At 50.3% G+C, this 57,671-nt stretch carries 51 protein-coding genes, 7 tRNA genes and 1 riboswitch (1 of these 59 running past the window's edge); of the genes, 53 read left to right on the top strand and 5 right to left on the bottom strand.

The window, feature by feature from the left end; genetic code table 11:
- The 24 genes from uvrC to PUE40_RS01005 form a co-directional block, all read left to right on the top strand.
- Window positions 1-1,879 carry the 3' portion of an excinuclease ABC subunit UvrC gene (gene uvrC / locus PUE40_RS01120; protein ID WP_277671635.1) on the top strand. Its footprint begins 17 nt before the window's first position, so 1,879 of the gene's 1,896 nt are visible here — the last part of the coding sequence; its start codon lies beyond the left edge, outside the window; the stop codon is at window positions 1,877-1,879.
- Window positions 1,880-1,987: 108 nt separating this feature from the next.
- Window positions 1,988-2,269, top strand: coding sequence for a DUF1292 domain-containing protein (locus tag PUE40_RS01115; RefSeq protein ID WP_154554298.1), 282 nt, complete (start codon window positions 1,988-1,990; stop codon window positions 2,267-2,269).
- Between the two features lie 131 nt (window positions 2,270-2,400).
- Window positions 2,401-2,486 (top strand) — tRNA-Leu (locus PUE40_RS01110).
- Window positions 2,487-2,547: 61 nt separating this feature from the next.
- A complete protein-coding gene (murI, locus tag PUE40_RS01105) occupies window positions 2,548-3,348 on the top strand; it encodes a glutamate racemase (protein WP_154554299.1) in 801 nt (266 codons plus the stop codon).
- A 141-nt stretch (window positions 3,349-3,489) separates the two neighbouring features.
- Window positions 3,490-4,122: a CYTH domain-containing protein gene (locus PUE40_RS01100; protein ID WP_206157315.1), complete on the top strand. Its 633-nt coding sequence runs from the start codon at window positions 3,490-3,492 to the stop codon at window positions 4,120-4,122.
- A gap of 34 nt (window positions 4,123-4,156) precedes the next feature.
- Window positions 4,157-5,464 (top strand): trigger factor, encoded by a 1,308-nt coding sequence (gene tig, locus PUE40_RS01095; RefSeq protein WP_277671634.1) that lies wholly within the window; start codon window positions 4,157-4,159, stop codon window positions 5,462-5,464.
- A gap of 3 nt (window positions 5,465-5,467) precedes the next feature.
- Complete coding sequence (gene clpP, locus PUE40_RS01090) at window positions 5,468-6,046, top strand: ATP-dependent Clp endopeptidase proteolytic subunit ClpP (RefSeq protein WP_154554302.1); 579 nt, start codon at window positions 5,468-5,470, stop codon at window positions 6,044-6,046.
- A 13-nt stretch (window positions 6,047-6,059) separates the two neighbouring features.
- Entirely contained in the window at window positions 6,060-7,298 is a 1,239-nt protein-coding gene (gene clpX / locus PUE40_RS01085) for an ATP-dependent Clp protease ATP-binding subunit ClpX (RefSeq protein ID WP_277671633.1), read from the top strand.
- A gap of 85 nt (window positions 7,299-7,383) precedes the next feature.
- Window positions 7,384-9,723, top strand: a complete 2,340-nt coding sequence (gene lon, locus PUE40_RS01080) for an endopeptidase La (RefSeq protein ID WP_277671632.1) — start codon at window positions 7,384-7,386, stop codon at window positions 9,721-9,723.
- Window position 9,724: 1 nt separating this feature from the next.
- Window positions 9,725-10,336 carry a ribosome biogenesis GTP-binding protein YihA/YsxC gene (yihA, locus tag PUE40_RS01075; RefSeq protein WP_154554304.1) on the top strand — a complete coding sequence of 204 codons (612 nt, stop codon included), beginning with the start codon at window positions 9,725-9,727 and terminating at the stop codon, window positions 10,334-10,336.
- Window positions 10,323-10,865, top strand: a complete 543-nt coding sequence (gene hpt / locus PUE40_RS01070; RefSeq protein WP_277671631.1) for a hypoxanthine phosphoribosyltransferase — start codon at window positions 10,323-10,325, stop codon at window positions 10,863-10,865. Before yihA ends, hpt begins: the two co-directional genes overlap by 14 nt.
- Window positions 10,866-10,902: 37 nt before the next feature.
- Window positions 10,903-12,576 (top strand): MBL fold metallo-hydrolase RNA specificity domain-containing protein, encoded by a 1,674-nt coding sequence (locus PUE40_RS01065; RefSeq protein ID WP_277671630.1) that lies wholly within the window; start codon window positions 10,903-10,905, stop codon window positions 12,574-12,576.
- Window positions 12,577-12,696: 120 nt separating this feature from the next.
- Window positions 12,697-13,080: a hypothetical protein gene (locus PUE40_RS01060; protein WP_154554307.1), complete on the top strand. Its 384-nt coding sequence runs from the start codon at window positions 12,697-12,699 to the stop codon at window positions 13,078-13,080.
- 259 nt (window positions 13,081-13,339) lie between these two features.
- Window positions 13,340-13,876 (top strand): NUDIX hydrolase, encoded by a 537-nt coding sequence (locus PUE40_RS01055; protein ID WP_154554308.1) that lies wholly within the window; start codon window positions 13,340-13,342, stop codon window positions 13,874-13,876.
- 18 nt (window positions 13,877-13,894) lie between these two features.
- Window positions 13,895-14,773: a tyrosine-type recombinase/integrase gene (locus tag PUE40_RS01050; RefSeq protein WP_154554309.1), complete on the top strand. Its 879-nt coding sequence runs from the start codon at window positions 13,895-13,897 to the stop codon at window positions 14,771-14,773.
- 171 nt (window positions 14,774-14,944) lie between these two features.
- Window positions 14,945-15,286 (top strand): 50S ribosomal protein L19, encoded by a 342-nt coding sequence (rplS, locus tag PUE40_RS01045; protein WP_277671629.1) that lies wholly within the window; start codon window positions 14,945-14,947, stop codon window positions 15,284-15,286.
- A 103-nt stretch (window positions 15,287-15,389) separates the two neighbouring features.
- Window positions 15,390-16,253, top strand: a complete 864-nt coding sequence (gene ylqF / locus PUE40_RS01040; protein WP_277671628.1) for a ribosome biogenesis GTPase YlqF — start codon at window positions 15,390-15,392, stop codon at window positions 16,251-16,253.
- Window positions 16,246-17,550 carry a ribonuclease HII gene (locus PUE40_RS01035; RefSeq protein WP_277671627.1) on the top strand — a complete coding sequence of 435 codons (1,305 nt, stop codon included), beginning with the start codon at window positions 16,246-16,248 and terminating at the stop codon, window positions 17,548-17,550. Before ylqF ends, PUE40_RS01035 begins: the two co-directional genes overlap by 8 nt.
- A 58-nt stretch (window positions 17,551-17,608) precedes the next feature.
- Window positions 17,609-18,517, top strand: a complete 909-nt coding sequence (locus PUE40_RS01030) for a bifunctional 5,10-methylenetetrahydrofolate dehydrogenase/5,10-methenyltetrahydrofolate cyclohydrolase (protein ID WP_277671626.1) — start codon at window positions 17,609-17,611, stop codon at window positions 18,515-18,517.
- Window positions 18,518-18,537: 20 nt separating this feature from the next.
- Window positions 18,538-19,215 (top strand): GTP pyrophosphokinase, encoded by a 678-nt coding sequence (locus tag PUE40_RS01025; RefSeq protein ID WP_154554314.1) that lies wholly within the window; start codon window positions 18,538-18,540, stop codon window positions 19,213-19,215.
- A 65-nt stretch (window positions 19,216-19,280) separates the two neighbouring features.
- Window positions 19,281-21,968: a valine--tRNA ligase gene (locus PUE40_RS01020; protein WP_277671625.1), complete on the top strand. Its 2,688-nt coding sequence runs from the start codon at window positions 19,281-19,283 to the stop codon at window positions 21,966-21,968.
- Entirely contained in the window at window positions 21,955-23,274 is a 1,320-nt protein-coding gene (locus tag PUE40_RS01015) for a bifunctional folylpolyglutamate synthase/dihydrofolate synthase (RefSeq protein ID WP_277671624.1), read from the top strand. The genes PUE40_RS01020 and PUE40_RS01015 overlap by 14 nt, the downstream gene beginning before the upstream one ends.
- Before the next feature lie 3 nt (window positions 23,275-23,277).
- Window positions 23,278-24,543, top strand: a complete 1,266-nt coding sequence (gene glyA / locus PUE40_RS01010; RefSeq protein ID WP_154554317.1) for a serine hydroxymethyltransferase — start codon at window positions 23,278-23,280, stop codon at window positions 24,541-24,543.
- 106 nt (window positions 24,544-24,649) lie between these two features.
- Window positions 24,650-25,072 carry a hypothetical protein gene (locus tag PUE40_RS01005; protein WP_154554318.1) on the top strand — a complete coding sequence of 141 codons (423 nt, stop codon included), beginning with the start codon at window positions 24,650-24,652 and terminating at the stop codon, window positions 25,070-25,072.
- A 433-nt stretch (window positions 25,073-25,505) separates the two neighbouring features.
- Here the strand turns inward: PUE40_RS01005 and PUE40_RS01000 are convergent, their stop codons facing one another.
- A complete protein-coding gene (locus PUE40_RS01000; RefSeq protein ID WP_277671623.1) occupies window positions 25,506-26,135 on the bottom strand; it encodes a hypothetical protein in 630 nt (209 codons plus the stop codon).
- Window positions 26,136-26,138: 3 nt separating this feature from the next.
- A complete protein-coding gene (locus PUE40_RS00995; RefSeq protein ID WP_277671622.1) occupies window positions 26,139-27,551 on the bottom strand; it encodes a UDP-N-acetylmuramoyl-L-alanyl-D-glutamate--2,6-diaminopimelate ligase in 1,413 nt (470 codons plus the stop codon).
- A 128-nt stretch (window positions 27,552-27,679) separates the two neighbouring features.
- Here PUE40_RS00995 and hslO point away from each other — a divergent pair, with 128 nt between their 5' ends.
- From hslO to PUE40_RS00960, 7 genes are all read left to right on the top strand, one after another.
- Entirely contained in the window at window positions 27,680-28,567 is an 888-nt protein-coding gene (gene hslO, locus PUE40_RS00990; protein ID WP_277671621.1) for an Hsp33 family molecular chaperone HslO, read from the top strand.
- Window positions 28,568-28,853: 286 nt separating this feature from the next.
- Complete coding sequence (gene aroF / locus PUE40_RS00985; RefSeq protein ID WP_277671620.1) at window positions 28,854-29,864, top strand: 3-deoxy-7-phosphoheptulonate synthase; 1,011 nt, start codon at window positions 28,854-28,856, stop codon at window positions 29,862-29,864.
- A 1-nt stretch (window position 29,865) separates the two neighbouring features.
- Entirely contained in the window at window positions 29,866-30,855 is a 990-nt protein-coding gene (gene aroB, locus PUE40_RS00980; protein ID WP_277671619.1) for a 3-dehydroquinate synthase, read from the top strand.
- A complete protein-coding gene (gene aroA / locus PUE40_RS00975) occupies window positions 30,852-32,099 on the top strand; it encodes a 3-phosphoshikimate 1-carboxyvinyltransferase (RefSeq protein ID WP_277671618.1) in 1,248 nt (415 codons plus the stop codon). The genes aroB and aroA overlap by 4 nt, the downstream gene beginning before the upstream one ends.
- A gap of 4 nt (window positions 32,100-32,103) precedes the next feature.
- Complete coding sequence (locus PUE40_RS00970) at window positions 32,104-33,249, top strand: bifunctional chorismate mutase/prephenate dehydratase (protein WP_235898206.1); 1,146 nt, start codon at window positions 32,104-32,106, stop codon at window positions 33,247-33,249.
- 87 nt (window positions 33,250-33,336) lie between these two features.
- Window positions 33,337-34,653 (top strand): DNA-methyltransferase, encoded by a 1,317-nt coding sequence (locus PUE40_RS00965; protein ID WP_277671617.1) that lies wholly within the window; start codon window positions 33,337-33,339, stop codon window positions 34,651-34,653.
- On the top strand, window positions 34,628-35,527 hold the full coding sequence (locus PUE40_RS00960) for a YitT family protein (protein WP_277671616.1): 900 nt from the start codon (window positions 34,628-34,630) through the stop codon (window positions 35,525-35,527). The genes PUE40_RS00965 and PUE40_RS00960 overlap by 26 nt, the downstream gene beginning before the upstream one ends.
- 33 nt (window positions 35,528-35,560) lie before the next feature.
- Here the strand turns inward: PUE40_RS00960 and PUE40_RS00955 are convergent, their stop codons facing one another.
- The gene (locus tag PUE40_RS00955; protein WP_277671615.1) at window positions 35,561-36,688 is read right to left on the bottom strand and encodes a ribonuclease H-like domain-containing protein; all 1,128 of its coding nucleotides are present in this window, start codon (window positions 36,686-36,688) and stop codon (window positions 35,561-35,563) included.
- Window positions 36,689-36,889: 201 nt separating this feature from the next.
- On the opposite strand from PUE40_RS00955, the gene PUE40_RS00950 reads away from it, so the two are divergent.
- The 14 genes from PUE40_RS00950 (at window position 36,890) to PUE40_RS00885 (ending at window position 46,632) form a co-directional block, all read left to right on the top strand.
- A tRNA-Met gene (locus PUE40_RS00950) sits at window positions 36,890-36,966 on the top strand.
- Between the two features lie 7 nt (window positions 36,967-36,973).
- Window positions 36,974-37,049 (top strand) — tRNA-Val (locus PUE40_RS00945).
- Window positions 37,050-37,056: 7 nt separating this feature from the next.
- Window positions 37,057-37,133: transfer RNA gene (locus PUE40_RS00940), tRNA-Asp, on the top strand.
- A 7-nt stretch (window positions 37,134-37,140) separates the two neighbouring features.
- Window positions 37,141-37,216: transfer RNA gene (locus tag PUE40_RS00935), tRNA-His, on the top strand.
- Window positions 37,217-37,249: 33 nt separating this feature from the next.
- Window positions 37,250-37,324 (top strand) — tRNA-Gln (locus tag PUE40_RS00930).
- Window positions 37,325-37,328: 4 nt separating this feature from the next.
- Window positions 37,329-37,402 (top strand) — tRNA-Cys (locus PUE40_RS00925).
- A gap of 128 nt (window positions 37,403-37,530) precedes the next feature.
- Window positions 37,531-38,277: a prolipoprotein diacylglyceryl transferase gene (gene lgt / locus PUE40_RS00920; RefSeq protein WP_277671614.1), complete on the top strand. Its 747-nt coding sequence runs from the start codon at window positions 37,531-37,533 to the stop codon at window positions 38,275-38,277.
- Between the two features lie 89 nt (window positions 38,278-38,366).
- Window positions 38,367-39,458 carry a redox-regulated ATPase YchF gene (ychF, locus tag PUE40_RS00915; RefSeq protein ID WP_277671613.1) on the top strand — a complete coding sequence of 364 codons (1,092 nt, stop codon included), beginning with the start codon at window positions 38,367-38,369 and terminating at the stop codon, window positions 39,456-39,458.
- Window positions 39,459-39,757: 299 nt separating this feature from the next.
- Window positions 39,758-40,870 (top strand): aminopeptidase, encoded by a 1,113-nt coding sequence (locus tag PUE40_RS00910; protein ID WP_154554330.1) that lies wholly within the window; start codon window positions 39,758-39,760, stop codon window positions 40,868-40,870.
- A 30-nt stretch (window positions 40,871-40,900) separates the two neighbouring features.
- Window positions 40,901-41,632 (top strand): DUF975 family protein, encoded by a 732-nt coding sequence (locus PUE40_RS00905; protein ID WP_277671612.1) that lies wholly within the window; start codon window positions 40,901-40,903, stop codon window positions 41,630-41,632.
- Window positions 41,633-41,668: 36 nt separating this feature from the next.
- Complete coding sequence (locus PUE40_RS00900) at window positions 41,669-43,039, top strand: L,D-transpeptidase (RefSeq protein ID WP_277671611.1); 1,371 nt, start codon at window positions 41,669-41,671, stop codon at window positions 43,037-43,039.
- Between the two features lie 38 nt (window positions 43,040-43,077).
- Window positions 43,078-44,745, top strand: coding sequence for a histidine kinase N-terminal 7TM domain-containing protein (locus PUE40_RS00895; protein ID WP_277671610.1), 1,668 nt, complete (start codon window positions 43,078-43,080; stop codon window positions 44,743-44,745).
- On the top strand, window positions 44,742-46,016 hold the full coding sequence (locus PUE40_RS00890) for a sensor histidine kinase (RefSeq protein ID WP_277671609.1): 1,275 nt from the start codon (window positions 44,742-44,744) through the stop codon (window positions 46,014-46,016). The genes PUE40_RS00895 and PUE40_RS00890 overlap by 4 nt, the downstream gene beginning before the upstream one ends.
- Window positions 46,009-46,632 carry a response regulator transcription factor gene (locus PUE40_RS00885; RefSeq protein ID WP_154554335.1) on the top strand — a complete coding sequence of 208 codons (624 nt, stop codon included), beginning with the start codon at window positions 46,009-46,011 and terminating at the stop codon, window positions 46,630-46,632. The genes PUE40_RS00890 and PUE40_RS00885 overlap by 8 nt, the downstream gene beginning before the upstream one ends.
- 104 nt (window positions 46,633-46,736) lie before the next feature.
- Here the strand turns inward: PUE40_RS00885 and spoVG are convergent, their stop codons facing one another.
- Window positions 46,737-47,048: a septation regulator SpoVG gene (gene spoVG / locus PUE40_RS00880; protein WP_277671608.1), complete on the bottom strand. Its 312-nt coding sequence runs from the start codon at window positions 47,046-47,048 to the stop codon at window positions 46,737-46,739.
- Window positions 47,049-47,284: 236 nt separating this feature from the next.
- Here spoVG and murC point away from each other — a divergent pair, with 236 nt between their 5' ends.
- Genes murC through PUE40_RS00845 form a run of 7 tightly spaced genes read left to right on the top strand, consistent with a single transcriptional unit; the run spans window position 47,285 to window position 55,909 of the window.
- Complete coding sequence (gene murC / locus PUE40_RS00875) at window positions 47,285-48,676, top strand: UDP-N-acetylmuramate--L-alanine ligase (protein WP_154554337.1); 1,392 nt, start codon at window positions 47,285-47,287, stop codon at window positions 48,674-48,676.
- Window positions 48,677-49,378 (top strand): DapH/DapD/GlmU-related protein, encoded by a 702-nt coding sequence (locus PUE40_RS00870; protein ID WP_154554338.1) that lies wholly within the window; start codon window positions 48,677-48,679, stop codon window positions 49,376-49,378.
- Between the two features lie 54 nt (window positions 49,379-49,432).
- Window positions 49,433-50,383: a ribose-phosphate diphosphokinase gene (locus tag PUE40_RS00865; RefSeq protein WP_154554339.1), complete on the top strand. Its 951-nt coding sequence runs from the start codon at window positions 49,433-49,435 to the stop codon at window positions 50,381-50,383.
- 3 nt (window positions 50,384-50,386) lie between these two features.
- Window positions 50,387-50,968, top strand: coding sequence for an aminoacyl-tRNA hydrolase (gene pth, locus PUE40_RS00860; protein ID WP_154554340.1), 582 nt, complete (start codon window positions 50,387-50,389; stop codon window positions 50,966-50,968).
- Window positions 50,958-54,314, top strand: a complete 3,357-nt coding sequence (mfd, locus tag PUE40_RS00855) for a transcription-repair coupling factor (protein WP_277671607.1) — start codon at window positions 50,958-50,960, stop codon at window positions 54,312-54,314. The genes pth and mfd overlap by 11 nt, the downstream gene beginning before the upstream one ends.
- Entirely contained in the window at window positions 54,311-55,618 is a 1,308-nt protein-coding gene (locus PUE40_RS00850) for an amidohydrolase (RefSeq protein ID WP_154554342.1), read from the top strand. Before mfd ends, PUE40_RS00850 begins: the two co-directional genes overlap by 4 nt.
- Window positions 55,619-55,666: 48 nt before the next feature.
- Window positions 55,667-55,909 (top strand): RNA-binding S4 domain-containing protein, encoded by a 243-nt coding sequence (locus PUE40_RS00845; protein ID WP_154554343.1) that lies wholly within the window; start codon window positions 55,667-55,669, stop codon window positions 55,907-55,909.
- 7 nt (window positions 55,910-55,916) lie between these two features.
- Here the strand turns inward: PUE40_RS00845 and PUE40_RS00840 are convergent, their stop codons facing one another.
- Window positions 55,917-56,429, bottom strand: a complete 513-nt coding sequence (locus PUE40_RS00840; protein ID WP_154554344.1) for a folate family ECF transporter S component — start codon at window positions 56,427-56,429, stop codon at window positions 55,917-55,919.
- A 91-nt stretch (window positions 56,430-56,520) separates the two neighbouring features.
- Window positions 56,521-56,613: riboswitch (THF riboswitch) on the bottom strand.
- A 177-nt stretch (window positions 56,614-56,790) separates the two neighbouring features.
- Between PUE40_RS00840 and PUE40_RS00835 the strand changes: the two genes are divergently transcribed.
- Window positions 56,791-57,234 carry a LytTR family transcriptional regulator DNA-binding domain-containing protein gene (locus PUE40_RS00835; protein ID WP_154554345.1) on the top strand — a complete coding sequence of 148 codons (444 nt, stop codon included), beginning with the start codon at window positions 56,791-56,793 and terminating at the stop codon, window positions 57,232-57,234.
- Window positions 57,235-57,671: the final 437 nt, after the last annotated feature.

Here is a 57,671-nt window from a genome sequence, read left to right as displayed (position 1 = left end):
AGAATTGAAAAAACTCCCCACCTGTCCGGGCGTCTATATGCACAAGGATCGCCTGGGGACGGTAATCTATGTGGGAAAAGCCGTAAATCTGCGAAACCGGGTTCGGCAATACTTCCGGAATTCTTCTCAGCACAGTCCGAAGGTTCGGTCCATGGTGTCCAACATTGCGGAATTCGACTATATCACCTGCGGCACGGAGATGGAAGCGCTGATTCTGGAATGCAACCTGATCAAGAAATACATGCCGAAGTACAACATCCTCCTGAAGGATGATAAGACCTATCCCTACATCGAAGTGACCATGAGCGAAGAGTTCCCCCGGGTAATCCGCACTCGGGAGGTCAAGCGGGATGAGAATCGGTATTTTGGGCCCTATTCCGATAGCACCGCTGTGTGGCGAATTCTGAAAATGATTGATGAAATGTACCCCCTGAAGAAATGCAGTACCCTGCATTTTCCGGAAAACACCCGCCCCTGCCTGAATTATTTTATCGGAAAGTGCAAGGGCATCTGCGTGGGAAAAGCGGACCGGGAGGAATACCTGGAGATGATCCGGGACATTCTGGGCATTCTGGGCGGAAGGGATGCGGGGGTCATCCGGAAGCTGGAAAGAAAGATGATGGAAGCGTCGGATGCTTTGAAGTATGAGGAGGCGGCGAAATACCGGGACTACATTCGGGCGCTGCGGTCCCTCAGCGAGAAGCAGCGGGCCACCATGGTGCGGGAACACGATATCGATATCCTGATTCCGATTCGGACCCACCGCAATCAGATTGTGGCGCAGTACCGGGTGCGGGAAGGCAAGATGATCGGCCGGGAAATCATCTATATGAACGACGAGACGGAATCCACCCGGGAGGAGCTGCTCAGCGCTTTTCTGAAGCAGTATTACCTGTCTACATCCCGGATTCCCAAAGAGGTGATTGTGCCGGTGCATCCGGAAGAAGAGGACCTGATTTCCGAACTTTTGAACCACATCGATGAGATGAACGCGAAAGCGGGAACGGATGTGCCCCACAAAACCCGGCTGTACATACCGGAGCGAGGGGAGAAAAAGGCCATCCTGGACATGACCCTGGCGGACTCGGTGGAGTTGGCCCGTTCCCTGGACGAGAGAGCCGATCGAGACGAGGAACGAAAGAAAAATCTGCGGCAGAAGATTTCGGAGCTGATTCGCCGGGCGGCGGAAATCGATGGGGCGATTCCCCGGCTGCTGGAGGAGGACGATGAAGAGGAGTATCGGGTGGAAGCCTACGATATCTCCAATATGAACGGCCTGGATACGGTGGGCGCCATGGTGGTGTACGAGGGCAGCCGACCGGTGCGGAACGATTACCGAAAGTTCCGGATTCGAACTGCCGAGGGCGACGACTACGGCAGTCTGCAGGAAGTGATGTACCGGAGGCTAAAGCGGGCCCGAGAAGGGGATCCGGGTTTCAGCCGGTATCCGGATATCATGTTCATCGATGGAGGACTGGGACAGGTGCATGCGGTAAAAGCAGTGATGGATGCGTTCCGGTTAACGATTCCGGTGGTGGGCTTGGCAAAAGACGATGCCCATCGAACCCGCGCGGTCGTGTTCACCGACGGAAGTGAAATCGATTTGAAGTCGGAACCTCTGCTGTTCAGCTATGCGGGAAACATTCAGGAAGAAGTGCACCGTTTCGCCATTACCTTCCATCGAGGTACACGAGGAAAGAAGATGACACACTCCGTGCTGGAAGAAATTCCGAAAATCGGGCCGAAGCGGCGGAAGGCGCTGATGGAGAAATTCCGCAGCATCGATGCGATTCGAAAGGCTTCCTACGAAGAATTGATGGAAACGGAAGGGATGAATTCCCAGGCGGCAGAAAGTGTTTTGGAATTCTTTCAGCAATAACTTGCTATTTAAAGATATTCATGGTATATTTTGAATTACGATTTATCTCTCCGGAAGGAAGGTGGATCGGGAAATTACATTTATGTTGAAGGTAAGGAGAGTAGCGAAATGGCGGAAGATCAGAACAAAGAGCTGCTGGAAGAAGAAACTGAAGATGATTTCATCACACTGGAATTTGATGACGGTACAGTAGTGGAGTGCTACATTACAGGTGTATTCGATCTGAACGGAAAGGAATACATTGCACTGGAGCCGGATGATGGCACCGATGATGTATATATTTACGGATATAAGGACAACGGTGACGACACGTTCGATTTGGTTGAAATCGAGAGTGAAGAGGAGTTCGGCGCAGCGGTTGAGGAATTCGATCGTCTGATGATGCAGTAATGAAATAAGGCTTTTGCGCCGTTTCAAAGCGGCGCAAAAAACTTTTTTAAAAAAGGGGTTTACAAGCCACCCTAAAGTGTGTATAATAACTATTGTGAGTTGCGAAAGAAACAACTCAGAAAAATAAATCTGCGGATGTGGCGGAATTGGCAGACGCGCACGGTTCAGGTCCGTGTGACCACAAATCATGTGGGTTCGAGTCCCACCATCCGCACCAAGAAAAGCGATATTCTGCGGAATATCGCTTTTTACTTTTATCGGAGGAAAATAAGAAATAAATGGATAACAGACCGATTGGTTTTTTTGACTCCGGACTGGGCGGCCTTACCAGCGTATCTGCACTGCAGAGCCGGCTGCCGAAAGAACGGGTGATATATTATGGGGACACGGCGAGAACCCCTTACGGATCCAAGTCCCCGGAGACAATTCGAAAGTTCGCTTCCCAGATTGTGGACTATCTGGTGAGCAAGGATGTGAAAATGGTGGTGATTGCCTGCAACACCGTGACTTCCCTGGCGTTGGATGATTTGCGGCAGCAGCACCCGGAACTGCCGATTATCGGCGTCATCGAACCGACGGTTCGGAAGGTGGTGCAGAGCCACTGTCCGAATGTGGGAATCATCGCTACCAAAGCGACCATTCAAAGTGATGTCTATGCGCGGCTGCTGCACAACCTGGATCCGTCCATTCGGACCAGCAGCCTGGCTTGCCCGGCGTTCGTGCCGCTGATTGAAGAAGGCATCATCGACAACGAAATTATGGATTTGACCATCCGCTACTACATGGACGATTTCGTTCGGGAAAACGGATTTAATCATCTGATTCTGGGATGCACCCATTATCCGATGATTGCGGATAATCTGAAGCGAATCTACCCCAACATGAATCTGATCAGCTCTTCCGAAGCGGTCATCGATGAGGTGGAGGAGGTGCTGGCGGCTCGGGATCAGTTTGCCGAGCAGCGGACCGAGGAGGACCGGTTCTATGCCAGTGACCTGTCGGATAACTTTATCCGGATGACGGATCGGCTGACAGAGGGAAAAAATTCCAGGATAAAACTGAAAAAAATGGAAGAATAAGGGGGATTATCCCCCAAAAAGTCATTTTATGGAATGGATGTGTGCAAGATTGAGCCCTATCCATTGACAATAATGGCTTTTTTATGTAAAATTACTTGATATTGTTGATATTTTGCCGCGATGCGGCCAGTGGGAGATAATATGGAAACAGAATACAAGTATCGTCTGGATGATGCATCTTTGATTCAGGAGATTATCGACGATCCCATGCTGGATGAATATGTAGACCGGGATTCCTTGGAGAAGATTCGGATGCATGCCGTGTATTTTGATACGGACGACATGGATTTGAGACAATCCGGAATTGCGTATCGAATTCGATATGAGAACGATCGGATTACAGCAACGATTAAGTGGGATAATCACGTGGAGAATGGACGTCATTCCAGAGAAGAATTTAATCTAGTCATAACGGATGAGCGTTTCGCAGAGCATCCGAACATTGAAGCATTTGAGTCCAGTGATGCGTATGATGTGTTGCTGAAGGCAGCCGGTCATAAGGAGCTTCACAAGAAGGTGGAAATGGATTTCACCCGGAAGCTGATTAAGGTGGACACCGGCAATTCCATCAGTGCGCTTTCCTTCGACGAGGGCGTGATTCACGGATTGAACGGAGACAAGGACGTATTGGAGATGGAGCTGGAATGGTACTACGGAAATTCGGAAGATTTCCGGGACATTGCAGAATCTCTGGCAGAGAAATATTCTCTGGAGCCGGAAAACATCTCGAAGCTGCAAAGAGGATTTTTACCGGACGACGAGCCGGAAAAATAAAACAAATTAAGTTCGTTTTTCAGGAGGAATATTAATGAAAACTACTTTTATCGCAAAAGAAGGCAATGATGCAAAGTTTACTATGGTTTTTACCGGTGAAGAGTTCGAAAATGCTGTAGTAAATGCTTATAAGAACAACAAGGATCGCTTCGAAATCAAGGGCTTCCGTAAGGGAAAGGCTCCGAGAAAGATGATCGAGAACACCTATGGCGAAGATATCTTCTATGATGAAGCGCTGAACGACCTGCTGCAGAGCGGTTATCCGGCAGCTCTGAACGAGTTGGAGCTGGAAGTTATCGATCAGCCGAAACTGAACCTGGGCGAGCTGAAGAAGGGCGAAGATGTTGAAATCACCGCAACCGTTGCTTGCTTCCCGGAAGTTGAAGCAAAGGATTACTTCGGTCTGGAAGTAGAGAAGATTGAGCACGAAGTAACCGATGAGGATATCCAGAGAGAACTGGAGAGAGTTCAGAAGGCTCATTCCAGCATGGAAACCGTAACCGACCGCAAAACGGAAGAGGGAGATACCGTTGTTCTGGACTTTGACGGTTCCGTAGACGGCGTTCACTTCGACGGCGGCAAGGCAGAGAATTTCGACCTGAAGCTGGGTTCCGGACAGTTCATCCCGGGTTTTGAGGATCAGCTGGTTGGAAAAGAAGCCGGCGAGGAAGTAGACGTTCACGTTACTTTCCCGGAAGGTTATCAGGCAGAGAATCTGGCAGGCAAGGAAGCGCTCTTCGAATGCAAGATTAACGAGATTAAGAGAGAGGTTCTGCCGGAAATTAACGATGAGCTGGCAAGCGATGTCAGCGAGTTCGAGACTCTGGAAGAGTACAAGAACTCCATCCGTGAGAGAATGCAGAAAGAGGATGACGAGAGAGCAGACAGCATCATGAAGGACAGCATGGTTCAGAAGCTGATCGACGTGAACAGCGTAGACACTCCGGCATCCATGGTAGAATCCGAAATCGACACCATGATTCAAGGAATGCAGCAGCAGCTGGCATACCAGGGTCTGTCTCTGGAGCAGTATCAGAAGTTTACCGGAATGGATATGGCTGCAATGAGAGACCAGGCTCGTATGGATGCAGAGAAGAGAGTTGCATCCAGAATCCTGCTGAAGGCCGTAATCCGTCAGGAGAACATCGAAGCAACCGAAGAGGACGTCGATAAGGAAATGGCAGATTTCGCTGCTCAGTACGGACAGTCTGTAGAAGATGTGAAGAAGATGATCGGAAACGACCTGCACTACTTCGAAGAGGATGTTAAGATGAAGAAGGCCATCGACATGATGTTCGAGAAGGCAAATTTTGTTGCTGCTAAGGCAAAGGAAGAAGAATAATCTATGAATACAATTCCAGTAGTTGTTGAACAGACCGGAAACGGCGAGCGCAGTTACGATATTTATTCCAGACTGCTGAAGGATCGAATCATTTTCATCGACCAGCAGGTGGACGAGCACCTGGCCAGCATTGTGGTGGCGCAGCTCTTGTTCCTGGAAGCGGAAGACCCGGAAAAGGATATTAATATCTACATCAACTCTCCGGGCGGAATGGTGACGGCCGGCTTGGCGATTCTGGATACCATGAATTACGTAAAACCGGATATTTCTACCATCTGTGTGGGCCTGGCTGCCAGCATGGGGGCCGTTCTGCTTTCGGCGGGAACCAAAGGGAAACGATATGCTCTGCCCAACGCGGAGATTATGATTCATCAGCCGCTGGGGGGCGCACAGGGCCAAGCTTCCGATATTAAGATTCAGGCCGATTGGATGATGAAAACCAAGGAACGTCTGAACCACATTCTTGCTGAAAATACGGGAAAAGATCTTTCCATTATCGAGCGGGATACCGACAGAGATAATTTCATGTACGCAGATGAAGCGGTGGAATACGGACTGATCGATCGGGTATTGAAGAAGTAATAGAGGAGAATCTGTGAGTAAAAAGAACGAAAACAATGAGCTGGTCTGCTCCTTTTGCGGGAAGACCAGCTCGCAAGTCAAGAAAATTATCGTGGGACCGGATGTAGCAATCTGCAACGAGTGCATCGAGCTGTGCGAATCCCTTCTGGATGAGAAAGAGTTCGTGGAACCGAAGCACATGGAGGAACTTCCGAAGCCAAAGGATATTGCGGATTTCCTGAGCGACTACGTCATCGAACAGGATGAGGCGAAGAAAAATCTGGCCGTTGCGGTGTACAATCACTACAAAAGAATCCGCCATTTGGAGGAGAATGCCGGCGATGAGAAGAACAACGTGGAAATCCAGAAGAGCAACATTCTGATGCTGGGACCGACGGGAAGCGGTAAAACGCTTCTGGCACAGACCCTGGCAAAAATTCTGGATGTTCCGTTTGCCATTGTGGATGCCACTGCATTGACGGAAGCCGGATATGTGGGCGAAGACGTAGAGAACATTCTGCTGAGACTGTACCAGGCGGCAGACGGCGACCTGGAACGGGCACAGAAAGGCATCATCTACGTGGATGAAATCGACAAGATTGCCCGGAAATCCGAGAACATGTCCATCACCCGTGACGTTAGCGGAGAAGGCGTTCAGCAGGCATTGCTGAAAATCATCGAAGGAACCGTTGCCAACGTTCCGCCGCAGGGCGGCCGGAAGCATCCGCTGCAGGAGTTCATCCATTTCGATACGAAGGATGTGCTGTTTATCTGCGGAGGTGCTTTTACCGGATTGTCCACCATCATCAAACGTCGATTGGGCAATAAGGTCATCGGCTTCAATTCCGATGAGGATCGGGTGGACCTGACGGAGGACCACGAGATTCTGCTGAAGGTGGAACCGGAAGACTTGCTCCGTTTCGGACTGATTCCGGAACTGATCGGTCGTCTTCCGATGATCGTATCCCTTCGGGAACTGACGGAAGAGGCATTGGTTCGAATTATGCGGGAGCCGAAGAATTCCTTGATTCGCCAGTATCAGGAGCTGTTCCGCATGGACGGCGTGGAGCTGGAAATCGAGGACGATGCGGTGAATGCCATTGCCAACAAGGCCATTGAGCTGCATACGGGAGCCAGAGGTCTGCGGGGAATCTTCGAGAAGATGATGACGGACATCATGTTCGAATTGCCTTCTCGGGATGATGTGACAAAGTGCATCATCACGAAGGATACCGTGGAGAACGGTGCGGAACCGGTATTAGAGACAAAATAGCGCTGAAAACGGTGCGAAATAAGAAAACATCAGGCGGCAGGGTTATTTCTTGCCGCCTGTTCTGTATAGATAAAGGGAGGCGCAGATGGAGAGAGAAAGTAGAACGCACATTCCTTACATTGCACTTCGGGGAAAGGCTTTTTTTCCGGATACTTTGGTAGGATTTGATGTGGGTCGGGATAAGTCGCTGAAATCCATTGAAATTGCAATGAACCGGGAACGTCTGTTGGCGGTGTCCGCCCAGCGAAACCCGGAAGTAAACGATCCGTCCGGGGAGGATTGCTACCTTACCGGTGTGCTGATTCGAATTAAGCAGATTGTTCGCCGCACGGATTACGTTCGGGTGCTGGCGGAATGCGGTCAACGAATCCGATTGGAGAATATTTACGAGGAGAACGGTGCGCTGTTCTGTGATTACGTGCAGGCGGAGGATTTGCCGGCAGATGATGAGGAGGAATTGGAAGCATACGTACGGGCGGTAAAAGAAGCCTTCATTCAGTATGCCAAAGTCCTTCATCCCGGAAGTACGGCGGAAGCCCGCGCCATGGTAGAGGACGTGGAGGATCCGGCGGTGCTCACCAACATCATCGCTGAGGATCTGGATGTTTCCTTTGATGAAAAACAAGCACTGCTGGAAATCGATTACATTCCCGGTCGGCTGGAACAGCTGATTGAACTTCTGAATGGCGAAACGAGAATCGCGATGTTGTCTCAGAAGATTCAAACCAAGGTCATGAAGAATATGGATCGAAGCCAGCAGGAGTATTACCTTCGGGAACAGATTAAGGTAATGCAGGACGAACTGGGACGGGAAACCGGCGAGGATGACGATGCGACTCAGTGGCTGAAGAAGCTGGATGAGTTGCAGTTGGAAGAAAAGACGGATGCGAAGATCCGAAAGGAAATCCAGCGTTTTGCCAAAATGCCGGCCATGAGTCCGGATGCCAACGTGAGCCGGACCTATATCGAAACGATTCTGGAGCTTCCGTGGCACGAGGCCAGCAAGACCAACATCAATATCAAACGAGCAGAAAAGATTCTGAACGAGGATCATTACGGACTGGAGAAGGTGAAGGAAAGAATCCTGGAACATTTGGCGGTGATGCACCTGACCAAATCCATTCAGGGGCCGATTCTCTGCCTGGTAGGGCCGCCGGGCGTGGGAAAGACGTCCATCGCCCGTTCCATCGCCAGAGCGACCAACCGGGAGTTCATTCGAATGTCCCTAGGCGGCGTTCGGGACGAAGCGGAAATTCGGGGACACCGTCGCACTTACGTGGGTGCCATTCCCGGACGAATTATCAACAGCATCAGCGAGGTGGGGACCAACAATCCGCTGTTCTTGCTGGATGAGGTGGACAAGCTGGGAAATGATTTCCGGGGAGATCCGGCATCTGCACTGCTGGAGGTGCTGGATCCGGAACAGAACAAGGATTTCACGGATCACTATCTGGAAATCCCGTTCGATCTGTCCAATGTGATGTTCATCACCACGGCAAACACCACTCAGACCATTCCGAGACCGCTTCTGGACCGGATGGAAGTGATTGAACTTTCCAGTTATATTGAAGAGGAGAAGGTTCGAATTGCGGAGGATTATTTGGTCCCAAAGGTTCTGAAGTCCTATGCGATTCGGAAGAACCAGCTCACCTTCTCGGAATCCGCAATACGGGAAATCATCCGGTACTACACCCGGGAGTCCGGCGTGCGGAATCTGGAGCGGCAGATTGCATCCGTATGCAGAAAAGTTGCAAAGCGAATTGTAACGGAAAAGAAAAACAAGTATACTGTAACTAAGAGGAATCTCGAAAATTATCTGGGAGCGAAGATTTTCCGGGAAGATTTGATGAATCTGGAACCGGGTATCGGCGTCACCACCGGCATGGCCTGGACGGCAGTGGGCGGGGTGACCCTGCAGATTGAAAGCGTGCGGATGCCGGGAAGCGGCCATCTGATTCTCACGGGACAGATGGGAGATGTGATGAAGGAATCCGCGCAGACCGCCATGGGATACATCAAGTCCCTGTCGGAAAAGTACGGTCTGGACGCATCTGTTTTTAAGGATAACGATATTCAGATTCACATTCCGGAGGGTGCCACCCCGAAGGATGGTCCGTCGGCCGGCGTGACCATGTGCACGGCGCTGTTCTCCCTGCTGTCCGGAAAGAAGGCACGGCGGGACATCGCCATGACGGGAGAGATTACCCTGCAGGGCAATATCCTTCCGGTGGGCGGAATCAAGGAGAAGGTGCTGGCTGCGTACCAGCAGGGGATTCGCAAAATCCTCTTGCCAAAGGATAATGCGGCGGACATCGAAGAAATTCCGAAATCCGTGCGCAGCCGATTGGAATTCGTCTTGCTGGAGAAAGCAGAGGAGGCGTTCCGAGAGGTGCTGATTTCGGAGGAAAGCGAGAAAGAGAACTAGGATGAGAATCACAAAATCAGAATTGGAAGCGGTTGCGGTAAAACCGGCACAGTATCCGGAAGCGAACCGCTATGAAATTGCCTTTGCGGGCCGGTCCAACGTGGGGAAATCCTCCCTGCTGAATCTTCTCACCGGCCGGAAGGCCCTTGCCAGGGTCAGCGGAAGTCCGGGAAAGACGCGTACCATCAACTTCTATTTGGTGAACGATGATTTCCGGATTGTGGACCTGCCGGGGTACGGGTATGCCAAGCTCTCCCGTTCCGAGACGGAGAAGTGGGGCGCCATGATGGAGGCGTATCTCAGCAAGAGACCGGGTCTTCTGAAGGTGGTGCAGCTGGTGGATATTCGCCACGAGCCGTCGGCGCAGGATGTGCAGATGTACGATTACCTTCGGTACTACGGTCTGGACGGCGTGGTTGTGGCCACGAAGGCGGATAAGATTTCCAAGAACCAGCAGCAGAAATCCATCCGGCAGATTCGGCAGAAGCTGAATATGAAAAAAGAAGATGCGGTAATTCCGGTGTCGGCGCTGAAGCGCACCGGACAGGAGGAGCTGCTGGATGTCATTGAGTCGATTTTAAACAAGGAGAGATCGGAAGATGAGCACAAATGATCATGTAATCGGAAAAATTCTCTTCACGGAGGCGGAAATCCGGAAGAGAGCGGAAGAGCTGGGTGAAGAAATCAGCAATGAATTCAAGGGCGAAGAGCTGGTGGTCATCGGCACATTGAAGGGATCCATTCCGTGGATGTGCGACCTCATGAAGTGCCTGGATCTGGACACCGTCATCGACTTTGTAAAGGCCAGCAGCTACGGTTCCAGCACCACCACCTCCGGTGTGGTGAAGATTTCCATGGATACGGAACTGAACCTGTACAACAAGAACGTACTGGTGGTGGAAGATATCGTGGATACGGGAACCACCCTCAAGTACCTGCTGGAGAAGCTGAACGAGCGCCATCCGAAAACCCTGAAGGTATGCACCATGCTGGACAAGCCGTCCCGGAGAACCGCTGATTTCCATGCGGATTACATCGGCTTCCAGGTGGAAGACCTGTTCGTCATCGGCTACGGCCTGGATTACGACCAGAAGTACCGAAACCTGCCGTACATCAGCTATCTTCAGAACGAAGGAAAATAAACAATAATTCCAGACAACCTTGCAAGGAGGCGGAGAAATGAAAATCAGATTTTGCGGAGCAACCGAAGGCGTTACAGGATCCTGTCACCTTCTGATTACGGATAAAGCAAACGTGCTGTTGGATTGCGGGCAGTTCCAGGGCGGGAAAGCCCAGGATCGCCTGAACTACCGGGAGTTTCCCTTTGAACCGTCCGAAATCGATTGTCTGGTGCTGAGTCACGCACACATCGATCACTGCGGGCGGATTCCCCTTCTGGTAAAAAGAGGTTTTCGCGGAAACATCTTCTGCACCAAAGCGACGGCGGATCTTCTTCCGATCATGCTCCGGGACAGCGGGTATATCCACGAGAAGGAAGCGGAGTGGGCCAACAAAAAGGCGGAACGAAAAGGACAGCCGCTGGTTCAGCCGCTGTACACGGTGGCGGACGCGGAGGAATCCCTTCGCTATGTGCATCCGGTTCTGTACGATCAGCTCATTGAGGTGAGTGAGGGCATTCACGTCTGCTTCAACGATGCGGGCCATATTCTGGGATCGGCGGAAACGGAGCTCTGGGTGCAGGAGGGCGATGCGGAGACGAAAATCGTTTTCTCCGGGGACCTGGGGGTGAATCACCGGCCGATTCTTCGGGACCCTACCATCATTCGCCATGCGGATTATGTCATCATGGAGAGCACCTATGGAAACCGTCTCCATCCGGAGAACGCCATGAGCATCGAGAAATTGGTAAAGGTGATTCTCCGCACGGTGGAGCGGGGCGGAACGGTGGTAATTCCGTCCTTTGCCGTAGGACGAACTCAGGAGATGATCTACCAACTGAACATGCTTTACGATGAGAATCCGGAGATTTACGGAAAGCTGAAGAACGTTCCGGTGTACATCGACAGCCCGATGGCCAATGCGGCGACGGAGGTCTTTAAGAAGAACACGGCGGTGTTCGACGACGACTTCAAAGCGTTTATGGATAAGGGCGATCATCCGCTGGAATTCAAAAATCTTCATTTTACCCAGTCCACGGAGGAATCCCAGGCGCTGAATAGCGATCGGAAACCGAAGATCATCATTTCTGCCAGCGGCATGTGCGAAGCCGGCCGAATTCGCCATCACCTGAAGCACAACCTGTGGAACCCAAAGTGTTCCATCGTGTTCGTGGGATACCAGGCGGAAGGCACCCTTGGCCGGAAATTGGTGGAAGGTGCGGAATCGGTGAACCTCTTTGGCGAGGAGATTCAGGTCAATGCGGAAATCGTGAATCTGGAAGGCTTCTCCGGTCATGCGGATCGGGACGGATTGGCGCATTGGGTGGGCTCTTTCGTTACCCATCCGGTGGTATTCTTGGTGCATGGCGAGAAGGAATCCAAGGAAAATTTTGCCGCTTACCTGGGGGAGAATCTGGATATCCATCCGATTGTGATACAGCAGAACAGTGAGTTTGAACTGGTTCCGGGACGCCGGCCGGAAGGAACTCATATGGAACCGGTATCCACGTTCCAGCTGGATGCGGATGAAATCAATGCCCTCCGGAACAAGATTTCCGGACTCAGCAGTTCGATTGGAGATTTGCTGAACACCGCTGCGGTGGAAACCGGAAAGAACATCAGTCCGGAACGGCTGATTGAAATCAACAACATCATTCAGGAACTGGCGGAATCGGAAGCCAACCTGAAAGCGACGCTGTTGGAGGAAGCGGAAGAAGGGCGAGTCTCTGAATGAGAAGTTTAAGAATCCCGGGAAAAAGTACTTTTTTTGAGGGTTTCAGTCCTTTCTTTTTCAAGTGAATGTACAGCACCATCCTTTGGCGATACAATGGAGCCGAAAGGATGGTGTTTTGTTATGAAGGAATATCAGATTCAGAAGGATCGGAAGCGAGTTCTTCCCAGCGAAGTGTATTATCAGTGTCTATGGGTGGTAAAGGATATGAATCGGCTCCAAGAGATTGCCGGAATGGAATTTCGCCGGGAGATGCTGGCGGAGGATGTGCTCACCTACGGAAATACGGCAATGCAGGAAAGTCCGGTGGCGGCAGAGGCGATGTTTAAACTGGACTGCATCCATCGGGCATTGATGGAGATTCCGGAGATTTACAGGGAGGGGATCATCGAGAATATTCAGACCCGAAGGACCGGGTATCCATGTTCTGCCCACGAAAATACCTGGAAGAAATGGAAGCAGCGTTTTATCTATATGCTGGCGGAAAACCTGCGGTTGATTCCGTAAAAAGTGTACTGAAGGGGAATTTTTTTTATGATATGATGGGGCTGTCAGATAGGGCGATACGAAATTACTGGCGAATGACGTAACGTCTCTATTGTTTTCACTTCTATTATTTTAAGATGCGAGTGCATCTGGGTATCGGCGGCAGCAATGCCGCCACTTTTTTGTTTTACGCTTTATTCCGGAATAAAAAAGTGATAGAATATTTAAATAAACGATAAAACTTATTTGTAAAGAGATTAATATATATAGGGAGTGTTTTATGGCTTTTCCGGAAAAAACATTGCAATCGGAAGTGGTGTATGACGGTCCGATTTTTCGAATTCGCAAAGATAAAGTGACGGTAGTGGGCGGAAAGACCTCCTATCGGGATATTCTGGAGCACAACGGTGGGGCGGTGATTCTGGCGGTAAAAGAAGACGGCAGAATTCTCATGGTGCGGCAGTTCCGAAAGGCGTTGGAGCGGGAGGTGCTGGAACTTCCGGCGGGAAAGATTGACGGCGATGAGGATCCCATGGACACGGCACTTCGGGAATTGAAGGAAGAAACAGGCTACCAGGCCGGGAGCATTCGGCATCTGACCACCATCAGCCCGAGCTGCGGATACACCACCGAGCTTTTATACATTTACCTCTGCAAGGATTTGACGCCGGGAGAGACCCATTTCGACGATACAGAGGATTTGGACCTTTATGAATACACGGCGGACGAGTTGGTGGATCGGATTATGAAGGGTGAAATTCAGGACGCAAAGACCATCGTGGGAGTTCTTTTTGCCCGAACCGCAGGAGAAATATAGAAGACACAGGAGACGAAGATGGATGCCTTCATTGAATATTTAAAGAATACGAAAAACAAGGCGGAAAACACTCTCGTTGCCTATCGCCGGGATTTGAAAGCCTTCGAGGTCTTCCTGGAGGGCCGCGGCGGAAAGAGTTTGAACGACTGCAAGGAAAGTGATGCAGCCGCTTACATATTGGAACTGAATAATGAAAGTAAGTCCAAGGCGACGATTAACCGAAAAATTTCTTCTCTGCGGGCATTCTACGATTACAAAATCGATGAAGGGGAACGAGAAACCAATCCTTTTCAGAAAATCAAATCGGCGAAAAACGATAAGCGCCAGATTGAGTTTCTGACGGTGGAAGAGGTGAATCATATGCTGTCCCTTCCGGATGATTCTGCCAAGGGCATCCGGGACAAGGCGTTGCTGGAGTTCATGTACGGAACGGGCGCTCGTGTGACGGAGCTGGTGCGCCTGCGATTCTCGGACATGAATCTGCGGATGAACTTCGTTACGCTGAAGGACAACGACGGAGAGAGCCGAATCGTGCCGATTGGATCTTATGCTCACGCCGCGATGAAGAAGTATATGGACGAAGCTTACGAAGAAATCAAGGGCGAGCCGAGAGAAGAGGACGACTACATTTTCATCAACTTCCGAGGCCAGGCGCTGACCCGTCAGGGAATCTGGAAGATTCTGAAGGAATACGGTAAAGAGATGGATATCGAAGAGCGGATGACACCGCAGATTCTCCGGAACAGCTTTGCGGTACACATCCTTCAGAACGGCGGGGATTTGAAGACCCTTCAGGAACTGATGGGCTTTGAAGATATGTCCGTAGGCATTGCGTATCTGGCGGTGTTGAATGTGCGGATTCGGGACGTGTACCAGCGGACCCATCCGAGGGCATAGAAATAATATTTTTTTGAAAAAAGTGTTGAAATCAGTCACTCATTGTGATAAAATTTGATAGTTATTACGGGCGGTCCTCTGGTGATTGACAGCATGGCTTAAGAAGCCGGGAACGACATTTATTATTTAAAGAGAAACCACGAGCGTCTTGGAAAGGAAGGAGGAATAACAATGAACGTAATTGATTCGATCACAAAGGAATACAAGAAGAACGATATTCCGGAATTCAACGTTGGTGATACCGTAAGAGTTCACGTTAAGATCGTTGAGGGTCAGAGAGAAAGAATTCAGGTATTCGAAGGATATGTCCTGAAGATGCAGGGCGGCGGAATTTCTGAAACATTCACAGTAAGAAGACTGGCTCAGGGTATTGGTGTAGAGAAGACTTTCCCAATGCATTCGCCGAAGGTAGCAAAGATTGAGGTGCTGAAGCGCGGAAGAGTTAGAAGAGCGAAGCTGAACTACATGCGTGAAAGAACCGGTAAGGCTGCAAGAATCAAGTCTGCAAAATAAGAACGATTTGCTGAAAATTAAAGAGCATACCTTGGCATTGCCGAAGGTATGCTCTTTTTTATCCGATATTTTCCATTGCGACGACGAAAAAGGAGGCAAATGAATGATTCAGAATATTAACTGGTATCCGGGGCATATGAAGAAGACACGGGAACTGATTCAGGAAAACCTCAAAGCGGTGGACCTGGTCATCGAACTGCTGGACAGCCGGATTCCGATTTCCAGCCGGAACCCGATTATTGACGAACTGGTGGGGGACAAAAGAAGAATCGTACTTCTGGGCAAATCCGATCTGGCGGATTCGGAAGAGACCGAGAAGTGGCAGCGTTATTTTAGCCGGAAGGGGGATAAAACCCTGGCCATCGATGCCCGCTCCGGAGAGAATATCAATCGCCTGTTCAGCATCTTGGACGACGTGCAGCGAGAACAGAATCAGCTGCGGCAGATGAACCGTTCCATCCGGATGATGGTGGTGGGCGTGCCGAACGTTGGAAAATCCTCCCTCATCAACCGGCTGATTGGAAAGAAGAGTGCGAAGACCGGAGATAAAGCAGGTGTGACTCGAGGTAAGCAGTGGGTGACACTGAAGAACGGGATGCAGCTGCTGGATACACCGGGCATTCTGTGGCCGAAGTTCGAGGATCAGCGGGTGGGTCTGTATCTGGCCTTCTGCGGAAGCATTCGGGACGAAATTCTGGACACCCAGGATCTGGCATTCGAGCTGATTAAGGTGCTGGAGAAGCGATATCCGGAATCATTGCAGAATCGCTATAAGTTGGATGAAATACAAGAAGAGACACTGGACAACATGGAAGCCATTGCCTTTAAGCGGGGATTTCTGATGCCGGGAAAGAGAATTGACTACGAGCGCACCGGTCGGACGGTAATCGACGAATTCCGGAGCGGAAAGCTGGGGCGCATTACGCTGGAGACGGTGCCGTCGGAAGGAGAGCCGGAGAATGACTAAGCAAGAACGCCTGGAAAAGATGGAGCAGCGTTTTCAGGAGATGATCCGTCAGGAAAAGGTGCTGCACGAAAAGGGAATTCAATACGTTGCGGGGATTGACGAGGTGGGCCGCGGTCCGTTGGCCGGTCCGGTGGTCACCGCTTGCGTGGTGCTTCCGGAGGATTTTCACGTGCCGGGGGTGGACGATTCCAAGAAACTGACGGAGAAGCGGCGGCTGGCCATGAACCAAGAGATTCAAAGTCGGGCGCTGGCCATCGGCATTGGCATCGCATCACCGGAGGAAATCGATGAGATGAACATACTGGAGGCCACCAAGTGTGCTATGGTACGGGCTTTTCACGATGCCAATGAGAAGCTGGGACGGAAGATTCCGGGCGCAGAAATTCAGCATTTGCTAATCGATGCCCTGGAATTGCCGGACATTTCGGTTCCTCAGGAGGGAATCGTTCACGGAGATGCCAGTTCTGTATCCATTGCGGCGGCATCCATCGTGGCGAAGGTCACGCGAGATGCCTACATGGTGGAGATGGGAGAAAAATATCCCGGATATGCGTTCGAAAGCAACAAGGGGTATGGCACTGCTGCCCATTACGACGGAATTCGGGCGCAGGGCATTACGCCGATTCATCGGAAGAGCTTTCTCAAGAATCTGGAAAGCCGTCACGGCGGCAAGGCGGTGGAGCGTACCGGGGCCAAGAAGATGACCGGAAAGAAGGTATATGCCGTTCGGGCCGGCCGGGAGACCGGCATCTTTCAGACCTGGAAGGAGTGTCAGCGGCTGGTTACCGGATATCCCGGTGCGGAGTACAAGAGCTTTACCACTTGGGAAGCAGCAGAGGAATACCTGGGAAAGAAGCAGGACGTGCAGGCGATTCCGGAAACAGCGGCGGAAATCTATGTGGACGGAAGCTTCGATGTGCGCACCGGCAAGTTCGGATGCGGCGTGGTGATTCTGTATAAAGGAGAAGTAATTACCTTGAAGCACGGATACGACGACCCGGCATCGGCGGAGCTGAGAAACGTTGCCGGCGAGGTGATGGGAGCGGTGAACGCGATTCGCTATTGCCAAGAACACGACATCGATGAGGTGTATATCTATCACGACTACAACGGAATCGGCAAGTGGGGAGATGACGAGTGGAAGGCGAATCTCCCGCTGACCCGAAAGTACAAGCAGTTCGTGGCGGACGCCCGGAAAAACATGAAGATTGTTTTTGTCAAGGTGGAAGCCCATACCGGGGTAAAATATAACGAGATGGCGGACCGTCTGGCAAAAGACGCTATTGGACTTTTTTAGTCTGTGTGATATAATTGTCCTGTCTATTTTATGAAGAATCACTGAAAGGGTAGAACAAATGGCCAAATTATTGCGTGGAGCGCCGGTGAGAGACCTCATCGCGGAACAGCTCCGAAGTGATGTGACGAAGTTAAAAGAAAATGGGGTATGTCCAAAGGTGGCGACCCTGCGAGTGGGAGATCGTTCCGGGGATGTGTATTACGAGAATGCCATCCGGAAGAACTCCGATAAATACGGTATTGAATGCGTGAATCGAGTCTACACGGAGGAAACGTCCCAGGAAGAGCTGGAGAAGGGACTGGCGGAATTGAACGGAGACCCGTCCATCCACGGAATCATCATGCTGATGCCTTTCCCAAAGTTTGTGGATGAAGCTCGGATGAAACGATTGCTGGCACCGGAGAAGGATATCGATGCCATCACGGACGCATCCTATGCCAATCTTTTTGATGCGAAGAAACCTTTGGATGATTATTTTTGTGCCTGCACTGCAGAGGCCTGCATGGAAATCCTGCAGAAGAACGATGTGGAACTGCAGGGAAAGAAAGTGACCATTGTGGGACGGAGCGTTCGAATCGGAAAGCCGCTGATGCTGATGATGCTGAATGCCAACGCGACAGTGACGGTGTGTCATACCCGCACGAAACCGGAAGACCTGAAGACCGCCTGTGAGGAGGCGGACATCGTGATTCTGGCGACGGGACAGATAGAATCCTACGGACCGGAATTTTTCCGGGAAGGACAGATTATCGTGGATGCCGGCGCGGGAACCGGATCGGACGGAAAGATGGCCGGGGACCTGAATGTCAAGGCACTGACTGCCTGCGATTGGTCGGAAAATGTGGCATACACACCGGTACCGGGCGGCGTGGGAACGGTGACCACCACCCTGCTGTTGCGGAATGTAATGAAGGCCGCAAAGCATTTTTATAAGAAAGAGAACATCAAAAACTTAAATATCAAATAGAAAAGGAAAGGTAAAATACAATGACCTTTACCCAATATTACAAACCGGACGATATGTCCGCCAGCGTGCCGGAACACCTCCAGACAGACGAGGATCTTCAGCAGCAGATTATGGACATCAACCTGCTGTACAGTGCGGCGATTCGCGAGGTAAGCACGAAGCTGGATGTGCTGGGTGATGATTTCCGGATGAAGCATTCCTACGTGCCGATTCACCACATGCAGTCGCGGCTGAAGTCCTTTGAAAGCTTGATGGATAAAGCGGAGCGTTACGGCATTGAGGACCCGATTCACAACCTGGATACGGTTCGGGCAGAGGTATTCGACATCGCCGGAATCCGAGTGGTGTGCAACTACCGGGAAGATATTTACACCATGTCCGAACTTCTCCTGAAGCAATCGGATGTGGATTTGATTAAAATCAAGGATTATTGCAAGAATCCGAAACCAAGCGGATATCGAAGCCTTCACGTGGTCATTTCGATCCCGGTGTTCCTGGTGAACAGTAAGACCACCGTACCTGTGGAAATCCAGTTCCGAAGCATTGCCATGGATACCTGGGCCAGCCTGGAACACGAATTGAAATATAAGAATAAAGGTGCTCTGACGGAGGACATCCAGAAACAGCTGACCCAGTGCGCGAAGACCTTGTCGGATGTGGATGAACAGATGGAGCGAATTCGGCATCAGGTTTTCTGATGACTGTACGAAAAATGGCGAAATACCGGAAATTATTTTTGCCGGATTGAAGATAGGAGAACTAAATGAAAAAGAATCTTGCGAAAACATACGATCCAAAGGACTTTGAGGATCGTATTTATGAGACTTGGGAGGAGTCCGGTGCGTTTAACGCCGAAGTGGATCCGGACAAAAAACCGTTTACCATCGTAATGCCGCCGCCAAATATCACGGGGCAGCTGCACATGGGACACGCTTTGGACCAGACTCTTCAGGACGTGCTGACCCGTTGGAAGCGTATGGAAGGCTACAGCGCACTGTGGCTTCCGGGCAGCGATCACGCCAGCATTGCCACCGAGGTAAAAGTAGCAAACAAGCTCTATGAAGATACCGGCAAGCACAAGAGTGAATTCACTCGAGAGGAGTTTCTGGAGTACGCTTGGGCGTGGAAAGAGGAGTACGGCAGCCGGATTACGAAGCAGTGCCGAAAGCTGGGCGACTCCTGCGATTGGCGGAGAGAGCGCTTCACCATGGATGAGGGCTGCAACAAGGCCGTAACGAAATTCTTCATCGATCTTTACAACAAAGGTTGGATTTATCGCGGAAACCGCTTGATTAACTGGTGCCCGAGCTGCAAGACGTCCCTGTCGGATGCAGAGGTAGAGCACGAGGACGAAAACGGAAAGTATTGGTATTTCCGTTATCCGGCAGTGGATGGCGGAGAGGGAATTGTAGTGGCGACATCCCGTCCGGAGACCATGTTCGGCGATATTGCCATTGCGGTTCATCCGAGTGATGAGAGATATAAGGATTTGGTGGGCAAGAACGTATACCTGCCGATTCTGAACCGGGAGATTCCGGTCATCGCAGACGAGTATCCGGATCCGGAAAAGGGAACCGGTGCGGTGAAGATTACGCCGGCACACGACCCGAACGACTTCGAGGTAGGTGCCCGTCACGATCTTGAAATCCTGAGCTGCATGAATGACGATGCCACCATGAACGAGCTGGCCGGCAAATACGAAGGTATGGACCGGTACGAGTGCCGGAAGGCGTGGGTAAAGGAGCTGGAAGAGGCAGGTTACCTGGTTAAGACGGAAGATATGGTCATTCCGGTGGGTAAGTGCTACCGTTGCCACAACGCTATTGAACCGATGCTGTCGGATCAGTGGTTCGTAAAGATGGAAGAGCTGGCAAAACCGGCCATCGAGGCGGCAACTTCCGGAGAGCTGGAGCACATTCCGGCAAGATTTGAGAAGATCTATCTGAATTGGCTGAACGATATTCATGACTGGTGCATTTCCCGTCAGCTGTGGTGGGGACACCGGATTCCGGCATACTACTGCGACGAATGCGGTGAACTGGTGGTGGCAGACCACATGCCGGAGACATGTCCGAAGTGCGGCGGACACCACTTCCATCAGGACGAGGATGTACTGGATACCTGGTTCAGTTCGGCTCTGTGGCCATTCTCCACACTGGGCTGGCCGGAGAAGACACCGGAACTGGATTACTTCTATCCGACTTCCGTTATGGTAACCGGATACGATATCCTGTTCTTCTGGGTTATCCGAATGGTATTCTCCGCATGCGAAACGATGCACGAAATCCCGTTCAAATACGTATTCCTGCATGGTCTGGTACGTGATGAACAGGGACGGAAGATGAGCAAATCCCTGGGCAACGGAATCGATCCGCTGGTTGTCATCGACCAGTACGGTGCAGATGCACTGAGATTCATGCTGTGCACCGGAATTTCTCCGGGTAACGATACTCGATTCCTGACCAGCCGTCTGGAATCTTCCCGAAACTTCGCCAATAAGCTGTGGAACGCATCCCGATTCACCATTATGAATTTACAGGATGAAGATGGCAATTTCCTGCCGATGGCAGACGAAGCGACTGCCGTTCTCCAGGACGAGGACAAGTGGATGATTTCCAGAGTGAATGCGGCCGCAAAAGCAGTGACCGAATCTCTGGATAAGTTCGAGCTGGGCCTGGCCGGACAGAAGGTATATGAAGTTATTTGGGATGAGTACTGCGACTGGTACATCGAAATCGTCAAGAGAAGACTGTACGGTGAGGACGAGGAGGATAAGAAGACGGCGAGATATGTCCTGCAGAAGACGCTGAAGGATCTGATTAAGCTGCTCCATCCGTTCATGCCGTTCATTACCGAGGAAATCTGGGGATTCCTTCCAAAAGAAGGATCGGAAACCGGTGCGGATGCGATGCTGATTCGGGCATCTTGGCCGCAGTACGACGAGAATCTGGAATATCCGGACGCGACGGCTCGCATCGAAACGGCAATCGCAGCCATCAAGGCGGTTCGTAACATTCGTGTAGAAGCGGATGCGGCACCGAGCCGGAAACTGAACATGATTGTCCGGACGGATTCCCTGGCGGATACCATTGAAGGTACCGGAGACATCATCCGTAAGATTGCCAACGTGGTGGAAATCACCGTGGAAGGCACCGACGGGGATGCACCGAAGGATGTAATGTCTGCGGTTATCGACGGTGCGGAAATCCTGATTCCGCTGGAAGATCTGGTGGACTTCGAGGCGGAGCTGGAAAGACTTCAGAAAGAAAAGAAGCGTCTGGAAGGCGAAGTAACCCGCGTGGAGAAGAAATTGTCCAACAAGGGCTTCGTGGAGAAGGCACCGGAAGCGGTCGTAAACCAGGAGAAGGAAAAACAAGAAAAATATAAAGAAATGCTGGCAACCGTAGTTGCCCGTTTGGAATCTATGGGAGCGAAAAGTGACAACGAATAGTCAAAAAGTTATTGATGCTATTCATGACAGCACTGCGCGAAAAGGTCCGATGGGATTGGACCGGATGAGAAGACTTCTCAGCCTTCTGGGAAATCCGGAAGAAAAATTGAATATTTTTCACGTGGCCGGGACCAACGGAAAGGGATCCGTGGCCACGTACCTTTCTTCCATCTTGCAGGAAGCGGGATATACGGTGGGCGTACATACTTCGCCGCACGTTATGGTGTACAATGAGCGATTTATGATCAACAACCACCTGATTTCCGATGAGGCCTTTACCCGATACGGGGAGGCGGTTCTGAACTACAATGAATGGCTGAATCAGGAAGGATATGGATACCTGTCCGAGTTCGAAATTCTGACGGCGATTGCTTACCTGTTCTTTGCAGACAACGGTGTGGACTACATGATTTCCGAAGTGGGTCTGGGCGGCGTCATCGATTCTACCAATACTATCGAGCATCCGGTTTCCACCGTTATCACGCAGGTGGGACGGGATCACACGGGCATTCTGGGAGATACCCTTCGGGAAATTGCCTGGAACAAGGCCGGAATTATTAAAGCCGGCATTCCGGTGATTTCGGAAAGTGTGGAACCGGAAACGCAAGAATTCATCCGTTGGAAGGCGGAACAGAAAGGTTCGGAATTTCTGGACGTCTCCGATTCGGAGTACAAGATTGTTTCCCGGCGGCCGGAGATGCTGTTCGATGTGACCATCGGAGAGAAAGAATACCGGGATTTGCACCTGTCCATGCAGGGCGACCATCAAGTACGTAATGCGGTTACGGCGATGATGGCTCTGCTGAAAGCGTGTGAAGAAGGAAAGGTCTCCGTCTCCGAGGAGCATATTCGAGCCGGACTGCAGAAGGCCCGAATCATGGGAAGATTTGAATTTCTTCAAAAGGAAAACCCGTCGGTCATCATCGACGGCGGACACAATCCGGACGGAATTCGGGCCGGAATTACTGCGCTGAAGCAGTATTACGGAGAAGAAATCGAAGATAAAAAGGTTTTGATTGTCTTTGGATGTTTCAAGGACAAGGAATACGATGAAATGGCAGAGGAGCTGGGAAAAGCACCGGCTCATGCGGATTTCATCATTACGGAGCCTCACAGCGAGCGAGCACTTTCGTGTGATGTGCTGACGGAGAAGCTGACCGAGAAGGGGTTCCATTGCACTGCGATTCCTGATGAGAGGGAAGCATACACAACAGCGGTTAATGGTTGCTATGATGTTGTACTGTTCATCGGATCGATATACTTAATTGGAGATATGAGAATACTGTATCAAATGAAAGGATGGTAAAAAATGTTTGACAGAAACGGAAACGATTCAAGCACTTATAATCAGGAGAACATTGCGGAAATCCGCAAGACCTCCCCGAGAGTCGCAGATCTGATTGAGAAGGAATACAATCGTCAGAAGAACAACGTAGAGCTGATTGCTTCTGAGAACTACTGCTCTGAAGCGGTAATGGCTGCATGCGGAAGCTGCCTTTCCTGGAAGTATGCGGAAGGTTATCCGGCAAAGCCGATTGAAAGACATTCCGGAAACAAGGGCAGATATTACGGCGGAACCCGTTACGTTGATGAGCTGGAAGAATACTGCTGCGACATGTGGAGAAAGGTATTTGATACCGACTACCACGTAAACGTACAGCCGCACAGTGGATCTCAGGCAAACTTTGCAGCGTACAAGGCTGTGCTGGAACCGGGAGACACCATTCTTTCCCTGAACCTGGACAACGGCGGTCACCTGACTCACGGATCCGCAGTAAACTTCAGTGGCAAGCTGTACGATGTACATTTCTATAACGTAGATGAAAACGGATTCATCGATATGGAAGACCTGAAGAAGAAGGCAAACGAGCTGCACCCGAAGCTGATTCTCACCGGTGCCAGCGCTTATTCCAGAACGATTGATTTCCCGGCATTCGCAGAAATCGCAAAGAGCGTAGATGCATACTTCATGGTAGATATGGCACACATTGCCGGTCTGGTTGCCGGTGGTGAGCACATCAGCCCATTCGGTTATGCGGACATTATCACCACCACCACTCATAAGACCCTGAGAGGGCCTCGCGGCGGAATGATTTTCTGCAGAGAAGAACTGGCAAAGAAGGTAGACAGTGCCGTATTCCCATATGCACAGGGCGGTCCGCTGGAGCACATCATTGCCGGAAAAGCCGTTTGCGCAGAAGAAGCACTGCGTCCGGAATTCAAGGAATACGCTCATCAGGTTGTTGTAAACTGCAAGGCTTTTGCAGAGGAATTCATCAAGATGGGTTACAATGTGGTAACCGGCGGAACCGATAACCACGTATTCCTGCTGGATCTGTCGGATCACGAATTCTCCGGAAGAGATCTGCAGAACGCACTGGATGAAGTAGGCATTACCCTGAACAAGAACTGCGTTCCGAACGAAAAGCGTTCCCCGATGCAGACCAGTGGTGTTCGTGTGGGTACTGCACCGATGACAACCCGTGGATTCAAGGAAGAAGACTTTATCAAGGTGGCACACCGCATCGACGAAGTCGTGAAGCAGCTGGATGCAGAAAAAGCAGCGGAAAAATAATTTGAGTTATTGAACCGCTACACAAGATGTTGTATAATTAACGCAACATAAGACATATTTGTCATATGACTCAATCATCAAAAATAAATTTAAGGAGGACACTGCCATGGTTAAACTGTTAGTAGGACACAAGGGGAGTGGAAAGACAAAGAACATGATTGATTTCGCGAATAGAGATGCGGAAGAGTGCAAGGGAAGCGTTGTATTCATCAACAAGAATTCCCGCCTGATTTACGATCTGGATCACCGCATTCGTGTTATCTGCATGGAGGACTTCGTTCACATCACAAATGTAAGCGAGTACATCGGTTTTATTTTCGGAATTATCAGTTCCAACAGCGACATTGAGAAATTCTATCTGGATGGAATTATGAAGCATGCGGATATTTCTCTGGAAGTACTTCCTGAATTTATCGAGAAGATCAAAGTGATTTCCAAGGATTACGGGATCGACTTCGTTGTAAGTGTCAGCGCAGAGCTGGAAGAGATGATTGGTGTCAACTTTGACGAGTGTGAGGTTCTGAACTAGTATCGTCGCACTGTGGTAATAAGATGGTTCACAACTTCAAATAGAATAGCGGAAACTTGATTGCATCCTCCCTGCCGGTAAACCGGCAGAGAGGATGTTTTTTTGGTTCTTTTTCAAATGGTGTTAGTGAAGAATAAAAGCAACTTCAAATTCTCCTTGGAGGTCCGGAAGGTGTGGCTTCTCTTGCAATAAATCCAGGAATACAGTATTCTATACCATAAAGAGCACCGTCGGATTTCGAAGTGCTTTACTATAAATAAAGGCAGTGTCATATTACAAGCGAGCGATAGAGGAGGCATAAATGAAAAAAATAAGATAATAACCTCGGTAGTAGTGATGGCGTTATGTTCTTTTGCAATTGCATATGCCACAAATAAGTCAGGGATTATTGTATTTATTCTATCCTGGATAGTTGGTATGCTAGCTTCACTACTTATACAGTATATATGGAGCAGCAAACTAGTGCCTGCAAAATTCTTAGTGAGTATAAGACTGTTGATTTCATTAATTGCAGGAATAATTGTATATTTATTTGCTTTTGTTTGATAATTTGGGGAAACGCCCATAGCAGAGGTGCACAGCGGCGAAAAGCCCCTGAAATTTGGTGCAAGCGAAACGGTACAATAAGGCTTTGCGGGTTTCCTTGTACCAAGTCCGCTGTCGCACATCGGCGAAAAGCCCCTGAAACTTGGTGCAAGCGAAACGGTACAATAAGGATTTGCAGGTTTCCTTGCACCAAGTCCGCTACCATACAGCGGCGAAAAGCCCCTGAAACTTGGTGCAAGCGAAACGGTACAATAAGGCTTTGCGGGTTTCCTTGCACCAAGTCCGCTGTCGCACAGCGGCGAAAAGCACCTGAAACTTGGTGCAAGCGAAACGGTACAATAAGGCTTTGCGGGTTTCCTTGCACCAAGTCCGCTGTCGCACAGCGGCGAAAAGCACCTGAAACTTGGTGCAAGCGAAACGGTACAATAAGGCTTTGTGGGTTTCCTTGCACCAAGTCCGCTGTCGCACAACCAAAAAAGGAGATGAGCCCGCGGCTCATCTCCTTTTTTTTCTGCATATCTTATTTCTCCCGCTCCAAGCGGCTCTGCACTGCCTTCCGGGCACTCACATCGTCCCCTTCCCAGTAGCGCTTTCCGGTGGTGCCGTCCAGATACTTTTCCGCACCTTTGCCCAGCACCAGGACGATATCTCCCGGCTGCGCCATGTCCACGGCAGCCTGGATGGCTTCTGCGCGGTTCTCGATGTATTCGTGAGGGTATCCGTCCTTCATGCCGGCGGCGATTTCATCTGCCACCTTTTTCGGGGCTTCGTCGCGGCAATCCTCCTCCGTCAGGATGGAATAGTCGCAGTACTGGCTGAAGTAGTGTCCGAAAATCTCCCGGTTGCCCGCATCTCTTTTTCCCGGTGCACCGGATACCGTGATAATCCGGCGGATGCCCGGCAGGTCGTGACGCACGTAGTGGAGCAGCTTGTTGTAGCTGTCGTCGGTATGGGCGTAGTCCACGATTACTCGGTAGTCCTGACCGAAACGGATTTCGTCCATTCTTCCCGGGATGGATGGGATGTACTCGAATTCCCGAATCACATCCTCCAGATTCAGACCGGCCTGATCCAGGGTGCCGGCAACGGCCAGTAGGTTGTACAGATTATAGGTCACCTGCAGGTTGGTAGTGACCGGATATTCCTTGCCCTCGTGCACCAGCGTGAAGGACATGCCTTCCGGACTGTAGACGATATCTTTTGCCATGTAATCCGCCGGCTGTTCGATGGCATAGGACATGAATTTGCCGGTGCACAGTTCTTCAATTCGCTTTCCGTACGGATCGTCGATGTTTACCATCGCTACGGCCGTCGGCTTCAGATTTCGGAAGAACAGGGATTTGGCCTGGAAGTAGTTTTCCATATCCTTGAAATAATCCAGGTGCTCCCGGGTGAGGTTGGTGAAGATGGCATAATCGAAATCCACCGCACCGACGCGCTTCTGAATGAGACCGTGGGAGCTGACCTCAATGGACGCTGCCTCGGCTCCGTCTCTGCGCATCTCCTCCAGCGTCCGCTGCAATGGGATGATGTCCGGCGTAGTCAGGGGAACATCGTATTTCTTTCCTTCCATCTGACCGCCGATGGTGCCCAGATATCCGCACTCACCCTTGTATTTGGTGTAAATCTTGCTGATCAGATAGGAAATGGAAGATTTACCGTTGGTTCCGGTGACGCCGAACATGGTGAGGTGCTTGCTGGGCCATCCGTTCAGAGAAGCCGCCGCCTCGTTCAGTGCATCCAGCGTGCTTGGCACCTTGATGTAAATCACACCTTCTTGATCCTTCATCGGCATATCGTGTTCATAGATAATTACTTTTGCCCCGTTATCAACCGCCTGTTCTGCGAAATCGTGTCCGTCCAGAGCAGAACCGTCGATGCAGAAAAACATATCGCCTTCCTGTACCTTGCGGGAATCGATGCATAGATTCATAATATTTTTAACTCCTTTATTTCAATGTATGGTACAATATCTAATGTATTATAGCACACTATGAACCCCTGTTCCATGATTCTATTGTGAGGGCGGGGAAGGATTTAAATGAATACAGGAGGACGAAAATGTCAGACTATATAGTACGAGCAACTGCGGCAAACGAAACGGTGCGTGCCTTTGCCATCGATTCCACGGAGATGACGGCGACCGCCAGAGAGAAGCATCATACCTTTCCGGTAGTCACTGCGGCCATGGGCCGGCTGATGGGTGCAACGGCGATGATGGGCTCCATGATGAAGGGAGAAGATGATAAGCTGACGGTGACCATAAAAGGAGACGGTCCCATCGGCCAGATGACCGTCACCGTGGACAGCCACGGAAACGTAAAGGGTTTTCCGGCGAATCCGTGTGTGGACATTCCGCTGAAATATGCGGGGAAATTGGATGTAGGCGCTGCCGTGGGTGCCGGTACCATGACCGTAAGCATGGATTTGGGATTGAAGGAGCCGTACAATGGTCAGGTGGAACTTCAGACCGGTGAAATCGGCGACGATTTTGCCTATTATTTTACCACTTCGGAGCAGACACCGTCCGCGGTAGGACTGGGCGTAATGATTAATACGGATTCCACGGTTCGCCATGCCGGCGGTTTTATCATCCAGATGATGCCGGACGTGGAAGAGGAAACCATCGCGGCCATCGAGAAGGTGCTGCAGAACAGCAAATCCGTCAGCGAGATGATGGAGGCGGGTATGACACCGGAGGATATGATTCAGGCCCTGCTGGGGGATTTGAATCCGGAAATTTTCGAGACGGTGCCGGTTCGGTTCCACTGCGGATGCACCAAGGAGAAAGTGGCGGGCGCGCTGGCCACTATTCAGACCGGGGAGCTGGATCAAATGATTCAGGACGGAGAAGATATCGAGGTGAAGTGTCACTTCTGCAATTCCACCTATAAATTCTCGGTGGAGGAGTTGAAGGAAATCCTGGCAAAGCGAAACGAAGAAAAATAGTTTGTTGAAATAAACAAAAATCAATATAAAATTTAGTGAAAAATACTGGACAAATGCGGCGGACGGTGGTATCATTATACTCACGTTCACAATTATTGGGGAAAGGAGATACAAAACCATGAACAATCTGTATTTTGCGGCAGTATTTTTCTTCTTTTTTGGGTTTTTCTTTTTCAAGAAAGACGTCTTTTGCTGCGGCAGATTCAGGTAGAGGTGGTTTCTTTTTCTGAATTGGAATGATGGCCTGCAGCTTGCTGCAGGCTTTTTTTAGTTACGGAGGGTATGAATGATTATCACACTGAAACCTCATACAGAGGAAGAGCAGAAAGATCAATTGATGCGTTGGCTGTCCGGAAGGGGACTGGAGGTTGATGTATCGGAAGAGGACGACCATGAATTGCTGCGGCTGATTGGAGATACATCCGTAGTGGATGTGAGCATGGTGGAAATGCTGAACATGGTGCAGAACGTGCGAAAGATTTCCGCACCCTATAAGAAGGCCAACCGCCTGTTTCACCCAAAGGATACCGTCGTGGATGTGCACGGTACAAAAATTGGCGGGGGATATTTTTCCGTAATTGCGGGACCCTGCTCTGTGGAATCCGAAGAGCAGATTATCGGAATTGCCAAACGGGTGAAAGCCGCCGGGGCCACCATGCTGCGAGGCGGTGCTTTTAAACCCCGGACGTCCCCCTATGCGTTTCAAGGAATGAAGGCCGACGGCATCGAATTGCTGGTGAAGGCCAAGAAAGCCACCGGTCTTCCCATCGTTACGGAAATCATGAATGAGAATCACCTCCCGCTGTTCGAGGAGGTCGATGTGATTCAGGTGGGGGCTCGGAACATGCAGAATTTCGAACTGCTGAAAGCACTGGGGAAGACGCGAAAGCCGATTCTCCTGAAGAGAGGATTGGCCAACACCTTGAAGGAATTGCTGATGAGTGCGGAATACATCATGGCGGGAGGCAACGAGAACGTTATCCTGTGCGAGCGAGGCATCCGCACCTTTGAACCGTACACCCGGAACACACTGGACATTTCCGCCGTTCCGGCGCTGCACGAGCTGACCCACCTTCCGGTGGTGGTGGATCCCAGCCATGCCACGGGCAAGTCATCCTTCGTGGATTCCATGGCTTCGGCGGCAGCGGCCTGCGGAGCGGACGGCATCATGATTGAAGTGCACAACGACCCGGCCCATGCTTTAAGTGACGGCCCCCAGTCCCTCACGCCGGATCAGTTTGATGGAGTGATGGAGAAAATCCGCAGGGTGCGTGCTGCGGTGGGAATGGAGAATTAACATGGAGTTACGACAAATAGGGACCGCTCTCGCGGAGATTCAGCGAGGGGGGAAAATATGCATCATTTCCGACCGCAACGTGGCGTCGCTGTACATGGATATCTGCAGAGAGAGCCTGGAAGAGGCCGGCTATGGTGTGTGGGAATACGTTCTTCCGCCGGGAGAAGCCTCCAAAAACGGAACGAATTATCTTCGGATTCTGGAATATCTGGCGGCGGTGCCCTTCACCCGAAGCGACGGCATCGTAGCGCTGGGCGGCGGCATGGTGGGCGATCTGGCCGGATTCGCGGCGGCGACCTACATGCGGGGAATCAACGTGTATCAGGTGCCTACCACCTTGCTGGCGGCAGTGGATTCTTCCGTCGGCGGAAAGACCGCCATCGACCTTCCTTCCGGGAAGAACCTGGCGGGAGCGTTTCATCAGCCGAAACTGGTTTTACAGGACAGTCGCCTCTTGAACACCTTGCCGTCGGATGTTTACCGGGAGGGTATGGCGGAAGTCATCAAATACGGGATGATTCACGATCGAAAGCTGTTCAAAAGGCTGGAGAATCCGACGGAGGTTCGAAATTCGTTAGACGAGGTGATTGAAACCTGTGTGGGTATAAAAAAAGAATACGTGGAGGCGGACGAATTCGACCGAGGTCTCCGGCACAAGCTGAATTTCGGACATACCCTGGGACACGCCATGGAACAGGCGGAGGGTTACCGGTTGAGCCACGGAGATGCGGTGGCCAAGGGGATGTACTGGATAACCCGAATTTCTGCAGAACAGGGCTGGTGCAGTCGGGAGACGCTGGCTGCGCTGGAGCAGCTGCTTCGGAAATACGATTTTAATCTGACATTGCCGGAGAATCGGGAAGAAATCTACCGAATCCTCTGTTCCGACAAGAAGCGCCAAGGGGATACCATCCGAATGGTGATTCCGGAGGAAGTGGGAAGATGCGCTATCCGGGAATTCCACATCCGGGAGGTGAAAGATCTGCTATGAAGAGAATTGATATCTTGCCGTCCAAATCGGCAGCGCATCGAATGCTGATTGCCGCTGCGCTCTGTGAGGAACCCTGCGATGTAATCCTTTCGGAACGTTCCCTGGATATAGAAGCCACCGAAAACTGCCTGGCGGAAATCCGTCGGGTGCGAAAGGAAGGGGCGACGCCGGAAGGAAATAGCGAAGCGGCAGAGGAAGCGCAGCTGCACTGCGGTGAGAGCGGGTCCACCTTCCGCTTTCTGATTCCACTGGTAGCGGCGCTTGGGATGGACGCGAAATTCTATCCCGAGGGACGACTTTCTCAGCGCCCCCTGTCGCCGCTGGTGGAAGAACTGGAGAAAAAGGGGTTTACCTTTTCACCTTTAGGTGCGAATCCATTTCATGTGAAGGGGCAGCTGGAGCCGGGGGCTTTCCGCATCCCGGGAAACGTGTCCTCTCAATACATCACCGGATTGCTGATGGCACTGCCGCTGCTGGCGGACGACAGCACCATTCGGGTGACCGGAGAACGGCAGTCTGTGGGGTATGTGAATCTGACCCTGCAGGTATTGCGCGAATTCGGTATTGAAATCATTACAGAACGAATGGGAGAGGAATTGGTGTATCGGATCCCGGGAAATCAGAAATATCGAAGCCCGGGAACCTGCAAGGTGGAAGGAGATTGGTCCAATGCGGCCTTCTGGCTCACCGCCGGTGTGCTGGGGGAGGAGGCGGTTCAGGTGACCGGCCTGAATCCGAATTCGGCCCAGGGAGACCGAAAAATAGTGGAACTGCTCCGCCGGTTTGGCGCAAAAATAGAAGTTCAAGAGGATACGGTTACCGCCTATCCCTCCGGACCGTCTCTGCGGGGGATTGTCATCGATGCGTCCCAGATTCCGGACATGGTGCCGGCACTGGCATTGGTGGCATTGGCAGCAAATGGGACAACGGAAATCCGCCATGCGGAGCGGCTTCGTCTGAAGGAAAGCGACCGGCTGATGTCTGTTACGGAAGTACTGAACGCTTTAGGCGGCCGGGTGGAAGAGCGGCCGGATGGATTGGTGATTACCGGAAGGGGCGTTCTTTCTGGCGGAAGAGCGGATGGATATAACGACCATCGAATCGTCATGATGGCGGCCATCGCCTCCCTGATTACAACCGATAAAGTAATTCTGACCGGCAGCGCGGCGGTAAACAAATCCTATCCGACTTTTTTTACCGTATTGGAAGAGAATAAAATGGGAAATAACCTTGAGAGGAGATAGAGAGATGCCTAATTTGGAAGAGTACAGAGAGAAAATCGATGAAATTGACCGCACCCTGATTGAGAAGGTGGATGAACGGATGCGCGTGGCGGAGGGCATTGCGAAATACAAGCAGGCCAACAACCTGGAAATTGTGGATCCGCTGCGGGAACGGGCGCTGATGGAGAAGATTACCGAGGATTCGGCCAGCGATATGGCGTATTACAACCGGATGCTGTTCAGTCTGCTGATGGAGATGAGCGCGGATCACCAGAGACAGGTGACCCACACGGAGTCTCGGGTGGTAAAAGAAATTCGTCAGGCACTGAAGGACACGTCGCCGATTTTCCCGGAGATGGCGGTAGTGGCGTGTCAGGGCGTGCAGGGCGCGTATTCACAGGACGCCTGCGAGCGATTCTTCAAGATGCCGAAAATCATCTATACAAAGAATTTTAAAGGGGTTTTCGCGGCCATCGATGAGGGGCTGTGCCGATACGGAGTGCTTCCGGTGGAGAACAGCACTGCCGGTTCGGTGAACCGTGTCTATGATTTGATGCGGACCTATGATTTTCACATCGTGAAGAGCATTAAAATCAAGATTGAGCACAGCCTCCTGGTGAACAAAGGGGTACAGAAGGCGGATATCAAGGAAATCATTTCTCAGGAGCAGGCCCTGTCGCAGTGCGATGAGTACCTGCGGAGGGAATTCCCGGAAGCGAAGATTACGGTGTGCGAAAACACAGCGGCGGCGGCGAAATACCTGTCGGAATCCGGCCGAAGGGATGCGGCGGCGCTGGGTGCGGAAATCAACGGAGCGTATTACTCCCTGGAAAGCCTGGAACGGGCGGTGCAGGACAGCGATAACAATTACACTCGTTTTATCTGTATCACGAAACCTCTGGAAATCTATCCGGGCGCAAACAAGACCAGTTTCATGTGTACCACGGAGCACACGCCGGGTTCCCTGTACAAAGTGCTCTCCGCCATCAATGCCTGCGGAATCAATATCACCAAGCTGGAGTCCCGACCGATTCCGGGAAGTGATTTCGATTTCCGCTTCTATTTCGACTTTGAAGAATCCGTATACACAGAGCAGTTCATCCGACTGATGAATCATCTGGAAGGGGTGTGCAAGGATTTTCGCTATTTGGGAAGCTACATTGAAGTGTAGAAAATTGAAAAAGTTGATATATAGACAAGGTAAGTCCGGTGTTTTATAATATCTACAGAACAAATGATTAAGGAAAGATATTAGAATATGAGTATATTAGCGGATTTACAGAATGGGCTGGAACAGGGAAAGATGCTGGCGGGAGCGAAGGCGGATGTCGTCTTCGACCGGGTGGCGCAGCACAATCCCATCCCCGATGAAGAGAGCCGAAACGCCTTGGTTCTGGGAGATAATTTGGCCTATATGCAGGGTCTTTTGGAAAATGGATATGAGGGTCGGTTTCGTCTGATTTACATCGATCCTCCTTTTTTTACCAAAAGCAAATTCAACGCCACCATCGACCTGAAGGACCGAACCGGGAAGAATCACAAAATCAAGCATTTGGCGTACGACGATACCTTTGAGCGAAGCCTGGAATGCTACGTGGAGAATATGACGGCACGGTTAATCCTCATGCGGAAGCTGCTGGCAGAGGACGGACTGATTTGGGTGCACCTGGATTGGCACTCCGCCCACTATATGAAGCTGATCATGGATGAGGTGTTCGGGACGAAAAATTTTCAGAACGAAATTATCTGGCAGTACAAATCCGGCGGCAGCGGAAAGAGGCATTTCTCTCGGAAACACGATACCATCCTGGTGTACAGCAAGACCGCCTATTACCACTTGAACGTGCCGAAGGAAAAATCCTACAACCGAGGGCTGAAGCCGTACCGTTTCAAAGGCGTGAAGGAGTACAAAGATGAGTACGGCTGGTATACCATGGTGAACATGAAGGATGTGTGGTCCATCGATATGGTGGGGCGGACCTCGGCGGAGCGAAACGGGTACGCGACCCAGAAGCCGACGGAGCTGCTGCGGCGGATTATCGAAGCCACCACGGAAGAAGGAGACTACTGTGCGGATTTCTTCTGCGGCTCCGGAACCCTTCCGGAGACGGCAGAGGCGCTGAACCGCCACTGGGTGGGCTGCGATACGGAGCCTTTGGCAATTTCCACTACTCGAAAAAGACTGGAGGCTCTGGAGGGAACATACGACTACTTCCGCCAGCGGACCGGAAACAAATACGGTTGGTTCTCGGTAGAAGTGGAGGATTCTGTTCCTTTAGAAAACGGCAAAAACATGTATACGTGCAAGGTCAATCAGTTCCGACCGGAAATCGATTACGGTCATATTCCGTTAAAGGATCGGGATTTGGCCATGAAAATAGGCATTGAAGCGCCGGAGCAATATATCGACCATGTGATGGTGGATCCGGATTACGACGGTACCTTCCGGGGGCGACCCCTTATCAGTGAAACTCCGAGTCAATTCCAATTCCAATCAAATGGGAATTATGCAATAATTCTGGTAGACGTGTTCGGAAAGGAATATTTCTATGATGGACGAAAAGAAAAGCGATAAGGGAAAGAAGTTTTTGCGTTCTGCGATTGTGGTGGTATGTTCCGCTTTTGCCGGTTCTGCCGCCCAGATTTTCGTGATGATTCCTAACGGACTGACCTCCGGCGGACTGCCGGGCATCGTGCGAATCATCACTCATTTTATGCCGTGGAACTATTCGCTGGTGTACTACTGCTTCGGCATGGCCGTGGTGGCATTGGTGTACTTCACCTTGGGGTGGAAGGATGTGCAGAAAATCATCGCCCTGTCCATCGCCTATCCGGTCATCATGTACGGCATGGAGCAGGTGGATTTCTGTCTGCTGTCCCACAAGGATCCGTTCCTGGCTTCCGTACTGGTGGGTGTGCTGTACGGCGCCGCCACCGGTATCGGTTACATCGACGGGTTTTCCTCCGGCGGCACGGATTCTATCGCTCGGGTCATCAAATTTCGGCTGATGAAACACGTTCCAATCGGGCGTATTATGCTTTTCCTGGACGGATCGGTCATCGTGATGTCCGCCTTCGTCTTTGACCGGAACGTGGCCTTCTATGCGTTGATTACTGTTTTTATCACCAGTAAAATAACGGAATCGATTCTTCTGGGTATTTCTGGGGTGCAGGTGTCCGTAGCGGTAATTACGAATGAGCCGCAGCTGCTGGTGGATTTCGTGATGCACGAGATGCACCGCGGTGTGACCACCTATACCTCCACCGGAGAATATACGAAAACGGAACGGAGGTCGGTGCAGATTATCTGTTCTCCGCGGGAGAGCTTGCAGATTAAAAGTTTTCTGGCGGAGCACGATGAGCACGCCTTTGTGACGGTGACAAAGCTGAGCAGCGTCTGGGGGCTGGGAAGGGGCTTCTCCGACATCCACGAGGTGGACAACAACTAGAATAGCGTGAATTAAAAACGCATCCGTACGGGATTAGAATGTACGGATGCGTTTTTCGATGTCTTCGGCGGTGAGCTGAGCCAGCATGTTGAGAGCGGAGTAGGAAAGATCGTCCCCCTCTTTGAGGATTAGATAGCCGTTCACGTATTCGCCCATCTGTTCCAAAACCTCCCGATGAGCTTCTCGAAGCTTCAAGCCGGAGACGTCTGCATACAGGGCATTATCGTAGGATTCCAGTGGCAGGGTAATCCGGTAGTCGGCGGTGCGTGCCCGAAATTCCCCTTGGAGAGGATTGTGGGCGTCCGGGAAAATCGATGCGTTCAGAGGGAACGGCAGTTCCTCTTCCCGGTAATACACCCGGGTGTTCACGTCCGGATTCATCGCCGTCATCTTCTCTACGGAGCAATGCTGAAGGCCGGACAGCTGAAGTTTGTTTCCGGAAATCTTCGGCCGCAGGGACAGACCGGCATTCGGGAGGAGCGGAAATCCGTAGTTGGCCTGGGCTTGATGAAAGTCCCCGTGAAGCAGGAGAGATTGTCCTTCGTCGGAAAACAGACGCCGCAGAATTCGGTAGAGCTGCACCACGTCCTCTCGGTTGTGGGTGAGAAGAACCTTCTCCAGCATCCCGCTGTGGCTTGTGACGTATTCGTAATAAAGGCGAACGCTTTCCCGGCCGGAGATGGCATCGATTCGGTCGGTTCCGATGTGAAAAAAATTCTCCACGGATTTCTGGGAGAGGGCGGACAGCTGTCCCGGAAGTCCGGTGTTCCGCCGAATCCAGGAGTACAGATCCAGGTTGTACATCTTAAGTGTAAAAGGAAAATGAAGGGCCTCCAGTCGCCGGTTCATAAAAGGAATATCGAAGGACGTACCGTTGTAGGTTATCAGGAAGTCCGTTTTTTGCTCATTCAGAAAATCCAAAGTAGCCCGGAGAACTCGGTCCTCTTCATAGGGATCTTCCGCCAGAAACTGAGTTACGGATATTTCATTTTCTCCCGACGGAATGAGCAGTGCCGTCATGATGACGCGGCTGGTATTCCGTCCGTTGGCGAAACCGGTGGTTTCGATATCGAAGATGCAGGGCTTGAGAGAATCATAGTATCGCCGGTACAGGGAACCGTTCAGTTCCGGCATTTTATATTTTCTGCAAAATTTTTTCAAAATACCCCTTCCTTTCCGGTGAATGAAGTGCTATAATGTCAGAGTTGCTTTCTGCAGAGAATTATAACACATCTGCAGCGGGCGGACAGGTCAAAATTTTGAAAACAAAAAAGTTTGAAAAAGTTATTGACATGAGCCCGATACTTTGCTATTATAATATGGCGACGTGAGTGAGAACGAAATTCACAAAGCAATGGAGATGGCGGCGTAGCTTAGTTGGCTATAGCGTTCGGTTCATACCCGAAAGGTCAGTGGTTCGAGTCCACTCGCCGCCACCACTAATGTGGACGCTTAGCTCAGCTGGGAGAGCATCTGCCTTACAAGCAGAGGGTCATAGGTTCGAGCCCTATAGCGTCCACCACATTTATGGCCGGGTAGTTCAGTTGGTTAGACTGCCAGCCTGTCACGCTGGAGGTCGACGGTTCGAGCCCGTTCCCGGTCGCCAAAATATGGTGGGTATCGTCAAGCGGTTAAGACCCAGGGTTGTGGCTCCTGTATGCGTGGGTTCGAATCCCACTACACACCCCATATAGAGGCTATGAAAAATTAATATTGTGTTGTTGGGGTATAGCCAAGTGGTAAGGCAATGGATTCTGATTCCATCATGCGCAGGTTCGAATCCTGCTACCCTAGCCAATTCGGCGACATAGCCAAGTGGTAAGGCTCGGGTCTGCAAAACCCTCATCCCCAGTTCGAATCTGGGTGTCGCCTCCACTACAAAAGAAGCGAGAAATCGCTTCTTTTGTTTTTTGCGATTTTTTACAGAATCCGTATGGAAATGCGAGAACAGAAATCGTAATATAACATGTAGAAAAACGAATGAAAAGAAAGGACGGAAGCGTATGGAATCACCCGGACCAATTGCTTTTACCATCGGCACGATGGAGATACGGTGGTATGGAATTCTGATTGCGACCGGCGCCATGCTGGCGACACTGCTGGCGTATAAGCGGGCGCCGAAGCGGGGGATACAGCCGGACGATGTGCTGGATCTGGTGCTGTGGACACTGCCGATCGGAATCATCGGCGCGCGGGTTTATTATGTAATCTTTTCGTGGAATACCCTGTATCGATACGATCCCATGGAGGCGTTCAACATTCGCGAAGGGGGACTGGCGATTCACGGCGGATTGATTTTCGGCCTGGCGACCGCCTGGGCGATCTGCCGAAAAAAGAACATTCCGTTCCTCTCCATGGCGGATCTGATCTTGCCGGGAGTGGCGTTGGCACAGTGTATCGGTCGTTGGGGAAATTTCTTCAACAGTGAGGCCTACGGCCGGCCTACCAATCTGCCGTGGGCGATTGTGGTGAACGGGCAGCACGTGCACCCTACGTTTTTGTACGAGTCCGTTTGGTGCGGACTTCTGTGCCTGTTCCTTCTCTATGTGGATAACCGGCATCGGCGATTTTCCGGTCAGATTATGTGCCTGTACGGAATCCTGTACTCGGCGGAACGTTTTTTTGTGGAATCCCTGCGGACGGACAGCCTGATGCTTGGGCCTTTTCGGCAGGCCATGGTGCTCAGCGCATTTGTTTTTGTGGGAAGCATCATTCTTTATGTTTTCCTGAAGAGACGAGAAGAAAATTGAAATTAAGTCTGTATGATGTTACAATAAGTATTTGCCGGGAAGAGAAGTGATTTCGGAAATACATGTGAATAAAGATTTTGAGGTGAAATATGAAATTAGGTATTGTGGGTCTCCCAAACGTGGGTAAAAGTACGCTGTTCAATGCGATTACGAAGGCCGGTGCGGAAGCGGCGAACTATCCGTTCTGCACCATCGAGCCGAACGTGGGCGTGGTGACGGTTCCGGATAAGAGACTGCAGGTGCTGCACGATATTTACAATTCGAAGAAGACCATTTACACCACCATCGAATTCTGCGACATTGCAGGTCTGGTGAAAGGTGCGTCCAAAGGAGAAGGATTGGGAAACAAGTTCCTGGGTCATATCCGGGAGGTTTCGGCAATCGTGCACGTGGTTCGCTGTTTTGAGAATGACAATATCGTTCATGTGAACGGTCATATCGATCCGCTGGAGGATATCGATACCATCAATACGGAGCTGATTTTTGCGGACCTGGAGGTTCTGGAGAGAGCCATCGCCCGGACGCAGAAGAACATGAAGGCGGACAAGAAGCTGGGATCCAAGCTGGCGATTCTGGAGCGGGCCAAGGAGTGGCTGGAAAGCGGAAAGAATATCCGTGCCATGGAAATGGATGAAGACGATCACGAGGTGCTGGATGAAATCGATTTGCTGACCTCGAAACCAATCATCTACGTAGCCAACGTGTCCGAGGATGAAGTGGCAGATACGGACAATCCGTATGTGAAGCAGGTTTCGGAACTGGCGGCGGCAGAAGGTGCACGCTGCGTACAGATTTGTGCGGAAATTGAGGCTGAAATGGCAGAGCTGGAGGATGAGGAACGGGATGCGTTCCTGGAGGATCTTGGTATCGAAGAGTCCGGTCTGGACAAGCTGATCAAGGCATCCTACTCGCTGTTGGATCTCATTTCCTACCTGACGGCAGGCGAACCGGAAGTTCGTGCGTGGACCATCAAGAGGGGCACCAAAGCGCCACAGGCAGCCGGAAAGATTCATACGGATTTCGAGAAAGGATTTATTCGGGCGGAAACCATCACCTACGACCAGCTGGTGGAATGCGGCGGCAATCTGGGAAAGGCCAGAGAAAAGGGCTTGATTCGCTCCGAAGGAAAGGATTATGTGGTACAGGACGGCGACGTCATCCACTTCCTGTTTAACGTGTAAACGGACGACACACAGAAGATTGCTGAAAATTATTTGCAAAACTGCTTGATTTTTGCAAAAGGATTGGTATAATGACTGTAGAGGTTATCCTTAATAATCTCTTTAATCTCTAGTCCCAATACCCTTTTTACGAAACAGACTGCTCCCCTGCAGTCTGTTTTATTTTTTGAAATTATTGCGTTCCGTAATGTGAACTTGAAGTGAATAATAATTTAGCACAAGTTGATAAAAAGGAATAACAGATATGGTATAATACAGGGTAATTTACGTATACAGAGAAAACTGGGAGGTGACCGGAAATGAACGATCCAAGGGATAACAAACTGGCACAAATGCTTGTGAATTATTCCGTCCGGATTCAGCCGGGAGAAAAAGTATTAATCGATTACACCGGGGAGGAGTGCGTTCCCCTGGTAAAAAGAATTGTGCGGGAAGTCTACGCTGCAGCGGGAGTTCCTTTTGTGAAATGCGATCATCCGATTGTCACTCGTGAATTCCTGATGGGATGCAGTGAGGAGCAGGTGAAAATTCAGGACGATGCGGATTTGTATCTGATGAAACAGATGGATGCCTATATCGGGATTCGGGCGGCGGCCAATGCGGCGGAGTTCAGCGATGTGCCGGCGGAGAAATACCACCTGTATGAAAAATACACGGCACCGAGCTTGAATGAACGGGTGGACCACACAAAGTGGGTGATTCTGAGATACCCGACACCGGCGATGGCGCAGCGCATGAACCGGAGCCAGGAGGCTTTCGAGGAATTCTACTACAACGTGTGCACTCTGAATTATTCCAAAATGAATCGCGCCATGGATGCGCTGAAGAAGCGGATGGATGAGACGGATCAAGTGAGAATCGTGGCACCGGGAACGGATGTGACCTTCTCCGTTAAAGGTATTCCTTCGGTGAAGTGTGCCGGTGAATGCAATATCCCGGACGGAGAGGTGTATACCGCACCGGTAAAGGATTCCATGAACGGCGTGATTACCTACAATACGCCGTCGGAGGAACAGGGATTCACCTTTGAAAATATCCGTTTTGAGATTAGAGATGGCAAGATTGTTCACGCCACCTGTAACGATGAGGAGCGGATCAACCGAATCCTAGATACGGATGCGGGCGCACGGTACTTTGGAGAATTTGCCATCGGGGTCAACCCATACGTGTTGCATCCCATGAAGGAAACCCTGTTTGACGAAAAGATCTGCGGAAGCATCCACCTGACGCCCGGAATGTGTTACGAGGATGCGCCCAATGGAAATGAATCGGCGGTTCACTGGGATTTGGTGCTGATTCAGCGAGCGGATTACGGCGGCGGTGAGATATGGTTCGACGGAGAGCTGATTCGGAAGGACGGAATCTTCCTGCCGGAGGATTTACGGTGCCTGAATCCGGAAAATCTTCAATAACTTTGAAATACGGAAGGATGGAAAGAATACATGTGGAATCGCGTTGAAGTGAAAGCAAAAGGAAAAGCCGGATTCAAAAGAAATTATTGGAATTGCGTCGTGGTATCGCTGCTTTTTACGTTGGTAAGCGGCGGACTTAGCGGCAACGAACAGCAAATTACCCGGCAGATTGAGGAGAATTACATGGACCCGGCCACACTCTTGGGATTCATCACCACGCCGAAGGTTATCGGCGGCGCCGCGGTGGGACTGGCTATCGGTATCCTGGTGTTCGGCGCATTAGAGGTGGGCTGCAGCCGGTTCTTCCTGCTGAATCAGCTTCAGCCGGCATCGGTTTCGGAGATGGGCTACGGCTTTAGTCACAATTACGGAAACAATGTGGGCACCATTCTGCTTCGGAATGTGTTCGTGATACTTGGAGTGATTCTCTTTATCATTCCGGGTGTGATTATGTCCTACCAGTACCGAATGGTTCCGTATATTCTCAGCGAGAAGCCGGAACTGGGACCAAGGGAAGCGTTGGATTACTCCAAGAAAATGATGGAGGGTCACAAATTGAATGCGTTCATCTACGACTTTTCCTTTATCGGCTGGATTCTGCTGTCGATGTGCACCCTGGGCATCGTGGGAATTTTCTTTGCGAACCCGTACAAGTATGCATCGGATGCAGAGCTGTACCTGGCCATCCGTTCCGGCGAAATCAAGACACGGGACACTTCGGAGGAGCCGGAAGATGTCCATGTGAATACGTTTGAACTGTAGTAATCAATCAATAATGTGTGCAGATAGGTAAATGTGATGCGAACAGAGAGAAATGAACAAGAGACTGTGAAGAAGGACGAAAAAAAGAACCGGCGAAAAAAGAAGATTGCCAGAGGCATTCTGGCAGTCGTTCTGGTAATCGGTGGCTTTGCCGCATACCGAATTTCAACGGTAAAAGAATTTCCGAACAATGCGAAGGTGGACGGGGTATCCGTTGGCGGATTGACCGTTCGGGAAGCAGAGGAAAAAATCAATCGGGAAGCAAATAAGGTTGAATTAAAGGAAGATGATCGGGATGCGGTAACCGTAAAAACCCAATTTAAGTACGAAATCAAGGATACGCTGAAGAACCGTCAGGCGCTGTCCGTGGTGGATCCGAGAAATTACATGGGCAGCGGTGCAAATTATACCGTGCCCCTAAAGGTGATCGGCGGAGAGAAGGAAACGGCGAAGCGGATTCGGAAGGCGATTCCGGATCACAAAGGAACCGTAGAAACAAAGGATGCCTATATCGACTACGAGACCATGCGGATTGTACGGGAAGTTCAGGGGGATACGCTGGATGTGGAAGCCTTGACGAAGGATGTGGCAGAGAACCGGGAACAGTCGCCGAACGAAATTGTTTTTACATTTAAAAGTAAAGACTACATCGCAACGCCAAAGGTGAAATTCGACGATCTCCAGAAGGAGCTGAAGTTTGCGAAATACTATCTGGCCGATGGATTGACTTTGCGGGCAGATTCCGGAGATACGGTGAAAATAACACCGAAACAGCTGTCGAAGGTGATTCTCTACACGGAGGATGGTCCGGAATACAGTGAAGAAGGCGCTCAGAAGGTGGCAAAGGAACTGGCGAAGAATTATTCCCAGGACGTGTACACGGTGGAGACGGAAGAAGGGGCGAAGAGCCTTATCAATTACGGAATCAAGAGCAGCGTGGATGAGAAGAAAACGGCGGAATCGATTCTGAAGGCTGCGAAGTCCAAAGAAAAAGGAATTTTGTATCTGAAAGCGTCCAATCAGGATTTAAGTACCCGGGTGGAGGTGAGCATCTCCGGTCAGAAGGTTTATTACGTTCAGAAGGGAAAGGTGAAGCTGAAGACGTCGGTGGTAACGGGAGGACCGAACCATGCGACCCCTCGGGGAATCTTCCGGCTAGCGTATAAGGAGCGCAATGTAACGCTGAAGGGATCCAACGGAGACGGAACGGATTATGCGTCTAAGGTAAGTTATTGGATGCCGTTCAACGGCGGCATCGGACTGCACGATGCGCCGTGGCGGAGCAGCTTCGGAGGCAGCATTTATCAGAGCGGCGGATCTCATGGCTGTGTCAATATGCCTCCGGCAAAGGCAAAGCAGCTGTTTGGATACATCGATGCGGGAACCCTGATATACGTGTATGACTGATAAAACCCGGTGACGGTGGTGACGGAAAGGAGTGCGGTATGAGGTCGGAGTATCCGCGCGGAATTCTGAAATTCGGAATTGCGGCGGCCATGATTGCGGTGGCCATGGTTTGCCGTTATCTGACTAAGACAGAGGATCTCAGCGACTTGGTGTGGAATGCCCTGTCGCTGCTTCGCACCGGAATTTACCTTTCGCTAATCTATATGTGGATGCTGTCCATTCGCTTTCGGATTCGTCAGAGTCAGGTTCGAAACTATCTGATGATGACCGGATTCCTGCTTCTGTTCTGGTTTGGATTGCGGACCTGCAAGTACAATTACGTGCACAGCATGAACGGCAGTTGCATCTGCTGGTACGGGTTCTATATCCCGATGGTACTCATTCCTCAGATGGCGGTTTTCGTTGCCTGTTGTCTGGGCAAAAGGGAGGATTACCGGATTCCGTGGGGATATCGCCTTCTGTACATTCCTTCCACCATCGCAATTGCTGTGGTTTTGACCAATTCCTTTCATCAAAAGGTGTTTATCTTTCCTCCGGGAGCGGAAAATCCGTTAGCGGATTACACCTATGGACCGGCGTACTACTGCGTCATCGGTTGGATTCTGGCGGAAGTGACACTGTTCTTTGCAATTTTATTTCTAAGGAGACACAGAAGTAAGCTGAGATGGCGAAACAGTATTGTATTCCTGCCGATTTTGGTGATGATTGGATATTCCATCCTCTATATTCGGAAGGCGCGCTTCATCTATTGGTTCGCGGGGGATATGACGGCCGCATTGACGGTAATGATACTGGCGACTTGGGAGCTCTGCATTGCGCTCTCCATTATCCCGTCCAACAGCAACCACGCCATGCTGTTCCGATATTCCACGGTGGGAGCCAAGATTACGGATTCGCAGCTGAATATCATCTACAGGTCCGAAGGGGCTCGGGTGCTCAACAAAAAAACGCTGTTGCAGGCACTGATTCGTCCCATTAACTTTGATAAATTTCGTTTGGCGGGAACGAAAATTCGAGGCGGATACGTATTCTGGAATGAGAATATTTCGGATGTTCGGAAAACGATGCAGGAACTGCAGAGCATTCGGGAGCAGTTGCGGGAGAAGAACCGGCTGTTGCAAAGCGAGGTGAAACTGCAGGAAGAAAAAGCGCGAATTAACGAACAGATTCGTTTGTACGATTCCATTCGGAGTGAAATCCACCCAAAGCTCAGTCAGTTGGAGACTCTGCTGGAACAGATGGATGTGGATTCCATTGAGGGGTGGATGCAAATCTGTGTGCTGGGAACCTATATTAAACGGAGGAGCAATCTAATTCTTCTGGGAGAGGAATCGGGTCAAATTCCGGTCCGAGAGCTGGAACTGTCCCTGCAGGAATCCATGGAGAATTTGAAATTATGTCGGGTTCCGGGAAATATGATTTGTCGAGGTGCCGGATATATCGATAAAGAAAATGCGGTGCGGTTATACGATGCGGCGGAATGGCTGTTGGAACAGGTTTGGAAGACCATTCGGGCGTTTATCATTACCGTGGCAATTCAAGACAACGCTGGGTATGTGGCGTTCAACGTAGACGGAACGCCGGACGTGCTGGGAGATGCGAAAACTGTTTTTATGGAAGAATTCGGTTTGCCTTGCGATATCCAGATTCAGGAGAGGGATATTCGGATTCGAGTGGAAGTGGGAACAGGAGGAACGGAACAATGAGTGGTTTCGGGGACTTCGGCACGATTGTTCAGTCGGTGGATTTGATTTTCATGTTTCTAAACTGGGCGACGAGCCTTTTCGTCGTAATCGGTGTATTGATGGCACGGGGAAAGCGGATGATGCGGGACTTGCTGATGGCACTGCTGCTCTTCGCCGTGGATTCCTGGTTTCTGCTGCTGTTTACCGGAGGCGTGGACATGGATTTTCCCAAGGCGTGGGTACTGATGCCGATTGTGCTGGCGGTTTTTATGAGCATGAAAACCGATCTCTACACCGCCCAATCCAGGAATCAGAAAATCAGCCGGTTCTCCATTCAGGAGAGTACCAATAAATTCCCAATCGGCTTGTGCTTCAGCCGACTGGATGGCCATCCCTATTTGGTGAATGCCCGGATGGATGAACTGAGCTATCGGATTGCCGATCAACCGGTGATGAATGCCAACGAATTCTTTGCTCAGGTGCAGGCGGGAAACCGGGAGGGCATTTGCCGAACGGAGAGAGACGGAATTCCCTTGCTGCGATTCCCGGATGGCCGCACATGGAGCTTTCAAAAGGAACTGTTGAAGACCGATGGGGAAGAGATTCTGCAGATTGTTGCAATCGATACCACGGAACTGGAGCTGCTTCTGGAGAAGCGGAGGAATGAGAACCGGAAATTAGAGGAAATCAATCACAGACTTCAGGAATACGGAACGTCGGTGGAATCTTTGGCGACGGCAAAGGAATGGCTGGATACGAAGATGCGGATTCATGACACAATCGGGCAGAATCTGATGGTAACTAAGTACCTGTTCTACGATAAGGGGGATGAGGCCCGGCGCGAAGCGATTCGCGAGAATTGGAAGAGAACGGTGAGAATGCTGCAGTACGACGAGGATGTGGTGGAACCGGATGACGGGATGAAGTACTTCCTGGATGCGGCCCGAAAAGTAGGCGTTGCGGTTCGTCTGGATGGGTCGATACCGAAAACACCGTCGGTTCGGGAGTTGATTGCCGCCAGCGGAATTCAAATGCTGACCAATGCGGTGCGCCATGCGGATGCCCGGGAACTGTGGGTGATTATCGAAGATGAACCCATGAATTACCGAATGCTTTTCTACAACGAGGTGAAGGAGGAAGCGAAGGTCGGTTCCGGCAACGTTGTTGAGGGCGGCGGCCTTTCGGGGCTTCGAAAGAAGGTGGAGGAACTGGGCGGAATAATGTCGGTTGCTTCCGGAGAATACTTCCAAGTTGAAATTATTATGCCAAAAGGAGGTCGCGACTATGTATAATGTAATGATTGTAGAAGACGATCCGATGGCGAGGCGCCTTCTGGAAATTATGGTAACTTCCGACGAGTCCTATCACTTGGCGGTATCGGTGGAAAGTGCTTCCGTTGCGGAAGTCTATTGCATGACGGAAGCCATCGATTTGATTCTGATGGATGTGTGCACCGCTCTCCATGCCAGCGGACTGGATGCAGCCATTAAGATTAAGAAGCTGTTTCCGCAGATTCGGATTATTATCATCACCAGCCTTCTGGAATGCAGTTTCATAGAACGCGCTCGAGAGGGCGGAGTGGACAGCTTCTGGTACAAAGATCCTTTTGAAAATAAACTGCTGGATATTATGAATCGGACTATGATGGGAGAATCCATCTACCCGGATCAAAGTCCTACTTCCAATATGGGACTAGCTACTAGCTCGGAGTTTACAGAAAGGGAATTGGATGTACTTCGGGAACTGATTAGCGGAGATACGGATGAGATGATTGCAGAGCGGTTGAACCTGTCGGTACATACCATAAAAAAACACGTAAAAAGCATGTTTCAGAAGACGGGCTGTACCACCCGAACTCAGCTTGCGGTGATGGCGCTGGAGAGCGGGATTGTGGTTCGCGGAATTTAGACAGAGAACGTCATAAAAATTAATTATAAGAATAATAAAAGGCGAGTACCTCAGCTCTCTTTAAAGCTGGAAGCACTCGCCTTTTCTCGTTTCTTGTTATGAAATTATTTTTCATCTTCCTGCAAGAGGGATTCTTCGAATCGATGATCCGATTCCTGTTCCTCCAACACCCGGTGGTATTCTTCAAAAATTGCGTCGCAAATTTTTTCGCGGGTCTTTGCAGTGAGGGGGTGAGCGATATCGCGGAAATCGCCATTTCCTAACCTCTTATTGGGCATGGCGATAAATTCGCCATTGCTTCCGTTGATGATCTTGATGTCGTGAACGACGAATTCGTTGTCGATTGTAATGGAAACGACGGCCTTCATCTTCTCATCATCGGTAATCTTTCGTATGCGTACGTCTGTAATTTTCATCAATAGCCTTCCTAATATGGATTGTTCCTACACGTTTTCCAACGATATTATATAACGACAGAACAAAAAAATCAATGGAATTCTAATCAGAGTGTTATATTTCTCAGTTCATTTTTTTAAAAGGGGTTTTAAAATGACAATTGAAAAAATGACCGGATTAAGGGGAGCCGTATTCTTGTATTACGGTGAAAAATACTCTATAATAATTCTGTATGATTCATCAGGAGGTGTGTTGATTGGAGAGCATTTCAAATTACAAAAGAATACATTGTCTCGGAATCGGCGGAATCGGACTTTCTGCGGTTGCCGAGATTCTACAGAATAACGGACATATCGTGTCCGGAACGGATTTAAATGAAACCGACGTGACCCGACATTTGGAAAGCGTGGGCATTCGCGTGGTGTATGAGCATCGTGCCGACAATGTGGACGGTGTGGATGCCGTCGTGTATTCCGCAGCGGTTTCGGCAGAGAAGCCGGAAATGGTTCGCGCGAAAGAACTGGGCATTCCATGTTTCAGCCGTGCAGAGGTTCTGGGAATGATTATGGAGCATTACAAGAACAGCGTGGCGATTTGTGGAACTCACGGAAAGACCACGGTAACATCCATGACTTCCCTGATTCTGCGGAACGCGAAGTACAAGCCGACGATTCTGGTTGGCGGAAATCTGGATGAGATTAACGGAAACGTGGAAATCGGGGAGAACGAGTACTTTGTCACAGAGGCCTGTGAGTACATGGACAGCTTCCTGCATCTGCGTCCTCGTATCGGGGTGCTGCTGAACATCGATTCCGATCATCTGGATTATTTCAAGAACATCAATAATATCAAGAAGTCCTTCCGTCAGTTCGTGGAGCAGATTCCGAAGGAGGGCGTGGTAATTGCCTTTGACGGAAATCCGTTTGTTCGGGACGTGCTTCAGGGTATGGAAAACCGAATTACCTATGGATATACGGAAAGCAGTGATTACTGCGCGGTGAACATTCAGTTCGATGATAACGGATTCCCGGAATACGACCTGCACTACAAGGGCGAGATGCTGTGCCACGTGCATCTCAGCGTGCCGGGCGAACACAACGTGCTGAATTCCATGGCCGCTTTTGCGACGGCACATTACCTTGGCGTGGATACGGAGGTCATTACGGACACCCTGCTTTCCTATCGAGGAACGCATCGCCGTTTTGATTTTACCGGCTATACTGAAATCGGTGCAAAAATAATCGACGATTATGCTCACCACCCGACGGAAATCAAGGCGACACTGAGTGCGGCAAAGAACATTCGCCACAACGATTTGTGGTGCATCTTCCAGCCTCACACGTACACCAGAACAAAAGCATTGTTCGATGATTTCGTGGATTCCTTCGGAATGGTGGATCATCTGATTATTACGGATATCTACGCTGCGAGGGAGAAGGATGTCTACAACGTATCTTCTCAGAAGCTGGAGGAGGCCATGCAGGAGAAACATCCGGATAAGGATATTCGATACATGGGCGATTTTGAAAGCATTGCAGAATATGTTGGTAAAAATGCCGGAAAAGATGATATCATTATTACGATGGGTGCCGGTGATGTCTACAAGATCGGAAAGATGCTGCGCACCGATGAGAGCAAAGGAGAATAGATGAATTTTGAAGAGTATCGTTCCCGGGAAAGCGAGCGAATTCAGGCGAACCGGAAACGTATGGAAGAAGACGGAGTCATTTTTCAAGATATTTACAACGCGTATATCGACGACTCTGTGGTAATTGAAGAAGGAGCTTTTATCGCCTGCAATGTTACCCTGAAAGGAAATACTGTAATCCATCGGGAGGCATTTATCGGACAGTCCTCTTACCTGGAGAATGCAGAAATCGGTGCCGGAACGAAGGTTCAGACCTCATACATTCTGGACAGTAAGGTGGGAGAGAACACCACGGTGGGACCTTTTGCCTATATTCGTCCGGGAAGCGTAATCGGCAATGAATGTAAGGTGGGCGACTTCGTGGAAGTGAAGAATTCCACTTTCGGCGACGGGAGCAAATCCTCTCATTTAACCTATATCGGTGATGCGGATGTCGGAAAGAATGTAAATCTGGGTTGCGGCGTGGTATTCGTGAACTACGACGGCGCGAAGAAATATCGCTCAAAGGTGGGAGATGACAGCTTTATCGGCTGCAATTCGAACCTGGTTGCACCGGTAAACGTGGGCGACGGTGTCTATGTGGCAGCGGCAACCACCATAACGGAAGACGTTCCTTCCGATGCGCTTTGCATTGGACGCGTTCGCGCGGAGAATAAAGAAGGCTGGGTATCCAAGAGAAAGATTCTCAAGAAGGACCAGTAGGACAATCGTTACTTAATTTTTTATTTCTAATATATGCTTAGGGGGTATATACACATGGAAACAAAGGCTTTTTCCAACATGAAACTTTTCGCATGCAACTCGCATCCGGAGTTGGCAAAGGAAATTGCAGATCTGATGGGCGTAGAACTGGGAAAGGCAACCGTTAGCAAGTTCAGCGACGGTGAGATTTCTGTCAGCATCTGGGAGTCCGTTCGTGACAAGGATGTATTCATCATTCAGTCTACCGGAAATCCGGTAAACGACAATCTGATGGAACTCCTGATCATGGTGGATGCCATGAAGAGAGCGTCTGCAGGCAGCATCAATGCGGTAATTCCGTATTACGGTTATGCTCGTCAGGACAGAAAAGCAAAGGCCAGAGATCCGATTACGGCAAAGCTGGTGGCAGACCTGCTGGTAGCAGCCGGTGTGGACCGGGTGATCACCATGGATCTTCACGCAAACCAGATTCAGGGATATTTCGACATTCCGGTAGACCATATGATCGGACTGCCGACTCTGACGGAATACTTCATTAAGAAGGAGATGGAAGACGTCGTTATCGTATCTCCGGACCACGGAAGCGTACCGAGAGCAAGAAACATGGCAGAGCGCATGAACTGCCCGATTGCGATCGTGGACAAGAGAAGACCGGAGCCGAACAAGAGCGAAATCATGAACATCATCGGAGATATCAAGGGTAAGAACTGTATCATTCTCGATGATATGATCGATACCGCAGGAACCATCACCAATGCGGCAAATGCCATCAAGGACATGGGCGCAAAAGAAGTATACGCATGTGCTACCCACGGCGTACTGTCCGGTCCGGCTATCGAGAGATTGGAAAAAAGTGCGATTAAGGAACTGGTAATTCTGAACACATTGCCGATTCCGGAAGAGAAGAAAATTGACAAGATGACCATTCTCTCCGCTGCACCGATTTTCGCTGAAACGATTTCCAGAGTATATACGCACGGTTCTGTCAGTGCAATGTTTAACTAATCCATGTATATCATTGTAGGACTAGGTAATCCGGGCTCAAAGTATGAGAACACAAGACACAATATGGGGTTCAAGGCCATCGATGCCATGGCATCGGAATTCGGAATTGATGTGAATCGGGCCAAATTCAAAGGCTTAATCGGAGAGGGACGCATCGGAAGCGAAAAGGTAATTTTACTGAAGCCTCAGACCTATATGAACCTCAGCGGGCAGTCGGTTCGGGAGATTATGAATTTCTATAAAATCCCGGAAGAGAATTTAATCGTAATTTACGATGATTTCGATCTGCCCATCGGGTCGATTCGTGTTCGAAAAAGCGGCGGTCCCGGAACACATAATGGAATGAAGTCCGTGATTCAGGAACTGGGATCTCGGAAATTCCCCCGGGTTCGGGTGGGAATCGGCAGCAGTGACGGTTCCACCATCCAATTTGTCATTGGAAAAGTGGGGAAGGATGAACAGCAAATTCTGAACGAAGCGGCAGAGGCAGCAGCATCTGCGGCAGCGGATATTATTCGCATTGGAATTGAAAATGCGATGAACATCCATAATACAAGAAAGAGCGAAAAAAAGGATGATCATTAACTTCACAGGGGTAAGCGGCAGTCGTGTCGCTTACCTCGCTTCCAAAGAAATAAAGAATTACAACTCAACATTAATCGTGGTATCTTCCGGCCTTGTTGCGGACAGGCTCAGGGAAGATATTTCTTTTTTTGTACCCGATATTTCGGTTCAGGCACTTCCGGAAAAAGAAGATTTTCATTTTCTCTACGAAGCCCGAGACAAGGACGAATTGGTGCGGCGAATTCGCGGCATGGAGTCATTGGTGGGAACTTCCCACGATGTTGTTATCGTGCCGATTTCCGCCTTGCTTCCGCCGGTGGATGAAAAAGCGCATTTTCTGAAGTATCGGCGAATGCTCCGGCTGGGGGATGAGGTGGATCCGGATGAGCTGAAGAACTTTCTGGTTCAAGCCGGATACGAGTACAACAGCGTTACCTCCGCCCCCGGAGAATTCAGCGGACGAGGCGATATCATTGATGTATATTCCCCTTCCATGGAGAACCCGGTGCGAATCGAATTCTTCGATACGGAAATCGACTCCCTGCGAACTTTCGATTCCGTTTCCCAGCGATCCGTAGAGTCCATTTCGCAATTCCAAATCGTCCCGGCGGTGGAATTCATGCCGGAACCGGAAGCGGTGGAGAAAGCCTTAGTGCGGATTGAAAAAGAGTACCGGAAGCGAATTGACGAGCTGAAGGAGCAGCGGGAAAAAGAAAATCTGAAAGACGGCCGAATCGAACGGTATGAAGAGGAGTTGGGCCGCGTCCGAGAGATGTTCCGCAACCGCACCAACCTGCCGATTTTTTCGGAATACATATCCTATTTTGATGTGCCGGAAACCCGGATGTGGAACTATATGGACAACGGTTTGGTGCTGGTGTACGACCCGGCCCGAATCGGAGAAGCCATTCCGGAATATCAGGACAAGGATTCCTTCCTTCGGATGTACCGGGAGTGTGAGAATATTCGGATTACCACTCCTTTTCCGGAGCGTATCGAAGGCGTGGACCGGCTGGATGAAATTCAAAATATTGAAAGCCGTCCGGTGGCACCCTTTAACGGACAGCTGCAGATGCTGGCCTCCTCTGTCAAGGGGTATCTGAAGAAGGGCTATGAAGTGCACCTGGTGTCCTCCACGGAAGAACGGGGAGCTCGGCTGCGGGAATACCTGGACGAAGGGGGCATTCACGGAAATCTTTTATACGATACCGGAAACTTAAGCGCCGGACTAATTCTGGAAGAAGAACGATTATGTTATATTTCGGAAAATGATATTTTTCCGGGACAGAAGAAAGCCCTTCGCCGAAAGAAAAAGAAATCTCCGTCTATCGATTTCTCGGATCTTCAGAAGGGCGATTTCGTGGTACACGAGGTTCACGGAATCGGTCGATTCGAAGGAATCAAGACGCTGGAGACGGACGGAGAAGCGAAGGATTATCTGAAAATTCATTACGCCGGATCGGATGTGTTGTACATTCCGACGGAGCAGCTGGATATCATTCAGCGGTATATCGGAAATGAAGGAAATGCACCGCGCCTGTCGAAGCTTTCCGGCGGAGAATGGCGGCGTACCCGGGATCGGGTTCGAAAATCCGTCATGGAAATTGCGGAGGATCTAGTGAAACTCTATGCGGAGCGGGAAGCGGCCGGTGGATATGCCTTTTCCAAAGACACGGTGTGGCAGCGGGAATTCGAGGATGATTTTCCGTACACGGAAACGGAAGATCAGCTGCAGGCCATTGCGGAAATCAAGGAAGATATGGAGAAACCGCTGCCGATGGATCGCCTGCTTTGCGGTGATGTGGGGTACGGAAAGACGGAAGTGGCGGCTCGGGCGATTTTCAAGTGCATTTCCGAAGGACGTCAGGCGGTTCTGCTGGCACCCACCACTTTGTTGGCGGATCAGCATTACCATACCCTAAAGGCGCGTTTTGAGAAATTCCCTTTTGAAATTGAAATGCTCTCCCGTTTCCGAACGGATGCGGAACAGACGAAGATTATCGAAAAGCTGAAAAAAGGAACCTTGGATCTGGTCATCGGAACTCACCGAGTGCTGTCCGATGATGTGAAGTACAAGGATTTGGGATTGCTGGTCATCGATGAAGAGCAGCGCTTCGGCGTGAAGCACAAGGAAAAAATCAAGATGCTGCGGAAGAACATCGATGTACTGACCCTGTCGGCCACACCGATTCCGCGGACGCTGAACATGTCTTTAACCGGAATTAAGAATATCAGCACCATCGAGGAACCGCCGCAGGATCGTCTTCCGGTGCAGACTTACGTGACGCCGGAAGATGAAACCCTGATTCAGGAAGTCATCGAACGGGAACTGAACCGAAACGGTCAGGTGTTCGTCATCTACAATCGGATTAAAGGCATTCGAAAAGTGGCGGAGACCATTCAGGAATTGGTGCCTCAGGCACGGGTTGGCGTCGGTCACGGACGGCTGGATGAGCGAAGCTTGGAGAACGTGATGGTGGATTTCGTGGAGCATCGTACGGACGTACTGGTATCCACCACGATTATCGAAACGGGAATCGACATTCCAAATGCCAACACCATCATCATCCTGGATGCGGACCGAATGGGTCTGTCTCAGCTGTATCAGCTCCGAGGCCGCGTAGGCCGATCCGATACCCTGGCGTACGCATATCTGACCTATAAGCCGGAGAAGGTCCTTACGGAGATTGCCCGGAAACGATTGGCGGCCATTCGGGAATTCACGGAATTCGGTGCGGGCTTCAAGTTGGCCATGCGAGATCTGGAACTTCGCGGTGCCGGAAACGTGCTGGGAGAAGCGCAGCACGGTCACATTGAAGGTATCGGATACGAGCTGTACTGCAAGGAAATCGAACGGGCGGTCAGCCGCTTGAAAGGGGAGGATGTGACCGAAAGCCGTTCGGAGAGCACCTTGGAGTTCAACGTACCGGCACGGATTCCGAAGCAGTATATCGGAGACGAAACCCTCAAGCTTCAGGCGTACAAAAAGATTGCCCAGATTGAGACGGAAGAAGATGCAGATGATGTAATGGAAGAGATGATGGATCGGTATGGAGATATGCCGGAGGTCATGGTGAATCTGATTCGGATTGCGGAAATCCGAAGCGCATCGGAACGCCTGGGTATTGAAATCCTGAAACAACTGGGTAATCGGGTGCAGATCACATTCTACGAAACGAACCGCATAACGGCCTACGGGCTTGTTATGGCCACTCAGGCGCTGGGGAAAAAATTGACGATTCAGAGCGGAAAAATACCGTCGCTGAGCCTGTTCGTGGGTACGAACGACGTGTTAAAGCAGGTGTTAACGCTTCTTCGAATTCTGCAGAAAAAAGAACCGGAAGAGCAAAAGGAGGAACTCAGATGATTTTTGAAAAAATTGGATTGATCGATTCGTCATTTCAGTATCAGTCGGATATGACCGTTGTAACCAAAGGTAATCGGATTGTCTATATCGGTTCCGAAAAACCTTCGGAGGAAATCACCCGTGAAGGCGGCCCGGTCTATGACGGAACGGGAAAAGTACTTTTGCCGGGATTCTACAATGCCCACGGCCATTCCCCCATGTGTTTGATGCGAGGCTATGGAGAGAACCTTCCGCTGGATGAGTGGCTGAACAACCGGATTTTCCCTTTTGAGGCGAAGTTGTACCGCAAGGGCGTGTATTGGAGCACCCTCCTGACCATGGCAGAATCCATCCGTTACGGCATCGTTTCCACCTCGGATATGTATATGTTCTGCGATGATATGATTCGCAGCATTTCGGAAAGCGGAATGAAGAGCAACATCTGCCATTCCGTAACGAATTTCACCGGAGCGGCGCCGGAAAAGAATCCTTCCTTCAAGAACATGAAGGATTTGATTCTCATGTACGACGGATTTGAAGATGGTCGGATTCACACCGATGCCTGCCTTCATGCAGAATACACGAACGATGAGCAGACCGTTCGGGCGGTGGCGGAAGTTGCCCGGGAGTTCGGCGTTCCGATTCAGGTGCACGTGTCGGAAACGGAGAAAGAGACGCGGGAATGCATGGAGCGCCACGGCGGACGCACCCCGGTAAAATACCTGTCGGACATGGGATTCTTCGATTCTCCGGTGACGGCGGCCCATTGCGTGTGGCTGAACGACGAGGATCGGCAGATTCTGGCAGAGGGAAAAGCCACGGTTGCGGTGAATGCCACCAGCAATCTGAAACTGGGCAGCGGAATTTGCGACACGCCAAAACTCCTGAAGGCGGGGGTGTCGCTTGCTCTCGGTACCGACAGCGTTGCCAGCAACAACAATCTGGACTTCTTCGAAGAGATGAAGCTCTTCGCCCTTCTGGAAAAAATAAAAGGCGGCGCGGATACCATCGTCCGGCCGGAAGATGTGCTGTATGCGGCCACCAGAGCCGGCGCCCTGTCTCAGGGTCGGGAGGATTGCGGCCTGATTCAGGAAGGATTCAAGGCGGACCTGATTGTGGTGGATGCGGATGTGCCGAACATGCAGCCGGTGCACAGCATGCTGAACAACCTTGTGTACTCCGCGTCCGGCAAAGATGTGCGGCTCACCATGGTGGATGGAAAGGTGCTGTATCAGGATGGAGAATATACCACCATTGACTTGGAAAAGGTAATGACGGAAACCGATAACGCTCGGAAAAAGATACTGAACAGCCTGAATCGGTAGACCGAGCCAAACGAATCTTTTTTTACCGGAAAAAGAATAGGAGAAAAAATGCGACTGGATAAATTTTTGAAGATTTCTAGAATTATAAAAAGAAGAACGGTAGCGAAGGAAGCCTGCGAGCAGGGCCGCGTTCAGGTGAACGGAAAAGTGGCCAAGCCGGGGGTGGAAGTGAAGGTGGACGACCTTATCACGGTAACCTTTGGAACCAGCGAATTGACGGTACAGGTCAAAAAACTAACCGAGTCCTGCAAGAAACAGGACTCGGAAGGGATGTACGAAATAATCAGCTAAATGCCCTTTAAGCTGCCGGTCGGTAAATTTGCCGGGTTGCTTTGCTCAGCACGAGAATCAGTGCGGTGTCGATTGGCACGCAAAGGAGCTCTTTGACGAATCTGGCCGGCAGCATTGCCATGTAGCCTTTGCCCAGGATAATGGTGAGCCAGAAGGTATTCACCAGAAGATTGATGCCCAATACCACTGTGATGACGGCTGCAAGACTCGTTCCCACTGTCACCTTGCGTTTGTGCAGGAAAAGGCCGTAGATGATGCCTGTGAGGCAGGCGGAAACCGTGAAGCCCGGGAAGTAGGCGCCGGTTGGAAAAATGAGGCTTCCCAGAATGTCGGCCAGCGCGTAGGCGCCGCCGCCCCATATTGGACCGTAGTACATTGCGACGATTACCATCGGCAGAAAGCCGAAACTGATTCGGAGCATCGGCGTGCTGATGCCCACGAAGCGGGTCAAGATGACTTCCAGCGCAATGAGAATGGCGGTAATAACGAGCTTTTCAGTGTTTGTTCTTTTTCTTTCCATTAAAAAATCTCCTTAAGATTATAATAAAAGAAGTAACGTAAACTGCTGGTATTATAATCAGGAGATTCTATATTTCCTCTATAATATTTGCAGTAGTGGATGCAATATCAAACCGCAACATGTCGTTTTCGGTCACAGACAACATCCCATTCTGTGAAACTTAACGCTTGATATTTACTCTACCGTCCTCGAATATACCACAAAAGGTACAATGGAACAACCGCAAAATTGCATTTTCGAAAATCTCGATTTTTCTCGATTTTTTAGGGATATGATTTTATCCTCTTTCGTATTAGAATGAAAATACTTCATGAAGCAGGAAAAGAGAGTGTAGAGTGATGATATTCCAGGGGGGAGAAATATGGAAAAAGACGGTAATGGAAGCAAGGACGTAATCCCGATTATAACGAAAGAGCGATACTGCAAGATAAAGGTGGATGAAATTGAATTCATCGAACAGATTGAGAGCATGCTCCATATCATGACTATTGAGCATCAGGAGTACATCTTCCGGGGAAAAATAGAGGACATTGTGCCGATTATTTCCGGGAAAAGCTTCTATCGGGTGATGAAGAAGCTGGTGGTGAATTTTGATAATGTACAGAACATGGGTAAAAGCACTATGAATTTCGTCTCCGGCATTACGTACGGAATCGGACGGAACAATTTTCTGAAGGCTCGGCGGGCATATAAAAACTATCTGTATGGGTATCCGCCGTTTCTGGGAAGGGAAGAACGTCACGGGAGCAATGTAGCGGAAACCTTTGAATATCAAGGTAGAGAGGAGGATATGGAGGAGGAATAAAATAAAATTAAAAAAGTTCTTGCTTTTTGGTTGCAGCAGCAGTATAATAAAAAAGCTCTCAGGAAAAATATTCATGAGAGAAGCGCTGAAAGGCTGAAACAAAACTTTTTAAAAAAAATTAAAAAGTGCTTGACAACGCCTTGAAGGTGCGATATACTAAATGAGCTGTTTCACTTGAGACAGCGAGAACCTTGAAAACTTCATAGTGCAGAACCGGTCAAAGACGGAACACATTTCGATGGAGATTCTGTCTAAGATCAGTATAAGAGACAAACGATGTACAAATGATTTTCGAATCATACACTGTAATCGGATGTCCCTGTACAATTCTAAACACAAACAATAATGATTCGGAAACGAGTCGAGACGCGAACGCGTCATCTTAAATCAGGATTGATTTGAACAGCGAAAGCTGAACAGATACTATTTTATAAAGA

The sequence above is a fragment of the Mogibacterium kristiansenii genome, from assembly GCF_029224645.1.
Taxonomy (GTDB): Bacteria; Bacillota; Clostridia; order Peptostreptococcales; family Anaerovoracaceae; genus Mogibacterium_A; species Mogibacterium_A kristiansenii.
Note: the sequence above shows the minus strand (reverse complement) of the source record. Positions and strands in the feature narration are given on the sequence as shown.

Excerpts from the sequence above, each read along its gene's own strand:
- hslO (WP_277671621.1), top strand. The coding sequence starts at position 27,680 with ATGTCAGACTATATAGTACGAGCAACTGCGGCAAACGAAACGGTGCGT.
- PUE40_RS00850 (WP_154554342.1), top strand. The coding sequence starts at position 54,311 with ATGATTTTTGAAAAAATTGGATTGATCGATTCGTCATTTCAGTATCAG.
- PUE40_RS01025 (WP_154554314.1), top strand. The coding sequence starts at position 18,538 with ATGACCTTTACCCAATATTACAAACCGGACGATATGTCCGCCAGCGTG.
- PUE40_RS00970 (WP_235898206.1), top strand. The coding sequence starts at position 32,104 with ATGCCTAATTTGGAAGAGTACAGAGAGAAAATCGATGAAATTGACCGC.
- ychF (WP_277671613.1), top strand. The coding sequence starts at position 38,367 with ATGAAATTAGGTATTGTGGGTCTCCCAAACGTGGGTAAAAGTACGCTG.
- PUE40_RS00885 (WP_154554335.1), top strand. The coding sequence starts at position 46,009 with ATGTATAATGTAATGATTGTAGAAGACGATCCGATGGCGAGGCGCCTT.
- PUE40_RS00910 (WP_154554330.1), top strand. The coding sequence starts at position 39,758 with ATGAACGATCCAAGGGATAACAAACTGGCACAAATGCTTGTGAATTAT.
- yihA (WP_154554304.1), top strand. The coding sequence starts at position 9,725 with ATGAGAATCACAAAATCAGAATTGGAAGCGGTTGCGGTAAAACCGGCA.
- mfd (WP_277671607.1), top strand. The coding sequence starts at position 50,958 with ATGATCATTAACTTCACAGGGGTAAGCGGCAGTCGTGTCGCTTACCTC.
- glyA (WP_154554317.1), top strand. The coding sequence starts at position 23,278 with ATGTTTGACAGAAACGGAAACGATTCAAGCACTTATAATCAGGAGAAC.
- lgt (WP_277671614.1), top strand. The coding sequence starts at position 37,531 with ATGGAATCACCCGGACCAATTGCTTTTACCATCGGCACGATGGAGATA.
- clpP (WP_154554302.1), top strand. The coding sequence starts at position 5,468 with ATGAATACAATTCCAGTAGTTGTTGAACAGACCGGAAACGGCGAGCGC.
- PUE40_RS00845 (WP_154554343.1), top strand. The coding sequence starts at position 55,667 with ATGCGACTGGATAAATTTTTGAAGATTTCTAGAATTATAAAAAGAAGA.
- PUE40_RS01115 (WP_154554298.1), top strand. The coding sequence starts at position 1,988 with ATGGCGGAAGATCAGAACAAAGAGCTGCTGGAAGAAGAAACTGAAGAT.
- aroF (WP_277671620.1), top strand. The coding sequence starts at position 28,854 with ATGATTATCACACTGAAACCTCATACAGAGGAAGAGCAGAAAGATCAA.
- PUE40_RS01020 (WP_277671625.1), top strand. The coding sequence starts at position 19,281 with ATGAAAAAGAATCTTGCGAAAACATACGATCCAAAGGACTTTGAGGAT.
- ylqF (WP_277671628.1), top strand. The coding sequence starts at position 15,390 with ATGATTCAGAATATTAACTGGTATCCGGGGCATATGAAGAAGACACGG.
- murI (WP_154554299.1), top strand. The coding sequence starts at position 2,548 with ATGGATAACAGACCGATTGGTTTTTTTGACTCCGGACTGGGCGGCCTT.
- PUE40_RS00905 (WP_277671612.1), top strand. The coding sequence starts at position 40,901 with ATGTGGAATCGCGTTGAAGTGAAAGCAAAAGGAAAAGCCGGATTCAAA.
- PUE40_RS01050 (WP_154554309.1), top strand. The coding sequence starts at position 13,895 with ATGGATGCCTTCATTGAATATTTAAAGAATACGAAAAACAAGGCGGAA.
- spoVG (WP_277671608.1), bottom strand. The coding sequence starts at position 47,048 with ATGAAAATTACAGACGTACGCATACGAAAGATTACCGATGATGAGAAG.
- tig (WP_277671634.1), top strand. The coding sequence starts at position 4,157 with ATGAAAACTACTTTTATCGCAAAAGAAGGCAATGATGCAAAGTTTACT.
- PUE40_RS00900 (WP_277671611.1), top strand. The coding sequence starts at position 41,669 with ATGCGAACAGAGAGAAATGAACAAGAGACTGTGAAGAAGGACGAAAAA.
- PUE40_RS00895 (WP_277671610.1), top strand. The coding sequence starts at position 43,078 with ATGAGGTCGGAGTATCCGCGCGGAATTCTGAAATTCGGAATTGCGGCG.
- PUE40_RS01000 (WP_277671623.1), bottom strand. The coding sequence starts at position 26,135 with ATGCAGAAAAAAAAGGAGATGAGCCGCGGGCTCATCTCCTTTTTTGGT.
- aroA (WP_277671618.1), top strand. The coding sequence starts at position 30,852 with ATGAAGAGAATTGATATCTTGCCGTCCAAATCGGCAGCGCATCGAATG.
- PUE40_RS01035 (WP_277671627.1), top strand. The coding sequence starts at position 16,246 with ATGACTAAGCAAGAACGCCTGGAAAAGATGGAGCAGCGTTTTCAGGAG.
- PUE40_RS01100 (WP_206157315.1), top strand. The coding sequence starts at position 3,490 with ATGGAAACAGAATACAAGTATCGTCTGGATGATGCATCTTTGATTCAG.
- PUE40_RS00995 (WP_277671622.1), bottom strand. The coding sequence starts at position 27,551 with ATGAATCTATGCATCGATTCCCGCAAGGTACAGGAAGGCGATATGTTT.
- PUE40_RS00865 (WP_154554339.1), top strand. The coding sequence starts at position 49,433 with ATGGAAACAAAGGCTTTTTCCAACATGAAACTTTTCGCATGCAACTCG.
- PUE40_RS01005 (WP_154554318.1), top strand. The coding sequence starts at position 24,650 with ATGGTTAAACTGTTAGTAGGACACAAGGGGAGTGGAAAGACAAAGAAC.
- hpt (WP_277671631.1), top strand. The coding sequence starts at position 10,323 with ATGAGCACAAATGATCATGTAATCGGAAAAATTCTCTTCACGGAGGCG.
- PUE40_RS00870 (WP_154554338.1), top strand. The coding sequence starts at position 48,677 with ATGAATTTTGAAGAGTATCGTTCCCGGGAAAGCGAGCGAATTCAGGCG.
- lon (WP_277671632.1), top strand. The coding sequence starts at position 7,384 with ATGGAGAGAGAAAGTAGAACGCACATTCCTTACATTGCACTTCGGGGA.
- PUE40_RS01065 (WP_277671630.1), top strand. The coding sequence starts at position 10,903 with ATGAAAATCAGATTTTGCGGAGCAACCGAAGGCGTTACAGGATCCTGT.
- rplS (WP_277671629.1), top strand. The coding sequence starts at position 14,945 with ATGAACGTAATTGATTCGATCACAAAGGAATACAAGAAGAACGATATT.
- PUE40_RS00835 (WP_154554345.1), top strand. The coding sequence starts at position 56,791 with ATGGAAAAAGACGGTAATGGAAGCAAGGACGTAATCCCGATTATAACG.
- PUE40_RS00890 (WP_277671609.1), top strand. The coding sequence starts at position 44,742 with ATGAGTGGTTTCGGGGACTTCGGCACGATTGTTCAGTCGGTGGATTTG.
- PUE40_RS00960 (WP_277671616.1), top strand. The coding sequence starts at position 34,628 with ATGATGGACGAAAAGAAAAGCGATAAGGGAAAGAAGTTTTTGCGTTCT.
- PUE40_RS00965 (WP_277671617.1), top strand. The coding sequence starts at position 33,337 with ATGAGTATATTAGCGGATTTACAGAATGGGCTGGAACAGGGAAAGATG.
- PUE40_RS00840 (WP_154554344.1), bottom strand. The coding sequence starts at position 56,429 with ATGGAAAGAAAAAGAACAAACACTGAAAAGCTCGTTATTACCGCCATT.
- pth (WP_154554340.1), top strand. The coding sequence starts at position 50,387 with ATGTATATCATTGTAGGACTAGGTAATCCGGGCTCAAAGTATGAGAAC.
- PUE40_RS01060 (WP_154554307.1), top strand. The coding sequence starts at position 12,697 with ATGAAGGAATATCAGATTCAGAAGGATCGGAAGCGAGTTCTTCCCAGC.
- PUE40_RS01030 (WP_277671626.1), top strand. The coding sequence starts at position 17,609 with ATGGCCAAATTATTGCGTGGAGCGCCGGTGAGAGACCTCATCGCGGAA.
- PUE40_RS01055 (WP_154554308.1), top strand. The coding sequence starts at position 13,340 with ATGGCTTTTCCGGAAAAAACATTGCAATCGGAAGTGGTGTATGACGGT.
- aroB (WP_277671619.1), top strand. The coding sequence starts at position 29,866 with ATGGAGTTACGACAAATAGGGACCGCTCTCGCGGAGATTCAGCGAGGG.